Source organism: Saccharospirillum alexandrii, from assembly GCF_043641555.1.
Lineage (GTDB): Bacteria > Pseudomonadota > Gammaproteobacteria > Pseudomonadales > Natronospirillaceae > Saccharospirillum > Saccharospirillum alexandrii_A.
On sequence record NZ_JBHZRJ010000004.1, the window covers coordinates 294,806 to 350,429 of the forward strand.

General features: G+C 56.4%; 57 protein-coding genes, 1 tRNA gene and 1 riboswitch (2 of these 59 cut by a window edge). Of the genes, 28 read left to right on the forward strand and 30 right to left on the reverse strand.

All coding sequences use genetic code 11. The annotated features are described in order from the left end of the window. The 4 genes from ACHUE7_RS15835 to ACHUE7_RS15850 all read right to left on the reverse strand — a co-directional run. A protein-coding gene (locus tag ACHUE7_RS15835) for a sugar efflux transporter (protein ID WP_394170853.1) crosses the window boundary here: on the reverse strand, positions 1-130 show its start. 1,013 nt of this gene lie to the left of the window's left edge; only the first 130 of its 1,143 coding nucleotides appear in the window; it begins with the start codon at positions 128-130; the stop codon falls past the left edge of the window. Between the two features lie 299 nt (positions 131-429). Next, positions 430-1,425 (reverse strand): potassium channel beta subunit family protein, encoded by a 996-nt coding sequence (locus ACHUE7_RS15840; RefSeq protein WP_394170854.1) that lies wholly within the window; start codon positions 1,423-1,425, stop codon positions 430-432. A gap of 206 nt (positions 1,426-1,631) precedes the next feature. After that, entirely contained in the window at positions 1,632-2,576 is a 945-nt protein-coding gene (locus tag ACHUE7_RS15845; RefSeq protein WP_394170855.1) for an aldo/keto reductase, read from the reverse strand. After that, on the reverse strand, positions 2,573-3,568 hold the full coding sequence (locus ACHUE7_RS15850) for an aldo/keto reductase (protein ID WP_394170856.1): 996 nt from the start codon (positions 3,566-3,568) through the stop codon (positions 2,573-2,575). Before ACHUE7_RS15850 ends, ACHUE7_RS15845 begins: the two co-directional genes overlap by 4 nt. 197 nt (positions 3,569-3,765) lie before the next feature. On the opposite strand from ACHUE7_RS15850, the gene ACHUE7_RS15855 reads away from it, so the two are divergent. Together ACHUE7_RS15855 and ACHUE7_RS15860 are read left to right on the forward strand one after the other, a co-directional pair. Further along, a complete protein-coding gene (locus tag ACHUE7_RS15855) occupies positions 3,766-4,659 on the forward strand; it encodes a LysR family transcriptional regulator (RefSeq protein WP_394170857.1) in 894 nt (297 codons plus the stop codon). 87 nt (positions 4,660-4,746) lie between these two features. Then, positions 4,747-5,373 (forward strand): hypothetical protein, encoded by a 627-nt coding sequence (locus ACHUE7_RS15860; RefSeq protein WP_394170858.1) that lies wholly within the window; start codon positions 4,747-4,749, stop codon positions 5,371-5,373. Positions 5,374-5,406: 33 nt separating this feature from the next. Here ACHUE7_RS15860 and ACHUE7_RS15865 read toward each other — a convergent pair whose 3' ends face one another. The 6 genes from ACHUE7_RS15865 to ACHUE7_RS15890 form a co-directional block, all read right to left on the reverse strand. Then, on the reverse strand, positions 5,407-6,753 hold the full coding sequence (locus tag ACHUE7_RS15865) for an MATE family efflux transporter (protein WP_394170859.1): 1,347 nt from the start codon (positions 6,751-6,753) through the stop codon (positions 5,407-5,409). Positions 6,754-7,060: 307 nt separating this feature from the next. Next, a complete protein-coding gene (locus ACHUE7_RS15870; RefSeq protein ID WP_394170860.1) occupies positions 7,061-7,762 on the reverse strand; it encodes an SEC-C metal-binding domain-containing protein in 702 nt (233 codons plus the stop codon). Continuing rightward, the gene (locus tag ACHUE7_RS15875; RefSeq protein WP_394170861.1) at positions 7,755-8,051 is read right to left on the reverse strand and encodes a DUF1244 domain-containing protein; all 297 of its coding nucleotides are present in this window, start codon (positions 8,049-8,051) and stop codon (positions 7,755-7,757) included. The genes ACHUE7_RS15870 and ACHUE7_RS15875 overlap by 8 nt, the downstream gene beginning before the upstream one ends. 26 nt (positions 8,052-8,077) lie before the next feature. Next, positions 8,078-8,419, reverse strand: a complete 342-nt coding sequence (locus ACHUE7_RS15880) for a translation initiation factor Sui1 (protein ID WP_348474958.1) — start codon at positions 8,417-8,419, stop codon at positions 8,078-8,080. Between the two features lie 59 nt (positions 8,420-8,478). Beyond that, positions 8,479-9,135, reverse strand: a complete 657-nt coding sequence (locus ACHUE7_RS15885; protein WP_394170862.1) for a DsbA family oxidoreductase — start codon at positions 9,133-9,135, stop codon at positions 8,479-8,481. A 52-nt stretch (positions 9,136-9,187) separates the two neighbouring features. Further along, positions 9,188-10,174 (reverse strand): NAD(P)/FAD-dependent oxidoreductase, encoded by a 987-nt coding sequence (locus tag ACHUE7_RS15890; RefSeq protein WP_394170863.1) that lies wholly within the window; start codon positions 10,172-10,174, stop codon positions 9,188-9,190. Positions 10,175-10,505: 331 nt separating this feature from the next. Here ACHUE7_RS15890 and ribA point away from each other — a divergent pair, with 331 nt between their 5' ends. From ribA to ACHUE7_RS15905, 3 genes are all read left to right on the forward strand, one after another. Then, positions 10,506-11,132, forward strand: coding sequence for a GTP cyclohydrolase II (ribA, locus tag ACHUE7_RS15895; RefSeq protein WP_394170864.1), 627 nt, complete (start codon positions 10,506-10,508; stop codon positions 11,130-11,132). A 228-nt stretch (positions 11,133-11,360) separates the two neighbouring features. Then, the gene (locus ACHUE7_RS15900; RefSeq protein WP_394170865.1) at positions 11,361-11,525 is read left to right on the forward strand and encodes a DUF2256 domain-containing protein; all 165 of its coding nucleotides are present in this window, start codon (positions 11,361-11,363) and stop codon (positions 11,523-11,525) included. Between the two features lie 71 nt (positions 11,526-11,596). Next, the gene (locus ACHUE7_RS15905; RefSeq protein ID WP_394170866.1) at positions 11,597-12,499 is read left to right on the forward strand and encodes an alpha/beta hydrolase; all 903 of its coding nucleotides are present in this window, start codon (positions 11,597-11,599) and stop codon (positions 12,497-12,499) included. A 304-nt stretch (positions 12,500-12,803) separates the two neighbouring features. Here ACHUE7_RS15905 and mnmE read toward each other — a convergent pair whose 3' ends face one another. From mnmE to rpmH, 4 genes are all read right to left on the reverse strand, one after another. Next, positions 12,804-14,165 (reverse strand): tRNA uridine-5-carboxymethylaminomethyl(34) synthesis GTPase MnmE, encoded by a 1,362-nt coding sequence (gene mnmE, locus ACHUE7_RS15910; RefSeq protein WP_394170867.1) that lies wholly within the window; start codon positions 14,163-14,165, stop codon positions 12,804-12,806. Beyond that, positions 14,165-15,859 (reverse strand): membrane protein insertase YidC, encoded by a 1,695-nt coding sequence (gene yidC, locus ACHUE7_RS15915; RefSeq protein ID WP_394170868.1) that lies wholly within the window; start codon positions 15,857-15,859, stop codon positions 14,165-14,167. The genes mnmE and yidC overlap by 1 nt, the downstream gene beginning before the upstream one ends. 244 nt (positions 15,860-16,103) lie before the next feature. Further along, complete coding sequence (rnpA, locus tag ACHUE7_RS15920; protein WP_394171076.1) at positions 16,104-16,520, reverse strand: ribonuclease P protein component; 417 nt, start codon at positions 16,518-16,520, stop codon at positions 16,104-16,106. Between the two features lie 5 nt (positions 16,521-16,525). Next, positions 16,526-16,660, reverse strand: a complete 135-nt coding sequence (gene rpmH / locus ACHUE7_RS15925; RefSeq protein ID WP_028670321.1) for a 50S ribosomal protein L34 — start codon at positions 16,658-16,660, stop codon at positions 16,526-16,528. A gap of 671 nt (positions 16,661-17,331) precedes the next feature. Here rpmH and dnaA point away from each other — a divergent pair. From dnaA to gyrB, 4 genes are read left to right on the forward strand one after another with little or no spacing between them, the layout of a single operon-like run. Continuing rightward, positions 17,332-18,816 carry a chromosomal replication initiator protein DnaA gene (gene dnaA, locus ACHUE7_RS15930; protein WP_394170869.1) on the forward strand — a complete coding sequence of 495 codons (1,485 nt, stop codon included), beginning with the start codon at positions 17,332-17,334 and terminating at the stop codon, positions 18,814-18,816. 24 nt (positions 18,817-18,840) lie between these two features. Continuing rightward, entirely contained in the window at positions 18,841-19,947 is a 1,107-nt protein-coding gene (gene dnaN, locus ACHUE7_RS15935) for a DNA polymerase III subunit beta (protein WP_394171077.1), read from the forward strand. Positions 19,948-19,972: 25 nt separating this feature from the next. Further along, positions 19,973-21,073 (forward strand): DNA replication/repair protein RecF, encoded by a 1,101-nt coding sequence (gene recF / locus ACHUE7_RS15940; protein WP_394170870.1) that lies wholly within the window; start codon positions 19,973-19,975, stop codon positions 21,071-21,073. After that, positions 21,066-23,477 (forward strand): DNA topoisomerase (ATP-hydrolyzing) subunit B, encoded by a 2,412-nt coding sequence (gyrB, locus tag ACHUE7_RS15945; RefSeq protein ID WP_348474948.1) that lies wholly within the window; start codon positions 21,066-21,068, stop codon positions 23,475-23,477. Before recF ends, gyrB begins: the two co-directional genes overlap by 8 nt. A 468-nt stretch (positions 23,478-23,945) precedes the next feature. Here gyrB and ACHUE7_RS15950 read toward each other — a convergent pair whose 3' ends face one another. Together ACHUE7_RS15950 and ACHUE7_RS15955 are read right to left on the reverse strand one after the other, a co-directional pair. Continuing rightward, a complete protein-coding gene (locus tag ACHUE7_RS15950) occupies positions 23,946-24,197 on the reverse strand; it encodes an MGMT family protein (protein WP_394170871.1) in 252 nt (83 codons plus the stop codon). Positions 24,198-24,371: 174 nt separating this feature from the next. Further along, positions 24,372-24,866, reverse strand: a complete 495-nt coding sequence (locus ACHUE7_RS15955; protein WP_394170873.1) for a peroxiredoxin — start codon at positions 24,864-24,866, stop codon at positions 24,372-24,374. A gap of 149 nt (positions 24,867-25,015) precedes the next feature. On the opposite strand from ACHUE7_RS15955, the gene ACHUE7_RS15960 reads away from it, so the two are divergent. Beyond that, complete coding sequence (locus tag ACHUE7_RS15960; protein ID WP_394170874.1) at positions 25,016-25,546, forward strand: GNAT family N-acetyltransferase; 531 nt, start codon at positions 25,016-25,018, stop codon at positions 25,544-25,546. A 224-nt stretch (positions 25,547-25,770) separates the two neighbouring features. Then, positions 25,771-28,113 (forward strand): hybrid sensor histidine kinase/response regulator, encoded by a 2,343-nt coding sequence (locus tag ACHUE7_RS15965; protein ID WP_394170875.1) that lies wholly within the window; start codon positions 25,771-25,773, stop codon positions 28,111-28,113. 33 nt (positions 28,114-28,146) lie between these two features. Here the strand turns inward: ACHUE7_RS15965 and ACHUE7_RS15970 are convergent, their stop codons facing one another. The 4 genes from ACHUE7_RS15970 to ACHUE7_RS15985 form a co-directional block, all read right to left on the reverse strand. Beyond that, a complete protein-coding gene (locus ACHUE7_RS15970; RefSeq protein ID WP_394170876.1) occupies positions 28,147-29,583 on the reverse strand; it encodes a GGDEF domain-containing protein in 1,437 nt (478 codons plus the stop codon). Between the two features lie 97 nt (positions 29,584-29,680). Then, a complete protein-coding gene (locus tag ACHUE7_RS15975) occupies positions 29,681-30,496 on the reverse strand; it encodes an endonuclease/exonuclease/phosphatase family protein (protein ID WP_348474362.1) in 816 nt (271 codons plus the stop codon). A gap of 121 nt (positions 30,497-30,617) precedes the next feature. After that, the gene (locus ACHUE7_RS15980) at positions 30,618-31,250 is read right to left on the reverse strand and encodes a thiol:disulfide interchange protein DsbA/DsbL (RefSeq protein WP_348474361.1); all 633 of its coding nucleotides are present in this window, start codon (positions 31,248-31,250) and stop codon (positions 30,618-30,620) included. 161 nt (positions 31,251-31,411) lie between these two features. Continuing rightward, positions 31,412-32,044: a c-type cytochrome gene (locus ACHUE7_RS15985; RefSeq protein WP_394170877.1), complete on the reverse strand. Its 633-nt coding sequence runs from the start codon at positions 32,042-32,044 to the stop codon at positions 31,412-31,414. Positions 32,045-32,281: 237 nt separating this feature from the next. On the opposite strand from ACHUE7_RS15985, the gene yihA reads away from it, so the two are divergent. Further along, positions 32,282-32,929, forward strand: coding sequence for a ribosome biogenesis GTP-binding protein YihA/YsxC (gene yihA, locus ACHUE7_RS15990; protein ID WP_394170878.1), 648 nt, complete (start codon positions 32,282-32,284; stop codon positions 32,927-32,929). A 15-nt stretch (positions 32,930-32,944) separates the two neighbouring features. Here yihA and ACHUE7_RS15995 read toward each other — a convergent pair whose 3' ends face one another. Next, entirely contained in the window at positions 32,945-33,856 is a 912-nt protein-coding gene (locus tag ACHUE7_RS15995; RefSeq protein WP_394170879.1) for a MaoC/PaaZ C-terminal domain-containing protein, read from the reverse strand. Between the two features lie 206 nt (positions 33,857-34,062). Here ACHUE7_RS15995 and ACHUE7_RS16000 point away from each other — a divergent pair, with 206 nt between their 5' ends. From ACHUE7_RS16000 to ACHUE7_RS16010, 3 genes are read left to right on the forward strand one after another with little or no spacing between them, the layout of a single operon-like run. Beyond that, positions 34,063-34,323 carry a YheV family putative zinc ribbon protein gene (locus ACHUE7_RS16000; RefSeq protein ID WP_394170880.1) on the forward strand — a complete coding sequence of 87 codons (261 nt, stop codon included), beginning with the start codon at positions 34,063-34,065 and terminating at the stop codon, positions 34,321-34,323. 35 nt (positions 34,324-34,358) lie between these two features. Next, on the forward strand, positions 34,359-34,823 hold the full coding sequence (gene purE, locus ACHUE7_RS16005) for a 5-(carboxyamino)imidazole ribonucleotide mutase (RefSeq protein ID WP_394171078.1): 465 nt from the start codon (positions 34,359-34,361) through the stop codon (positions 34,821-34,823). 3 nt (positions 34,824-34,826) lie between these two features. Beyond that, positions 34,827-35,918, forward strand: coding sequence for a 5-(carboxyamino)imidazole ribonucleotide synthase (locus ACHUE7_RS16010; RefSeq protein WP_394170881.1), 1,092 nt, complete (start codon positions 34,827-34,829; stop codon positions 35,916-35,918). A 3-nt stretch (positions 35,919-35,921) separates the two neighbouring features. Here the strand turns inward: ACHUE7_RS16010 and ACHUE7_RS16015 are convergent, their stop codons facing one another. Next, positions 35,922-36,530 (reverse strand): hypothetical protein, encoded by a 609-nt coding sequence (locus tag ACHUE7_RS16015; RefSeq protein WP_394170882.1) that lies wholly within the window; start codon positions 36,528-36,530, stop codon positions 35,922-35,924. Positions 36,531-36,747: 217 nt separating this feature from the next. Beyond that, on the reverse strand, positions 36,748-38,067 hold the full coding sequence (locus ACHUE7_RS16020; RefSeq protein WP_394170883.1) for an MATE family efflux transporter: 1,320 nt from the start codon (positions 38,065-38,067) through the stop codon (positions 36,748-36,750). A 340-nt stretch (positions 38,068-38,407) separates the two neighbouring features. Here ACHUE7_RS16020 and coxB point away from each other — a divergent pair, with 340 nt between their 5' ends. The 4 genes from coxB (at position 38,408) to ACHUE7_RS16040 (ending at position 42,730) form a co-directional block, all read left to right on the forward strand. Then, positions 38,408-39,538 (forward strand): cytochrome c oxidase subunit II, encoded by a 1,131-nt coding sequence (gene coxB / locus ACHUE7_RS16025; protein ID WP_394170884.1) that lies wholly within the window; start codon positions 38,408-38,410, stop codon positions 39,536-39,538. 11 nt (positions 39,539-39,549) lie between these two features. After that, the gene (gene ctaD, locus ACHUE7_RS16030) at positions 39,550-41,136 is read left to right on the forward strand and encodes a cytochrome c oxidase subunit I (RefSeq protein WP_348474352.1); all 1,587 of its coding nucleotides are present in this window, start codon (positions 39,550-39,552) and stop codon (positions 41,134-41,136) included. A 26-nt stretch (positions 41,137-41,162) separates the two neighbouring features. Then, complete coding sequence (locus ACHUE7_RS16035; protein WP_394170885.1) at positions 41,163-41,729, forward strand: cytochrome c oxidase assembly protein; 567 nt, start codon at positions 41,163-41,165, stop codon at positions 41,727-41,729. Between the two features lie 89 nt (positions 41,730-41,818). Further along, positions 41,819-42,730: a cytochrome c oxidase subunit 3 gene (locus ACHUE7_RS16040; RefSeq protein ID WP_394170886.1), complete on the forward strand. Its 912-nt coding sequence runs from the start codon at positions 41,819-41,821 to the stop codon at positions 42,728-42,730. 54 nt (positions 42,731-42,784) lie between these two features. Here ACHUE7_RS16040 and ACHUE7_RS16045 read toward each other — a convergent pair whose 3' ends face one another. Next, positions 42,785-43,003, reverse strand: a complete 219-nt coding sequence (locus ACHUE7_RS16045; RefSeq protein ID WP_127559140.1) for a DUF2909 domain-containing protein — start codon at positions 43,001-43,003, stop codon at positions 42,785-42,787. Positions 43,004-43,057: 54 nt separating this feature from the next. Between ACHUE7_RS16045 and ACHUE7_RS16050 the strand changes: the two genes are divergently transcribed. The 5 genes from ACHUE7_RS16050 (at position 43,058) to ACHUE7_RS16070 (ending at position 47,051) form a co-directional block, all read left to right on the forward strand. Continuing rightward, on the forward strand, positions 43,058-43,798 hold the full coding sequence (locus ACHUE7_RS16050) for an SURF1 family protein (protein WP_394170887.1): 741 nt from the start codon (positions 43,058-43,060) through the stop codon (positions 43,796-43,798). Positions 43,799-43,840: 42 nt separating this feature from the next. After that, complete coding sequence (locus ACHUE7_RS16055) at positions 43,841-44,422, forward strand: hypothetical protein (RefSeq protein WP_394170888.1); 582 nt, start codon at positions 43,841-43,843, stop codon at positions 44,420-44,422. Positions 44,423-44,483: 61 nt separating this feature from the next. Next, the gene (locus ACHUE7_RS16060; protein WP_394170889.1) at positions 44,484-45,500 is read left to right on the forward strand and encodes a COX15/CtaA family protein; all 1,017 of its coding nucleotides are present in this window, start codon (positions 44,484-44,486) and stop codon (positions 45,498-45,500) included. Next, on the forward strand, positions 45,493-46,395 hold the full coding sequence (gene cyoE / locus ACHUE7_RS16065; RefSeq protein ID WP_348474346.1) for a heme o synthase: 903 nt from the start codon (positions 45,493-45,495) through the stop codon (positions 46,393-46,395). Before ACHUE7_RS16060 ends, cyoE begins: the two co-directional genes overlap by 8 nt. After that, a complete protein-coding gene (locus ACHUE7_RS16070; protein WP_394170890.1) occupies positions 46,392-47,051 on the forward strand; it encodes an SCO family protein in 660 nt (219 codons plus the stop codon). Before cyoE ends, ACHUE7_RS16070 begins: the two co-directional genes overlap by 4 nt. Here the strand turns inward: ACHUE7_RS16070 and ACHUE7_RS16075 are convergent. Continuing rightward, positions 47,048-47,905 carry a cobalamin-binding protein gene (locus ACHUE7_RS16075; protein WP_394170891.1) on the reverse strand — a complete coding sequence of 286 codons (858 nt, stop codon included), beginning with the start codon at positions 47,903-47,905 and terminating at the stop codon, positions 47,048-47,050. The two genes, ACHUE7_RS16070 and ACHUE7_RS16075, sit on opposite strands and share 4 nt — an antisense overlap. A gap of 54 nt (positions 47,906-47,959) precedes the next feature. Further along, positions 47,960-48,131: riboswitch (cobalamin riboswitch) on the reverse strand. 175 nt (positions 48,132-48,306) lie between these two features. On the opposite strand from ACHUE7_RS16075, the gene pip reads away from it, so the two are divergent. From pip to ACHUE7_RS16090, 3 genes are all read left to right on the forward strand, one after another. Continuing rightward, positions 48,307-49,278, forward strand: coding sequence for a prolyl aminopeptidase (pip, locus tag ACHUE7_RS16080; RefSeq protein WP_394170892.1), 972 nt, complete (start codon positions 48,307-48,309; stop codon positions 49,276-49,278). A gap of 85 nt (positions 49,279-49,363) precedes the next feature. After that, a complete protein-coding gene (dtd, locus tag ACHUE7_RS16085; RefSeq protein WP_394170893.1) occupies positions 49,364-49,801 on the forward strand; it encodes a D-aminoacyl-tRNA deacylase in 438 nt (145 codons plus the stop codon). Between the two features lie 145 nt (positions 49,802-49,946). Next, complete coding sequence (locus tag ACHUE7_RS16090) at positions 49,947-52,097, forward strand: diguanylate cyclase domain-containing protein (RefSeq protein WP_394170894.1); 2,151 nt, start codon at positions 49,947-49,949, stop codon at positions 52,095-52,097. Positions 52,098-52,107: 10 nt separating this feature from the next. On the opposite strand, the gene ACHUE7_RS16095 is transcribed toward ACHUE7_RS16090, so the two are convergent. The 4 genes from ACHUE7_RS16095 to ACHUE7_RS16110 all read right to left on the reverse strand — a co-directional run bounded on the left by ACHUE7_RS16095 (position 52,108) and on the right by ACHUE7_RS16110 (position 54,683). Then, positions 52,108-52,449, reverse strand: coding sequence for a hypothetical protein (locus ACHUE7_RS16095; RefSeq protein WP_394170895.1), 342 nt, complete (start codon positions 52,447-52,449; stop codon positions 52,108-52,110). Between the two features lie 72 nt (positions 52,450-52,521). Then, positions 52,522-53,256: a glutamine amidotransferase-related protein gene (locus ACHUE7_RS16100; RefSeq protein ID WP_394170896.1), complete on the reverse strand. Its 735-nt coding sequence runs from the start codon at positions 53,254-53,256 to the stop codon at positions 52,522-52,524. A gap of 144 nt (positions 53,257-53,400) precedes the next feature. Continuing rightward, positions 53,401-54,075 (reverse strand): OmpA family protein, encoded by a 675-nt coding sequence (locus tag ACHUE7_RS16105; RefSeq protein WP_463559046.1) that lies wholly within the window; start codon positions 54,073-54,075, stop codon positions 53,401-53,403. 77 nt (positions 54,076-54,152) lie between these two features. Next, positions 54,153-54,683, reverse strand: a complete 531-nt coding sequence (locus ACHUE7_RS16110; RefSeq protein ID WP_127559161.1) for a winged helix-turn-helix transcriptional regulator — start codon at positions 54,681-54,683, stop codon at positions 54,153-54,155. 191 nt (positions 54,684-54,874) lie between these two features. Here ACHUE7_RS16110 and ACHUE7_RS16115 point away from each other — a divergent pair. Beyond that, positions 54,875-54,951, forward strand: a tRNA-Pro gene (locus ACHUE7_RS16115). A gap of 325 nt (positions 54,952-55,276) precedes the next feature. Here the strand turns inward: ACHUE7_RS16115 and dkgB are convergent. Continuing rightward, positions 55,277-55,624, reverse strand: partial view of a 2,5-didehydrogluconate reductase DkgB gene (gene dkgB / locus ACHUE7_RS16120; protein WP_394170898.1) — the final stretch only. 468 nt of this gene lie beyond the right edge of the window; only the last 348 of its 816 coding nucleotides appear in the window; the start codon falls outside the window, past its right edge; it ends in the stop codon at positions 55,277-55,279.

Genomic DNA, 55,624 nt, shown 5'->3' on the forward strand with positions numbered 1-55,624 from the left:
CCACAAAAAACACCCCGATCCACAGCGGCTCAATACCCAGATTAATCGCCAGATGCGTACTCAAAACCGGAAACACAGACGCACCGGCCGTGCCCAACAACATACTCAGGGCCAGCAGCCGCAACACCATAGGTTGTAACCAAAACGCTCTATTCAATTTTCTTCTCAATGTTTGGTGGTTTCTTTTGGTAGTTGCCTGAATTCGTGACAGGCACCGGGTGCCCCTATTTAGGGTCGCTGTGAACCCATCCATGGGCGCTAGACCGCAACGTCCCTGTTGCGGACTCCCCTAAATAGGGACACCCGGCACCCGTCACTTGTTAAGCTGGTTACACTTACTACGACAACCAATACTTAAATTCGTATACGACAAAAAACGGGCCTGGCACTTAACCAGACCCGTTTTTCACATCACAAACCAAGCGACTATTACTGCCCGAATCGCTCAGGCCCCGCTGGCTTGTTATCCAGCACCGCATCAATCCGTTCCATCACTGCATCGTCCAGCTTGTCAGTAATATCCATCGCTTTCAGGTTATCTTCCAACTGGCTCAAGCGGGATGCACCCAGAATAACCGTGCTGACGTTCGGGTTCTTCAAACACCAGGCCAGCGACAGATGCGTCAGGCTCACACCCAGCTCATCGGCGATTGGCTTCAGCTGACGCACTTTTTCCAGCCGCGCCTTGCCTTCATCACTGAGCAAGGTGTCTTTTAACCATTCGTAACCGGGCAGGTTCATGCGGCTGTCATCGGGAATGCCATCGAGGTATTTACCAGTCAGAATGCCCGATGCCAAGGGCGACCAGATGGTAGTACCCAATCCATACTGTTCGTAAATCGGCCGGTACTCGCCTTCCACCTTGTCGCGGTTGAACATGTTGTACTGCGGCTGTTCCATCGTCGGTGGCGTCAGGTGTTCCTGACGAGCAATAGCGTGGGCTTCGGTGAGCTGCTGCGCATTCCACTCCGACGTGCCCCAATACACAATTTTACCCTGCATCACCAACTGATGCATGGCACGCACCGTTTCTTCAATGGGGGTATCGACATCGGGGCGGTGGCAAAAAAACAAATCGAGATAGTCGACTTTCAGGCGACGCAGCGCTGCATCACAGGCATCGCGCACGTGCTTGGCCGACAGACCCAGCTGAGTCGGTTTTTCACCACCCCAGAACACTTTGGATGACACGACAAAGGTATCGCGCGGCAAGCCCAATGCATCAATGGCATCACCCATAATTTTTTCCGATTCGCCGGCTTCATAGCCTTCGGCGTTATCGAAAAAATTCACGCCGCTGTCGTAAGCGGTTTTCAGTAAGGTTTTGGCATCGTTCAAATCAACCTGCTTGCCAAAGGTAACCCAGGACCCTAACGACAGGGCAGAGACTTTAAGGCCGGAACGGCCAAGACGACGATATTCCATGATGACTCCTATACGACTCGAGGTCGTGTAAAGTAAAAGTTAGAGGTAAAGCTGCATCAAGCGATCGTGACCGGGTGCGTTGCTGACGGGGCGTCGGTCCCCATGGATGGGGACCGTCGAGCTTACACGGATGTACTTGCAGCGACCCGTCAGCAACGTGCCCAGTTGCGATTGCGCTTTTGCCTCCGTGTTAAAAGAGCCACGACCTACCAGGGCAGCAAATGGGTGCCTTTGTCAGTGAAACCATCCCAGAAGGTTTCCAGCCTGGCGCGATCGGCGGCCGACAACCGTTGACCGGTGGCGCCGAAGTTGGCGTCCAGTTGCGTCTGGGAACGAATACCCGGGATCACGCTGGACACTTCATCGTAGCTGAGCAAGTAGGCCAGGGATTGTTGCGCCAGGTTGCGATCAGCGGTGGGTAGCCAGGCCAGTTGTTCAACCAGAGCAGCGCGTTGTTCCACGTCTGCCTGGCTCCAGCGTTTGCGTACGCCATCGAAAACGGTTTGGGCCTTATACTTGCCACCGAGCCAGCCGCTGTCGAGCGGTACCTTGGTAATGACACCGACGTCGTTGGCGCGCACCTGGTCAAAGGCCAGTCTTACATCCTGGTGCAGCACGTTGAACAGAAGCTCCAGCACCTGGGCATCGGTGGTTTCGAGTGTTTCGCGCACTTCAAAGGCGTAATCGGTGCTCGCGCCATAAAAGCGCACCTTGCCTTCGGTTTGCGCTTTTTTCATCGCCTGCCAAATCGGGTGCTGCCCGTTCAAGACTTCAAGCGGCGGGCTGTGAACAAGGACCACGTCCAGATAATCCGTTTTCAAACGCTCCAGTGAACCATGCAGACTTTCCTGAAACGCCTCGGCACTGTAATCGGTGCCGCCTTCCGGCTTGTGACCAAATTTACTGACCAGTACCACCTCTTGCCGCACACCGCGCAGCGTTTCGCCCAACAACCGCTCACTGTTGGTTTTCGCATAATTCGGTGCGGTGTCGAACAGGTTACAGCCTCGGTCGAGTGCTTCGGCCACCAACTGATGGGCGGTGGTGTCATCCATACCGCCCCACTGATCGTTATTGCCCAGTTGCCAGGCGCCAAACCCAATATCGGATACCTTCAGTTCGGTTTTACCCAGTCGACGATAATGCATCATATTTCTCCCCGAATGTGCTGACGCACCCGGTCGTGATAAAAGTGCGACAGGTGGGTGTGCAATTCGTTGTCGAGCGACGGTAACGCAGAAACCGCCGCATTGTCGGCAATCTGCTCGGGCCGGCTGGCGCCGGTTATGACACTGCTGACGCCTTGCTGATCCAACAACCAGCGCAATGACATCTGCGCCAGTGTCATGCCATCCGGTACCAGGCTTTTCAGTTCATGAGCCAGTTCGACGCCGGTTTTATAGGGCAGACCAGCAAAGGTTTCACCCACAAAAAAGGCATCGCCATTCTGATTGAAATTGCGGTGATCCTCTTTGGCAAATTCATGATCAGCCGTCATTTTCCCGGAGAGCAACCCACTCGCCAGACCAAGCCGAACGATCACGCCAACCTCTTTCTGATGCGCCAGCGGTAAAATGGATTCGGCCATATCCTGACGTAGAAGATTCACGATTAACTGCAGCGAGGCGACGTCCGTATTTTCGAGGCAGTAGCGAGCATCGTCACAGGTTTCAACACTGGCGCCAAACTGGCGTATCAGACCAGCCTGTTTAAACTCGGCCAGCCATTCAAAAACCTCACCGCGTTTGATCTCGCTGATCGGAATGCAATGCAACTGCACCATATCAAGCTGCTCGACCTGCAGCCGATCACGCGATGCCTCAATGGCCGCTTTCAGCCGGTCCCGGCTGTAGCCATCCGGATACAATTCGGGGGTGCGGCCCGCCTTGGTAACGATGATGCGGTCAGTTTCAGGATGAGCACTATTGAACTCGCCAATAATGCGTTCACTTTCGCCTCCGCCATATACATCCGCGGTATCCCAAAAGGTGACGCCGTTGCCGCTGGCGGCTTGCAAAACCGACTCCGCCTGACCCGCCTGCAGGGCACCCCAGTCGCCACCCAACTGCCAACAGCCCAGGCCGATTTCAGAGACGGAATAGCCGGTTTTACCGAGTGGTCTATGTTGCACAATCTGGCTCATAGTTTGCTCCTGGTCGTTTCTTGGAAATGGCTTGCTTAGGTGGTTCGTATGCCAAAAACGGAATTTAGGTTGCCTCTGGTGGCTGAAATACGTGCCAGCGCTAACTATGCACTACGAAATATTGAGACCATTATAGTTGCTATCATTCCAGTTATAATCCTGCAAAAATTAACCTTATTCGTTAATGAGACTAACCAATGGACCGTTTTGCGGAGATTGAGGCCTTTCTTGCAGTTTGTGAAGCCGGGAGTTTTACCCGGGCGGCGGAGAAACTGTCGATATCTCGAGGGCGCATCAGTCAGAGAGTGGCCGAGCTGGAAGCCCGGCTGGGGATAACCTTGCTGCATCGTACGACTCGCAGTGTGTCACTCACGCCAGAGGGTGAGCATTTTCGCCTGCGCACCCAGTCGAGCCTGAACCAGATCGATGCGGCCGAGTACAGTCTGAAAATGATGGCCGACCGGCTATCGGGTCCGGTTCGCATCAACTCGGTGGGCGGGATTTTGGGTGAGCACTACCTGGCGCGTATGCTGACCGAAGTGGCTGCCCAGCACCCGCAATTGCAGTTTCAGATCGACTTCAGCAGCGCCCGGGTCGACCCGAACCAGGACCCGGTGGATCTGGTACTGCGCGGGGGTGATAACCCGGGCAGCGGGGTGGCCGCCGAACGGGTTGGCCGACTGCGCCTGATGCTTTGTGCCAGCCCCCGCTACCTGAACCAGCACGGGTTTCCGCGTCACCCGAACGAACTGGGCGACTTCAATTGCATCACCGGCACGCCCAAATCCTGGCAATTCCGGCGGGGCAATGACCACCACGTACATTACCCTCAGGGCAGCTGGCATGCGCCCAGCAGCCAGGCCCAGTTACTGGCCGCCGAGCAGGGGCTGGGCATTGCCCGGTTATCGAACCTGGTGCTGCGGGAACCCTTGCAGCAGGGTCGATTGGTGCAGGTTCTGCCCGACTGGGAGATTGAAAACACCTTGCTTTGGCTGGTTTGGGCTCAACGCAGTGAATTACCAAAACGCGTCGCTGTAGTTCGGGACCACCTGATTCGTCGTTTTCATAGCTTTGATCTGGGTGCGATATAATGACCCGGTTCTCATCTGACAACGCCGCCACTGGCCGCATGGCAAGGCTGTGATACACTGATCAGGATAAAAATGAGGAGTTAACCCATGCACCTGCCGCTTCGTCTCAGCTTGCCAATGGCCACTCTGGCTGCCCTGGTTATTCATCCAACGGCCTGGGCCGACCCCGGTGCACTCGATCGGTTCGACTGCCACAACGACGCCGTTACCGGCGAATACCATTGCCATGGCGATGAAGCGCTGGCCGATCTGGGCGGCTTTGCCATAGGCGCCGGCGTGCGCTCCTCGGTCTGGGTCTACCCGGATGAGAGCGAATACGATGCCTTTGTCGGCCCTTCGCTCGATATCGAAGCCGGTATTGGCGCCTTTGCCTTGCAGGGCAGCTATCACTACAAGCAAATCGTCACCAGTGATTCCGATGTCTACCTGATCGGCTGGGATATCGGCGCTAAACTGGGCCGCGGTGTGGCCCGCTATGGCACCAAATACTATGGCAGTCTGGGCTATTACAGCGAATCCGTTGAGCAGGATGGTTTCGAAGACACCCAAATCAGTGGCTTCTATGTTGGCGGTGGCGGTGGCTACAACTGGGATGAGCTGGGTCTGGATATTCAGGCCGACTGGCATTTCGGCGACAACTACGAAGAGTTCTTCAACGGCAACGTCGACGTGCAAACCATCTCAATTCGTACGGTTCTCAGTTACCGCTTCTGACCAGCAGCCCCCAGTCACCTGGGCTGCAGTTGTTCAGTCAGACAAGACGCCGGAGCCAGGCTTCGACGTCAGATTTCTCAGCCAGTAGCCCCGGCCCGTTCGCCACCTGAACAACGCCACCTTACCCAGCTCTTCCAACACCGTTACCCCGACCACGGCCCACAGCGGCCAGCCCAGCAAAAGTGCGACCAGCGCCGAAGCCGGTACCGCCAATAACCAGAGTGAAATGGCTTCTGTCAGCAGTACGAACCGATTATCACCACCCGCCCGCAGAATACCGATGACCGCCAGCATATTGTGAGTGCGCACCGGCAAGCCGATGCAGTACACCAGCCAGACACCGGCCAGCAAATCCCGAACCGGTGCTTCCACAAAGGCGAAGGCTCCAACCACCAGAGGTGTCATCGATGCCAAGGCAACCGCGAGCAAGGCGGACGCCAGGGTGATTTTATTCAGAAAAAAATAGCACAGCGCCCGGGCTTCATCGTATTCGTACCGGCCCAGGTGCTGGCCAATCAGAATCGACGCCGCTATACCAAAGCCGATGAACAGATCGACGATCACGTTCTCCAGTGGCGACATCAGACTCATCGCCGCCAAAGGCGCAGCCCCCATGTAGGCGTAGACCAGAAAGAAGGCAAAAATACCGGCACTCCAGAGGCCCTCGTTCAGCATCAGCACCCGGCCATAGCGCCAGACTTCCCAGAACCGATCCGCCGACCACACCCAAACCACCTGCAAATGGCGGCGCAACAGAAAGAGCAGCAAGGCCAGCTCCAGCACCCGCGACGCAACCGATGCAAAGGCAACACCGGCCAAGCCAATATTGAGTACCGGGAAAGGCCCAAACAACACCAGATAGTTCAGCAATGTATTGGTCAGCAGCGCCAGGCCGCTGGCCGCCATCGGCCACAGTGTATCGCCGGTGGCGCGTTGCACACTGGCCAGCAGAAAACTGAACCCTGAGAGGGCGGCAAAGGGAAAGGTCCAGAACCAGTAATTGGCGGCCATGCCAGCCACCGCATCATCCGGCGATAACAAGCCGGCCATTGGCTGAGTAAAGAACAGCGCCATCACCGTCAGCGGCAACATCGCCAGCCCACACCAGGCAAGACCGGTCCACAAATACCCCAACACAGCAATGCGATCCGAAGCGCCCCAATACTGCGCCACCAGCATCGAAACACCACCGCTCAACCCTATGGCGATCAATAGCGCAACGAAGTAAACCTTGCTGATCAGCCCCACAGCAGCGACGGCGGCTGAACCAAGGGAACTGACCATGTAGATATCGACTACGCTCAATGATGAGGTCAGCAAGGCTTGCAGGCTGATGGGTAACGCCAGACTCACAATGCGACGATAGGACAGCGCCAGCATCTTAATTTCCTTTAACGCCAGGGTTACCAGCAATTTTCCTATCAACGACGCCGGCGTTTTAGGTTAATCCAGGAGCTAGTGTCATGAGTCAGAAATTCTTGCTAATTAAACCACAAGTTACCTAAGGACCACCGGGTGCCTCTGCTGGGGGTCGTCAGACCGCATGGATGCGGGCTGCGAGCTTACAGGGAAGTATTTACAGCGTGCCCGCAGTAGAGGTACCCGGTGGTCCGATCTGCACCGGAGGATAATGTGCTACCTACGCCAATTGTCCTGAGAATTTCTGACTCATGACACTAGCGGAGGTTCATTGCAGACAGCAATGCTTGTATTTCTTGCCACTGCCACAGGGGCAGGGGTCGTTACGGCCAACCGACTGCCTGGGTTCGGCCGCCGACTGGGCAACGGCCCCAACCGAGATCGACAGGCGCGAAAACAGATCGGCTGCCTTGGGAAACTGGCCCAATATCTGGTCGGCCAGTTGCTCAGGCCGCAGCGGTGACGAGCGCCGCGCAATGAATTCCCGTGCTTTGTCGGGTGAGGCAAAAAAGCTGAGGGCAAAATACAGGCTGTCGAGTTCCGAACGCAATTCTGCCGGCACCAGCGTCAGCCAAAGCGGCCGGGCATGGATGAAGCCAGCCTCAAAGCCCAGGCTCCAGTCGTTCATACGATGGCCGGGTTTGATCTGATTAACCGCATCCATACCGGCCGTATCAGGTATCGGGTATTCCTGTTTTTCACAGGCCTGTTCAATATGGCGCTGCAACGACAGCACGGCGTTAAGGGCATTCGAAGCGGGTTCAATATGGCCAAACAGGGGCAATACATCTCCCAGCCAGTCACTGGCTGATACCGGTACCGGCGCCTGACTGATGGCAAAGAAAAACCCATTCAAGCCGTCGAGACTCGGTGGTACCGGGCCCTCGGCATTTTCAGTTGGCAGGTTGTCAGTTACCCACTGACGGGCATCCTGATAACTCAGGCTTTTAACGTTCAGTGACTCAGTCATGCTTCGCCTGTTGTGAGAAAGCGGCCTGTTGAGCGTCGCTGGCTTCGGTCTGGTATTTGGCTTTCCACTGATCGTAGGGCATGCCGTAAACCACCTCACGGGCGCTGTCTTTAGTGATGTCGACGCCTTGTTCGCTGGCTGCTTCCTGGTACCAGCGCGACAGGCAATTGCGACAAAAACCCGCCAGATTCATCAGATCGATGTTCTGCACATCGGTGCGTTCCTGCAAATGCTGTACTAATCGGCGGAACGCCGCTGCTTCAAGTTCAGTCTTGGTTGGGTCTTGCATGGGGAGTACTCCTGAACAGCCGGCGATTAACCGCCGGCTTTTTTTACCGTATAGCCTTGCTGGCTTAACTCGGTCACCAGCAGATCACGCTGGTCACCCTGTATCTCGATCACGCCGTCTTTGACGGTGCCGCCCGTTCCGCACTTGGCTTTCAGTTTTTTAGCCAAGGCTTTCAGGTCTTTCTCTGCCAGCGGAATGCCGCGAATCAGCGTTACGCCTTTGCCTTTGCGGCCTTTGGTCTCTCGGCTGATGCGAACAATGCCATCACCCTCGGGAATCGTCTCCTGAGACGTGCACTGGCATTGCGAGCGGGGTTGCTGGCAATCCGGACAGGTGCGGCCCGATTCAGTGCTGTATACCAGAGCCATGGTCGCCTCTTAAAACCGTTTAATGGGGCGCGCAGTTTACCACAGCCGCCCAATGAATCTCAGGCCGTACTGGCGTTCTCGCTGGCAATCTGGCGCAGTGCCTGAACAAACACCTCAGCCGGCTGACCACCGGTGATGGCGTATTTGCCGTTCACAATAAAGGTCGGTACCGAGCTTACGCCCATCTGCTGATAATGCCCTTCTTCGGCCCGAACCGCCTGCTCATAGTGGTCTGAGGCGAGCACCGCTGCTGCACTGTCCCGATCGAGTCCGGCTTTTTCGACGGCCTGCAACAACACCTCGGTGTCGTTCACATTGGTCCGATCGGTGAAATAGGCTTCAAACAGCGCCAGTTTCAGTGCCGTTTGCTGTTCAGTGTCTTTTGCCCAGTGCAGCAGACGGTGGCAGTTGAAGGTGTTCTGGGTGCGCATGTCGTCGGTGAAATTGAAGGTAAAACCAACCTGGCTCCCTGCCTCTGTAATGCGCTTGCGGTTCTCTTCGCTCTGCTCAAAACTCATGCCGTATTTCGCCATGATGTGCTCACGCCAGTTTTCGCCTTCGGCCGGTGCATCAGGCCGCAGTTCAAAGGCATGCCAGGCGAGGTCGGCTTCGATCTCACCGTCCAGTGACGCCAGCGCCTGCTCCAGATTTTTATAGCCGATGACGCACCAGGGACAGGCCACATCAGACACAACATCAATACTCAGATTTTTCATGGTTACCTCTTCACTTCGCGGTTCATAGCCGCAACTCTGTGGCCGTTCTGGATCAGGCCCACTGTTCGATCAGGGTTTTTGCCAGGCGGTGGCCGCTGCGCCAGGCGCCTTCGAGGCGGTCTCCCTGGGTCCAGTCTCCGGCCAGACCAATGGCCAGGTTGGTGTCAAAGGCAGCATCCAGACGCGTTTCGGTACCGGAGCGGGCATACAACCAGCGATGCTTGAAGCGATCCGACACCGCTGGCAGTTCCGGTTGGCCCAGACGACGCAATGCCGCCAGACACTGCTGTTCCAGCAAGCTGTCCGAGGCATCCAGATGATTGGCCGACCACTGGGCGGTAAAGTGCGCAACCCAGGTTTCAGGCTCTGCAGCACGCCCGGGCTTGCTGCTGTCACGGGCCAGCCAGTTCACAACGCCGGTTTTTACAAAGGCTGCATCCGCCTCAATGCCGGTGGGCTCACTGAAGGTGATGGCCAGCGCCCAGCAGGGCAACATGGCGGTTGTACCGCGCAACGGCACTTCCAGGTTTGAGCCCGGCGGCAGTAACGCCAGCGACTGGGCCAAAGGCGCAGTCAGCAAGACGGCGTCGAACTGACCATACTGCTCGCCCTGGTCATCCCACAGACGCCACTGTTTACCGACGCGTTCCAGCCGGTCGACCCGGGTTTGAACAAACAGATCAAGCCCTTCGCTCAGGCCTTGCACCATGGCGTTCATCGTTGGCGTACCGACGTATCGCGTCTGCTCATCCGGAGACGACTGAACGCCGTCGCCGTTCAGCACCACGGGCGATACGGGCCAGGGCGCGACCCAGCCCTCAGCCAGCCAGTGATCAACCTCCTGCTGGAAGGCCGGATCCCGCACCGTAAAGTATTGCGCGCCATGGTCCGCCTGCCAGCCGTCGCGGCGGCGTGTCGCCAGGCGGCCACCACGGCCACGGCTTTTCTCGAAAACCTGACACCGGTGACCGGCCTGTTCGAGTTCACGCGCCAACGTCATGCCCGACAACCCGGCACCCACGACTGCAAACACTGCCATGATGAGACTCCTGACTTAATCGCTGTTGAAATGAAAATGCGCTTTGACTCTTACCGTCGAACCTTCAGGGTTTTCCGGTTTGAACTCTGGTTACTTACTATGGGGTTCACCCGGGCTATCCGCAAACGGGTTAACAAAAGAAAATGGTCGAATACCAATCTTGCTGCACCCGGGCGCAGACACTTGACCAAATGCGTTACACTGTAACCTACATGGCAACAGCGTTGCCGGATCACCTTTTAATTGGACCCTTTGACCCAACCTTTACGCCAACTTAGCCAAGTACCGCCGGGTCATGACCACAGACCGCTACCGAGTATCAGAGACCGCCATGAGCATCGAACAACGCGCCACTGTCACTATTCCCCTGGGTGAAGCCTCGGTGCCCACCCGTTTTGTCAGTTTTAATGACCTCAGTGACAACAAGGAACATCTGGCCATTCTTTATGGCACGCCCGAACAGGATGATACCCCACTGGTGCGCTTGCACAGCGAATGCCTGACCGGTGATGTGTTTGGATCGCAGCGTTGCGACTGTGGCGAACAGCTGCACGAGGCCCAGCGCCTGCTGGCCGATCAGGGCGGTGTTTTACTGTACTTGAGACAGGAAGGCCGCGGCATCGGCCTTTACAATAAGCTGGATGCCTATGCCCTTCAGGACAAGGGCATCGATACCTACACCGCCAACGAAATGCTCGGCTTCGCCCACGACATGCGTGATTTCAAACCCGCGGCTGAAATGCTGCTGGCGCTGGGCATTAAACGCATTCGCCTGCTGTCGAATAACCCGCATAAGGCCAGCCAGTTGCAGGACTTCGGCATTGAAGTCGTCGACCGTCAGGATACCGGTGTCTACGTCAACCAGCACAATGCGGCCTACCTGAAAGCCAAGGTCGACCAGCAAGCCCACACCATTTTGCTCGACCAGGCCCGCAAACCGGCATCGAGCGAGCGGTAATACCCTGTGCATAAACCGGGTATAACCATTGCATGAGCTGGGTATTGGCTGGGGAGCAAATATCAGTTTACCCGGTAAATTAAGGCTGAAATGGCCCTAAACCTGGGGATATCTCTGTGTGTTACCTTTGTGCATAAAAACCCAGCCTGTACGGGTTTTGTGACCACTGAACCTTATTCATGCCGCTACCGTAGACGTTGGTTATCATCCTTACCCCGGTAATTACCCGTGCCACGGACCCCCGCCAAACACAATCTGCCCGAAAAATACTGCGCCCTCTGCAAGCGCCCATTCAGCTGGCGTAAAAAGTGGGCCGATTGTTGGGATTCCGTCAAATATTGCAGCGAACGTTGCCGAAGATCCCGGAAAAAGAACGCCAATACGGCTGGTTAGGCACGAATACTGGACGTCCTGAAGACAGCATGACACTCTGACCGGATTAATAACGGTTCAGGGTACAGGTTATGCAATATCTCGAAGAATGGTTAACGGCAAGCGATGGTCACACCATTCCAGTCAGGGTCTGGCGTCCGCGGGCACCCAGAGCAACGCTGGTCATCGCTCATGGTATGGCAGAACACGCCAGCCGTTACGCGCCCCTGGCCGACTGGCTGAATAACCGGGATATCGCAGTCGTGGCGATTGAGCATCGTGGCCACGGCGACGACTGCCCCGAAGCCGATCTCGGCCACTATGCCGATCAGGATGGCTGGAACAAGGTAATTACCGACCTCGACCAGGTCGTCGACTACGCCCGTTCACTGGAACCCGATGCCCCTCTGACCCTCTTTGGCCACAGCATGGGGTCTTTCATTGCCCAGGCTTATGTTCAGCGCTTTGGTGATAAGCTGCAGGGGCTTATCCTCTGTGCCACCAACCGCATCAACCGGCCGCAATTAATGGTCTCCAAACTGCTGGTTGACGCGATCAAAGCCGCAAAAGGCCCCCGTCATCTGAGCCCGCTCGTCACCAAAATGACGTTCGGTGCCTTCAATAAAGCCTTCAAACCCAACCGCACGACCCATGACTGGCTGAGCCGGGATACCGACCAGGTTGATGCCTATCTGGAAGATGCCTACTGCGGCTTCGACTGCACGGTTCAGCTGTGGAGCGATTTTATCGGCGGTTTGCTCACCATCGATCCGCGCCAGTGGCCCAACGACCTGCCGGTCCATGTCATGTCTGGTACCGATGACCCCGTCGGTGAATTCGGCAAGGGTATTGGCAAACATATAGAAGCGATCAAGGCCGCTGGAGTTAATTTGGCCAGCACCCGCTTGTTCGAAGGCGGGCGCCATGAACTGGTGAATGAAACCAATGCGCTGGAGGTGTGGGAGCATCTGGCTGGGTGTGTGACGACTCGCTGATGATGGGGAGGTTAACTAGTTGTGGATATTGCCAACTCAAGTTTCAGAGTTCAGTTTTCTAGTGTGCCTTTCGTCCGCGACGGCTACCGGTGGTTCCTCTGTGGGGTCGGCGTAAATCCTTCCATGGAGCCTAGACCGCAGGATATGACTCCCATCCATGGGAGTCACCCTTCGGGCTCGCTCCGCTCATGCTAAAACGCTCCCGGCGTTTTAGTCCCTGCTGCGGACTTCCCCACAGAGGAACCACCGGCATCCATCGCTAGTATTGTGCGAACTCTGAAACTTGAGTAATCGTCAATTGGCGCTATTTGCCAATGCAAAAACTCGAAAAAATCCGCCCTAGCAGGTCATCAGAGGTAAATTCTCCGGTAATCTCGTTCAAGGCGTTCTGCGCCAAACGCAGGTCTTCAGCTAACAATTCCCCCGCGGCTGCGCCCAATAACTGGGCTTCACCCGACTGCAAAAACGCCTGAGCCTGATGCAAGGCTTCCAAGTGGCGCCGCCGGGCGATGAATCCGCCTTCGCGGGCACTTTCATAGCCCATCAGTTGTTTCAGGTGTGCCCGCAGAGCGTCGAGACCAACTTGGTCCCGTGCGGATAACCGGATCACCGGTTGTGAATGCTCTGTGGATAAACCTGGGGATTCTTCTGTAATATCGATCTTGTTGCGCACCACGGTGATGGCCGCGTTGGCGGGCAGGCGATGCACAAAATCGGGCCATAACAGAGCCGGATCCGTCGCCTCGGTTTCACTCGCATCCACCATGAGCAGGACTCTGTCGGCCTGTTCGATCTCTTGCCAGGCACGTTCAACACCGATGCGTTCGACGGCATCCGGCGTATCCCGCAGACCAGCGGTATCGATGATGTGTAACGGCATGCCGTCTATGTGGATATGTTCGCGCAGCACATCGCGGGTGGTGCCGGCGATGTCAGTCACAATAGCCCGCTCGTTACCTGCCAGGGCGTTCAGCAGACTGCTTTTACCCGCGTTTGGCCGGCCGGCAATCACCACCGTCATGCCATCGCGCATCAGGCTACCTTGGTTGGCCGCCTCAGTGACTCTGTCGAGCTGATCAATGATAGCCGCCAAATCCGATTGCACCTTACCATCGGAGAGAAAATCGATTTCTTCCTCGGGAAAGTCGATCGACGCTTCGACGTAAATACGCAGACTGATCAGTTGTTCAACCAGGCTATGAATTTCTTTGGAGAAGGCGCCTTGCAGGGAACGCACGGCAGAGCGAGCGGCTTCGCTGGAGGAGGCGTCGATCAGGTCGGCAATGGCCTCGGCCTGGGCCAGGTCCAGCTTGTCGTTCAGAAAGGCACGTTCGGAGAATTCGCCGGGTCGCGCCAGGCGCGCGCCAAGTGCCATGACCCGCTGCAGCAGCAAATCCAGAATGACCGGCCCGCCGTGTCCCTGCAGTTCGAGCACGTCTTCACCGGTAAAGGAGTTGGGATTAGCAAAAAACAGAGCAATGCCTTCGTCCAGTGATTGCTGGTCGGCATCGAGAAAGGGGCCGTAATGGGCGTTGCGAACCTGGGGGGTGTAACCGAGTACGGCATGAGCGATATCGACTGCGCCCGTTCCGGAAACCCGGATGATGCCAACGCCACCTCGTCCGGGTGGCGTTGCCAGGGCACAGATCGTATCGCGGTCGGACATCAGCTGCCCGATTTGGCCTTGTCGGCTTTCTCAAACTGACGGTTAACGATGTACTGCTGCACGATGGTGGTTACGTTGTTGACGAACCAGTACAGCGTCAGACCGGCCGGGAACCAGAGGAACATGAAGGTGAAGATCACTGGCATGAACTTCATCATCCGCGCCTGCATTGGGTCCATGCTTGGTTGCTGCTGCATTTGCATTTGCACGAACATAGAGGCACCCATCAGCAGCGGCAGCACGAAGTAGGGGTCTTTGATCGACAGGTCTTCAATCCAGAAGATAAACGGCGACTGACGCAGCTCAACGGCTTCCATCAGCACCCAGTACAGGGCAATGAAGATCGGCATCTGCACCAGGATCGGCAAACAGCCGCCCATGGGATTCAGCTTCTCTTTCTTGTACATCTTCATCATTTCCTGGCCCAGACGCTGGCGATCGTCGCCGAACTGCTCACGCAGTTGCGTCATCTTCGGCGCAAATTTGCGCATCTTGGCCATGGAACGGTAGCTTGAAGCGGTCAGTGGGTAGAGAACCATCTTGACCGTGAGAGTCATCAGTACAATCGCCCAGCCCCAGTTGCCAACCAGGCCGTGCATGAACTGCAACAGTTTGAACAAAGGCTGGGCCGCCCACCACAACCAGCCGTAATCGACGGTCAGTTCCAGGTGCTCGGCGATGGTTGCCAGGTCGTCCTGATCTTTCGGGCCGACGTAGAGTTGGGCCGAGGTGGTTGCCGTATCACCCGGTGCCACCGTTAATGCCGGCGACTGAAAACCCGCGTAATAGAGGCCGTTTGCGAGTTGACGCGTATAGTAGCTGTGCGACTGATCGGTCGCAGGTACCCAGGCAGATAGGAAGTAATGCTGCAGAATGGCGATCCAGCCACCGGTCTGGGTGATGCGGTAGGTTTCGTCTTCCATATCGCCAAAGGAGATCTTGCGATAACGGTCGTCCGGTGTGGTGATGGCTGCGCCGAGGTAAGACGCCATGCCAATCTGGCCACCGGCGCTTGGATCATCAGAACGGTCACGCTTGAGCTGGGCAAACAGATTGGTGGTGATGGCCTGTTCCGATCCGTTCTGGATTTCGTAACGAATGTCGATCAGGTAACTGCCACGGGTCAGCGTGAAAATCTTGTTGACGGTAACGCCCGCGTCGGTGGTATGCGCCAGGGTCACTTCAAGCTGCTCGGTACCCTCGTCCAGCTGGTACTCGCTTTGCTCTACCTGATAGCGCGCACGTTGCTCGCTGTCGATGCCATCGGGCCCGACCAGGCCACTCATGGCCGTGTAAGTGCGCAGGCGGTTTTCAAGAATGCTGAAGGGGACATTCGGCGTATCGGCGCGGGCCGGGTATTCAGGCAGAGCCGCATTGATGACGTCACCGCCATTCAGGTCAATCGTCAGATCAAGCACGTCAGACGTCAGTCTGACTACATCCCCACTGGCCGCTGATGCAGTCACACTGGCACTGGGTCCACCCGCTGCTTCAGGCACTTCACTGTCCGGTGCGGCAGCACTGGCGGTATCAGAAGGAACCTCGGACTGAGGGACTTCCAGAGGAGCCATTTCTGACGAACTGGCGGTTTGCTCTTGCTGCGGCGCACCGGAATAGTCAGACGACCACTGCAGGACCAAGATGTAAGAGACCACGGCAAAACCCGCGATCAGGACAATACGGCGCACATCCATAATCAATTTCCAGTCAGATCATTAACCCTGAACCGATTCCTGACTGTCAAAAACACGCTATACCCAACGCACCAGGGGTCGGATGAAGATGGGAGCAGTCTGTAGTGGCCCGGTTCAGGCTGAGGAAGCTACACGGCAGACGACATCCGCCCGCTTCCTGTGTAAAAAGCGCCGAAATGGTACCTGCACAGGGTGTTTATTGCCAGCCAAATACCGGCCGCAGGGCAAAAACGGTCATCCCGCTTCAGGCTGACTCTGCCGCGGCCTTATGCCAGCGACGTGTCAGGCGTCTGAGCTGTTTATCAATCAGCTCGTGCAACTGCTCATGCGTCAGCGAACCGAGTTCTTTTCGACCCATCAGGATGATGTCGAGCGGTGGCCAGTCGGCGTAATGCAATCGAAAAACTTCGCGGGCACATCGCTTGATGCGGTTTCGGGCTACCGCCGTGCGGATGTTCTTTTTGGCGAGAATAAAACCAAGGCGAGCCGATCCCGATTGTGCCGGGCGGGACAGAAGCAATAATTCGGGGCAGGCCGATTTGACGGCTACCTGATCGAAAACGGCGCGGAAATCCCCGGGGGTCAGCAGACGGTGACTGCGAGGATGTCCGTAACCCGGTGCAGATTCAGTACCGGGTTCCTGGGCGCTTTCCGGAGAAATACCGGTTAAACCGTCAGGGCAGCACGACCACGAGCACGGCGACGAGCCAGAACCTTGCGGCCATTGGCTGTGGCCATACGGGCACGAAAACCGTGGGTACGCTTGCGCTTCAGGACGCTGGGTTGAAAAGTACGTTTCATGGTTGTTCTCACACCGAGTCGGGGGAAGCAGTGCTTCCGGTTAGGCATCGGGTCCGATTTCCCATTTTCTGGAAGAGATCGAACCCCTAAATTTGGACGGCGGATTCTAATCACTTTGACGGTGTAATTCAATGACGATTTTTTAATCAGTGAGTATCCAGCTCACAGGTACTCATTCGGGTTCTTCGTTTAGAAATGGGTGTGATGTTTTTCAGGCTTGTCACTTAAAGAATATATATAGGTATGTAGTGTTTTAGGTTTAGTTCATTGTTGTTACTTATTAGTGCAGCTGGTTTCTGTTTAAAAGCCAATAAAATCGTTATAAAACAATAGGTTACAGACTCATTAAGTCTGGGTTTCCCTGGGTACGGCCTGGGTATGAGCGGTCAACAAGGTGTGTGTAACTTGGCTACTTATACACAATGATTTATACACAAAACCGTCCCTGTGGTTACGCACAGCCTTGTGCGCCCGGTTATTCACAGACTTTGCCTGTCTGGGGTTCTTGTCGAAAAATGCCCTGTAAGGCCCTGATAAAGCGGGATTAGGGTGATTTGAGCGGCTGTGAATAGAAGAATCGATAGCGCTGTTTTCGACAAGACTGCGACTGGCGTGTGGCGTGTGGGCAAGTTAGAATGCGGCTTCTATTTTGATCGTCTTCCGGAGAGTTTGTGCCCGATTCAGCCTGGCAACAGTGTCTTGACCTGCTGCGCGGAGAGGTTCCCTCGCATCAGTTCAATACCTGGATTCGCCCCCTGAGCCATCGGCAAGATGGTGAGGCGCTGGTGTTGCTGGCACCCAACCGTTTTGTGGGTAACTGGGTTCGGGACAAGTATCTGCATCGCATTCAGGAACTGATGAATCAGTTTGGTGCGACCGGGGCGGAAGTGCTGGTTGAAGTCAGTGCCCGATCCGGTCGTCCGGCACGGCCGGCGCGACGTACACCGGAACCCCAGCAACCGGCCTCTACCGGCAACGACGACAGAGTCCAGGCCAGTAACCTGGTAGCTCCGGAATCAGTTCAGGCTGATAACCAGCCGCCAACGACCGAGCCTGCTTCCGTTGTGGCTGAACGGCTGAACAATGACCCGATGCCTGTGCAAACGACGGGCTCCCAGCGCGGCAAGGGTAAGTTTCAAAGTTACCTGAATCCCGGTTTCAGCTTCGCTTCCTTTGTAGAGGGCAAGTCAAACCAACTCGCTCTGGCGGCGAGTCAGCAGGTGGCCGATAACGCCGGAGGTGCCTACAACCCACTGTTTATATACGGGGGCGTTGGTTTGGGTAAAACCCACCTGATGCAGGCAATCGGTAACCACATTGTCGATCAGAACCCGGGTGCCAAGGTGGTTTATTTGCACTCGGAACGGTTTGTGGCAGATATGGTTAAGGCGTTGCAGCTCAATGCCATGGCCGAGTTCAAGCGGTTTTACCGAAGTCTCGACGCACTGTTGATTGACGATATCCAATTTTTCGCCAAGAAAGACCGCTCCCAGGAAGAATTCTTTCATACCTTTAATGCGTTGCTGGAAGGGAACCAGCAGGTAATTCTTACCTGCGATCGTTACCCCAAGGAAATTGAAGGTCTGGAAGATCGCCTTAAAAGCCGCTTTGGCTGGGGCCTGACCGTCGCAGTGGAACCGCCGGATCTGGAAACCCGGGTGGCGATTCTGATGAAGAAGGCGGAAAAGCAGCGGGTTAAACTGCCGGCCGATGCAGCTTTCTTTATTGCTCAGCGAATCCGTTCGAACGTGCGGGAACTCGAGGGTGCGCTGAAACGGGTAGTGGCGAACTCGCAATTTACCGGGGCGGCGATCAATACCGCCTTTGTCAAAGAGTCGTTGAAAGACCTCTTGGCGCTGCAGGACAAACAAGTCAGTATTGATAATATTCAGCGCACCGTGGCTGAGTACTACAAAATCAAGATATCGGATCTGCACAGCAAGCGACGCAGTCGCAGCATTGCACGTCCGCGTCAGGTGGCGATGGCCCTGGCCAAAGAACTGACCCAACACAGCTTGCCGGAAATTGGCGAAGCCTTTGGCGGCCGCGACCATACAACGGTGTTGCACGCCTGTCGCAAGGTCAGGGAATTGCGCGAAACCACCCTGGACATCAACGAAGATTACAACAACCTGTTACGAACGCTGACCACCTGATTAATGGATGGAAACGGACTCATGATTCAATTCTCATTGCCACGAGACACCCTGTTAAAGCCGCTGCAACTGGTGGGGGGTGTTGTTGAAAAACGTCAGACATTGCCGGTACTGTCTAACGTGCTGCTGGAGATCGAAGGTAACCAGCTGTCACTCACCGGTACTGACCTCGAAGTCGAGATTCAGGGCCGGGTTGAACTATCGGAACCCTCTACCGAAGGCGCTGTCACGGTGCCAGCGCGTAAGTTGCTCGATATTGTCAAATCACTGCCGGACGACAGTTTGATCAGCCTGGTACAGAACGATGACCGGGTGGTGGTCACCAGCGGTCGCAGCCGCTTCACGCTCTCCACCTTGCCGGCATCGGACTTCCCGAATGTCGAGGAAGATGAAAACACCCTGAATTTCAACATGCCGCAGAAAACGTTGAAAAAGCTCGTAGATGCCACTTCTTTTGCCATGGCGCAACAGGATGTGCGTTATTATTTGAATGGCATGTTGCTTGAATTGTCGCAGAACAGGGTCCGTACGGTAGCGACAGACGGTCATCGTCTGGCTATGAGTAGCCAGGATGTCGAGGCATTGGGTGTTGAGGAACGGCGTCAGGTTATTGTGCCGCGCAAAGGTATCCTTGAATTGAACCGGCTGATGAGTGACTCGGATGATTCGGTCGAGATTTCACTGGGCACCAACCATCTGCGTGCAAAAACGGCGGCCTTTACCTTCAGTTCCAAACTGGTTGATGGCAAGTTTCCGGATTATGAGCGGGTAGTGCCGCGCGGTGGCGACAAAGAAGTGGTCGGCGACCGGCAATCGTTACGTTCCATTTTTGGTCGTGCGGCCATTCTCTCCAACGAAAAGTACCGTGGCGTCCGCCTCCTGCTCAGTGAGAATAATCTCCAGGTCAGGGCCAATAACCCGGAGCAGGAAGAAGCCGAGGTAAATCAGGAAATTGATTACCAGGGCCCGGAACTCGAAGTCGGCTTCAATGTAACCTACTTGCTCGACGTCATGAACGTAACCCAGGGCGAGCAGGTCAAACTGGTGCTCTCAGACGCCAACAGCAGCGCCCTGCTGAGCGATTTCGATGATGACTCGTCGGTTTATGTTGTGATGCCGATGCGTCTGTAACCGGGCACAGGGTCTTAAGCCCCGCATGTCCATTCGACGACTGACCATTCAGGGTGTCCGCAACCTGGCGGAGACCCGTTTCGACCCCGGTCCGGGTGTTAATGTGCTGGCCGGGGATAACGGCGCTGGCAAGTCGTCGGTGCTCGAAGCCATTCACCTGCTGGCACTGGCTCGCTCCTTCAAAGTCTCTCGTACCCGTACCCTGATTCGCCAGGGCGTCGACGACGCGACAGTGTTCGCAGAGTTCACCAACAAGACCCGGGTTGGCGTGCAACGCTCGCGCAATGGGCACCACAGCATTCGCATCAACGGTGAGTCGGTAACCGCCGTGTCTGAACTGGCGCAACGGCTTCCCCTACAATTGATTCACAGCGACAGCTTCCTGTTACTGGAAGGCTCGCCGGGGCATCGCCGGCAGTTTCTGGACTGGGGTGTGTTCCATCAGGAAGACGCCTTCCACAGTCAGTGGCAAAACGCGCAAAAAAGCCTTAAAAACCGCAACTCCCTGCTTCGATCTGGTAGAATAGAGCGTTCTCAGCTGGCCGTTTGGCAGCGTGAATTTATCACCGCTGCCGAGCAGCTGGATGATTTGAGAAAGCAGTACCTGGAGGGGTTCGTGCCCCGGTTTCACCAGGTGCTGGCCGCCCTGATCGATCTGCCCGATGTTCGGATTCATTATTACCGGGGCTGGGACAAAGCGCGGCCACTGGCCGATGTGCTCGAGCAGCAATGGGAGCGTGATCTTAAGCTGGGGTATACCCAGAGCGGCCCGCAACGCGCCGATATGCGCATCAAGGTGGGTAACCAGGCCGCCAGCGATGTGCTGTCGCGAGGCCAGCAAAAGCTGGTGGTGTGTGCACTCAAGGTTGCTCAGAGCCTGCATTTGCAAGACGTTCACCACCGCCCAACGACCTTTCTGGTAGATGATCTGCCAGCTGAGTTGGATCGGCACCATATTCAGAAGTTAGGCGCCCTGATGGAAGGACTGACCGGTCAGGTCTTTATGACCAGTGTCGACCCGTCACTCCTCAAGGATTTTTGGCAAGCGCCGGATCGGGTCCGAGTGTTCCATGTGGAACAGGGCCAGGTACGTCCGGCGAACGATTTGGAGCTACCAGATGAGTAACAGTTACGATTCCTCCAGTATTAAAGTACTAAAGGGACTGGATGCTGTGCGCAAGCGTCCCGGCATGTACATTGGGGATACGGACGATGGCACCGGTTTGCACCACATGGTGTTTGAGGTGGTGGATAACTCCATCGACGAAGCCCTGGCAGGGCACTGCAAAGACATCAAGGTAGTGATTCACCCGGATGAATCGGTCACCGTCAGCGACGATGGCCGGGGCATCCCGACCGACATGCACGAAGAAGGGCAGTCGGCTGCGGAAGTGATCATGACGGTTCTCCACGCCGGTGGTAAGTTCGACGACAACAGCTACAAGGTCTCGGGCGGTTTGCACGGTGTGGGCGTTTCAGTCGTAAACGCCCTGTCTTCTGAAGTGATTCTTACCATTCGCCGTGATGGCAAAGTGCATGAGCAGCGCTATGTGCATGGGGTACCGCAAGAACCGCTCAGAGTGGTAGGGGAGGCTGATTACACCGGGACGACCATTCACTTTAAACCGTCCGCCGAGACCTTTACGTCCATTGAGTATTCTTTTGATATTCTGGCCAAGCGTTTGCGTGAGCTGAGTTTTCTGAACTCCGGGGTTGCGATACATCTGAAAGACGAGCGCAGCGGCAAAGAAGAGTATTTCAAGTATGAAGGTGGCTTGAAGGCGTTCGTTGACTACCTGAACAAGAACAAGCAGACCCTGAACCAGGTGTTTCATTTCTCGTTTCAGCGGGAAGAAGACGGCATCGGCGTGGAAGTGGCCATGCAGTGGAACGATACCTATCAGGAAAACATTCTGTGCTACACCAATAACATTCCCCAGCGAGATGGTGGTAGTCACCTGGCTGGTTTCCGTGCGGCCCTGACGCGCACACTGAATACCTATATTCAGAATGAAAATCTGCAAAAGAAACACAAGGTGCAGACCACCGGCGATGATGCACGTGAAGGTCTGACAGCCATCATCTCTGTTAAAGTGCCCGATCCGAAATTCAGCTCCCAGACCAAAGACAAGCTGGTTTCCAGCGAGGTTAAACCGGCGGTTGAACAGGAAATGGGTAAGCAATTCGGTGATTTCCTGCTGGAAAACCCGAACGAAGCCAAAATTCTGGTCGGTAAGATGATCGATGCAGCCCGGGCCCGTGAAGCAGCCCGTAAGGCCCGCGACATGACCCGACGCAAAGGCGCACTGGATATCGCGGGCCTCCCCGGGAAACTGGCAGACTGTCAGGAGAAGGATCCGGCGCTGTCTGAACTGTACCTGGTGGAGGGCGATTCAGCCGGTGGCTCTGCCAAACAGGGGCGTGATCGTCGTACCCAGGCCATTCTGCCGTTGAAAGGCAAGATTCTGAACGTCGAGAAGGCCCGCTTCGATAAGATGCTACAGTCAGCTGAAGTCGGCACGCTGATCACGGCGCTGGGTTGCGGCATCGGCCGCGAAGAGTTCAATCTGGCCAAACTGCGCTATCACCAGATCATTATCATGACGGATGCCGACGTCGATGGCTCGCACATTCGTACCTTGTTGCTGACCTTCTTTTTCCGGCAAATGCCGGAGCTGATTGAGAATGGCCACATCTATATTGCCCAGCCGCCCCTGTTCAAGCTCAAGAAGGGCAAGCAGGAACAGTACATCAAGGATGAAAAAACCCTGGAGCAGTACCTGATCTCCCAGGCGCTTGATGGCACGGAGTTGTTTGTGAATGACACAGCCCCGCCGATCCGCGATGCCCAGCTCGAAAATCTGGTTAACCAGTATAAAGACGTAATGAGTCGGATTGACCGGATGAGCCGGGTTTATCCGAAAGCGGTGCTGCAAGAACTGATCTACATGCCGGATCTGACACCGGAGATGTTGTCGAGCCAGGAAGAAGTCGCCGACTGGGTGGATCACCTGAGCGATCGTCTGCTGGATACCAACGCCGGCAGCACAACCTATCAAATGTCGATCACTGAAGATAAAGAACGCCACATCTTTGTACCCAAGGTGCAGGCGATTGCTCATGGCCTGGGAACGGACTACCAGTTCTCCCATACCTTCTTTGAAAGCAAGGAGTACCAGGCCATTGTCGCGTTGCGCAATCAGCTGGACGGCCTGATTGAAGAGGGCGCCTATCTCAAACGAGGCGAGAAGTCCCAGCCCATAGCGGAGTTCGAGGAAGTCATCGAATGGATGATGGGTGAGGCCAAGCGCGGGTATAACATTCAGCGTTATAAAGGGCTGGGTGAAATGAACCCGGACCAGCTGTGGGAAACCACCATGGATCCGGAACAGCGCCGTATGCTGCAGGTGACCATTGAAGATGCTATCGGGGCAGACCAGATATTCAGCACCTTGATGGGTGATGATGTAGAGCCACGACGTGCCTTTATCGAGACAAATGCGTTGCTGGTGAGCAACCTGGATTACTAGGAGGTTTCTTTTACTATGCTGCCTCTAGTTCGTGCTGGCAACCGGTCGGTCTATCCGGGGTCGGCGTGTATCCATCCCTGGAGCCTAGACCGCAACATCCCTGTTGCGGACTACCCCGGATAGACCGACCGGCCGCCAGCACTTACCTGGGTATCACGGTTAGACTTAAAGACTAGTAATTCGATATTCGACTAAAGGGCCTACTAAGGCCCTTTTTTTAGATTGATATAAAGTTTTTTAACCCATAGAAGTGGTGGTGCCCGCGCCTGGTGCGCACCTAGCTAGTTAGTGCTAGACAATAAAAGGTATTATTGTCTCGCTCATTGGCTAGCTATTAAGTTCCACGTGGAACATGGTTCAAATTAAGTGATCTTTAATCAGGGTCATCCTTGTGGGTGCTCAAACAATCAGGCCAGTAACGGTCCTTTGGAAAGCGTCTCCGATTGTCTGCCAATAACCCCTCCGCCTTTAACAACTCATATTGCGTAATTGATCCAGGATGCTCAGTAATCTTCCGTTGCTATTGATGATCCTGAACCAGGGCAGTCCGGATTCCCTTGGCAGTGTTCTTAGCCAGGCTTGTATTTGCCGAACATGAACGCCGCACAGGCTTGCCAGGCGGCCATAGCTGGTGAAGTAGCCGGGAGGAATGGAGCTCAGGGTCTGGTAGAACGCGGCTTTGGGCGATGTGTGGACGTCATCCTGGTGGTTGCCTGACATGCCTTCCTACCTGAAACAGAATTGAATAGTCAGTTTAGCCGCTGCGGTGACTTCAGTGAATGGGTGGCATCAAGGTTGGTGGGAAAGAGAAGAGGGGATTAAAAATTAGATTTGTTGTGAATGTAAGGGTTTGTTCCACGTGGAACACACCCTTACGAACGACATCTATCGTTATCAGCTTTGGAGTTTGTCCAAGGCGTTAATGACGTGCTCTGAAGAACTGACTTCGAACTGGCCCGGCTCTTCCACTGCTATCCATTCTACGATGCCGTTTTTAGCAATCAGTGCGAAACGGCGCGAGCGTACGCCCATGCCGCGGCCGGTTGCGTCCATTTCCAGCCCCAGGGCTTCTACAAAATCGGCATTACCATCGGCGATCATGTCCAGGGCATCTGCATTCTGCTGTTTGCCCCAGGCAGCCATGACGAAGGCATCGTTGACACTGAGACAGACAATACGGTCGACTCCCTTGGCTGTTAGGGTGTCGGCGTTTACCACGAAGCCGGGCAGGTGGGATTGGCTGCAGGTGGGGGTGAAGGCGCCGGGGACGGCAAACAGCACGACCGTCTGGTCGGCAAACAGGTCGTCGGATGACACGCTGACGGGGCCGCCTTCGCCCATACGGTGCAGCAGGACATTGGGCAGGGTTTCTCCAACTTGAATGGTCATAATCTCAGGCTTCTCCATGGGTTCCAGTCTGTTCAGTTATGGTGTTTGATGGCCATGATATACGAAACCGGGCTGACGATGGACTTGATGCGGCTTTATTGAGACATTTACTGGATCGACCAACCACAGACTTCAGGAGCTAACTGGCCATGGTGTCCGAAGGTATTGATGCAAACAGCGCAGGAAAATATACGCTGGCGAGGATTCAGCCCGCTGATAACGCCGCCATGGCAATTGTGATCCGTCAGGGGTTGACTGAATTCGGCGCCAACCGGCCTGGTTTTGCCTGGCAGGACCCGGAGCTCGACGAACTGAGTCGCGCCTATAGCGGCGACACCACGGCTTATTGGGTCATCAGAAGCAGGGAAGGGGTTGTGGGTGGTTGTGGCATAGGCCGTCTGCAAGGGGTGGCGCAATGTTGTGAATTGCAAAAAATGTACGTTCTTGCCGAGCACCGTGGTGCCAGACTGGGCGCTCGACTGATGGAAGTGGCCCTCGACTTTGCTGCGCGTCATTACCAATGGTGCTATCTTGAAACCCTGAACGGGATGGCTCAGGCAGCGGCGCTGTATCGAAAATCCGGTTTTATTCGCCTGCCTCAACCCATTGGCCAAACCGGTCACAATGCGTGCGATCACTGGTATATTAAGGAGCTCAACAATAATAAGATAAGCGGATAACCTTGGGGCTGTGGTGCATGCGCATTGTTCTGGAAAACGAACAGTGAAGTGACCCGGCTTTTCAAATGGATTACCTCCCGGGCGAGTTGAACGTCTCCCTCACTGACTACCGTGCGACTGCCTGCCAAAGCCCGGAGCTGACAAATGGATGTTGAGCTGTGCTGTTAAGAATTATCCGGAGTGCGTTACTGAGCCGATTACAGCGCATCGCCGGAATCAGGCACTTGTCAGGGCTATTCAGCCTGTCTCCGTTATTGATTGTGCTGCTTGGATGCCTGGCGATGCCTGCGTTGCGGGCTGAGCCGATAGCACCGCTAATCGAACTGACGCAGTCGGATGTCGAAAATCTGGGCCCCCAAGTCTTGCTCCTGGCTGATGACAGCGGGCAATTATCGCCGTTTGATATTCTGCAACCGGAGTACGCTGGCGAGTGGACCAAGCACAGGGCACACAGCATCAGCCGCGGCTACGATGATACCCCTTTCTGGATACAGTTCAGACTGGATGCGGCCCAGTCAATTCACAAAGAATGGCACCTGGTTTTGTCCAATGCCCTGCTGGACTACGTGGATGTGTATCAGGTGTTTGGTAACAGCGGGCCCCGACTGATTTACCGCTCCGGTTTGCAACGTCCGAGCCAAAGCCGAACTGAAGATCACCGTTTCTTCATTATTCCGGTTGAGGTCTATGGGCCCACCACCTATCTGATGCGCATTGAAACCTCACCTTCGGCTCTGGTGCCGCTGCATGCCTATCCCAGTGATGACTTCTGGTCCCCCTTACTCAAAGCTGACATCGGCAACTGGCTGTTTTACGGCGTGTTGTTGGCGATGGTGCTGTACAACGGGTTCCTGTACACCACGGTGCGCGATGTCAGCTACCTGTTCTATGTGCTGTTTATTTCCGGTTTCGGGGTGCTGCAACTGTCGCTCGATGGGTATATGGCGCAGTATCTCTGGCCACCGGACCTGATCTATCACTATGAGTACAATTTCTGGATAACCCTGGCGACGGTTATCTTTGCCAGTTTCTTCGTCATCCACTTTCTGAATCTGCGGAACACCTCACGTGCACACCTGTGGGCGCTCTATGGCATGATAGCCCTGCAGTGTGTGGCTGCCGTTCTGCTGGTTACGATCGATCTCGACTGGTTTGCCCGATTGTATACGCCGACGATCATCGTATTTATGCTTCTGGCGGTGTCGGCCGGTATACGGGCTTGGCGCGTAGGTTTTATAGCCGCCAAGTTTTTTGTACTGGCCTGGGTGTTGTTCGCGGTAGGCAATTCGGTCTTTATACTGGGCCGCTTACTGGGCATTGAAGCGCCACTGCCACCTAATCTGGCGTCTAAGCTGGGGTCTTTTGCTGAGGCCATGTTACTGAGTTTTGCCCTGGCTTACCGGATTCGCTTGCTGAGGGATGAGCAGGATCGCCAACGCATGCGGGTGGAAGCCCAGAGCCAGTTCCTGGCGCAGATCAGCCACGAAATTCGAACGCCGCTAAACGGTGTGCTGGGAATGACGGAAGTTCTGTCCCGAACCCGGTTGGATGACGAACAGCGTGGCTATGTCGATACGATTCAGGGCTCGGGCAGTTCTCTGCTGGCACTGATCAACGACATTCTGGATTACTCCAAGATCGAGGCGGGGAAAATGGCGTTTCGCCGTGAACCGGTCGATGTACACCGATTGGTGCAACAGCAGGTGAAACTGTTCTTGTCTCAGGCAGAGCATAAGTCACTGGCGCTGACCGGTCACATAGACCCGGCAGTACCGGCCTGGGTGATGCTCGATGCGCAGCATGTGCGCCAGGTACTGTCTAATCTGGTTAGCAATGGCATCAAGTACACAGACCTGGGCTCGGTCAAATTAACGCTCAGTGTCGACCCCAAAGCACCCCGGCTGCTGGAGTTCCGGGTTGAAGACACGGGCATTGGCATTTCCGAGGTCGACCAGAAAAACCTGTTCAATCTGTACTCCGATGTTGATCCGGGGCGCCAGCGTAAAGCCGGTGGAACGGGGCTGGGTCTGGCTATCAGTCGTGAACTGGTGGCGTTAATGGGAGGCACATTAACGGTCAGCAGTGTGCCAAATCAGGGTTCCTGCTTCACCGTGAAGTTGCCGTTTCTGCAGGCTCGTCAGCGTCGTGAAGAAACCCGCCTGGTGGATGAACAGCCCCTGAAAGGTCTGCGCGTGTTGGTGGCGGAAGACAATATGGTCAATCAGCGGGTAATAGAGGGGCTACTGGAGAAACTGGGGCATCAGGTTGTGCTGGCCAGTCATGGTGGAGAAGCGCTAGAGGCCCGGCAGTCTGAGGATTTTGAGTGTGATGTCCTGCTCATGGATTGCGAAATGCCTCATATGGATGGCTATGCTGCAACAGAGGCTATTCGGTCATATGAGAAACGCCATAATTTGCTCCGGCTACCTATAGTGGCGCTGACTGCTCACGCTCTGGAAGATGTTCGCCGTCGTTGCATCGAGTCGGGTATGGATGACTTTTTGACCAAACCCATCAATACCCGCCACCTGGAACGGATACTGGCTCAGTTCGTGCGCGAACGGTGAACGCGGGTGAACGGGTTCGGATTGTCTCTATTCTCAGCCATCAGCCGGTGTCGTTCTATTCCGGCCCGCGTCTTTGCTGGCGTACAACGCTTCATCGGCACGATGAAGCCATTGATCGGCTGACTCACCATTGCGGTAGGCGGATACACCGGCAGAAAAGGTTATCTGAACCGGTTTACCCTGAAAATTAAACGGACACTGGCTGATATGCAGTCGCATTTTTTCCACAGCCTGCATGCCTGCATCGATGGGGGTCTGGGGCAGCAGCAACACGAATTCCTCTCCGCCAAACCGCGCCAGGTAGTCCGACTGCCGCAACTGGCTGCGCATCTCCTTGGCCAGGACTTTGAGCACTTTGTCGCCCGCCAGATGACCGTACTGATCATTGATGGTTTTGAACAGATCAATGTCGATCAGGGCGACACAGCACGGTTGCTGGTAACGCTCGCTGCGGGCAATTTCCTCGGCGAGCCGGGCATCAAAGCCTTGCCGGTTGGGCAACTGAGTCAGCGGATCGCGCAGTGACAATTCGCGTTCCTGATTCACCTGTTCGATCAGCTTTTGGTTATCAGCCTGCAATGACGTCAGTTGCTCGGTCAGTTCTGCCTGGCGCTGGTGCATGGCTGACAGGCTGGTTTTTACCTGGTCCTGAAACTCGCCTAACACGCCCAGTAGATCATCCATGGAGTGCGTCATGGCCAGCCGCAAAGCGTGCATATCGGTGGCTGTTTCCAGTTCGGAACGCACACGCTCCAGTTGGTGGTCGACATTGGCGTTCAGACTCTCGTTGAGGGTCTGCAAGTCGGAGACCGCTGCCTGGTCTTCACCAATAAGTCGGTTGATGGCAACCAGCTTGGCATTTAGTTCATTGAGGTAATACTCGAACTTACCTTTTTCCTGGTTAAGTCGAGTCTGGATCAACATAATGGTCTCGGCCGCCAGTACATCCAGCGTCGACCAGTCCGGTATTGGTTCCAGTCGGGCGGCCAATGCACGCAGAGCACCGTCTTCATCGCCCAAAATGGCCAGTGTGCGCAACAGGGTGATAAAGCGTGAACAGAGTTTTTGTCGCAGCCGAATCAGGGTGCTGTTGTCGGCGTCCGGGTCCGCGGCCACTGAGACCAGAGGTTGTATTTGATGTGCCAGCGACAGGGCATCCTGGACATAGGGGCTGCGTTCGTTGAGATGGCGTATCAGGGAATCTGGTACGCGTTCGTCGTCAGTATCGACCAGCAGCTGATAGAGTGAATAGAGCTGGCTGACACCTTCTTCGGTGCGGCTCTCGATCAGGTCAAAGCGTTTATCGGTGGCTTCCAGTGCTTTGCCAAAAGCGTCGACATCCAGGTCGTTGCGTTGGCGCAAAGCCAGTTTAAGCTGGTCCAGCGTTTCATCGAGCTCGCGGTCAATGCCCCGAACCATGAAGGATAAGTCCAAAACGCCGCGCCGCAACAAGTCCTGTATTTCGCTCATTCGTCCCACATACCCATGCCGATGCCTTGCTGAAAATTACCCAAGCTGATGCGAGTATAGCAGCGCTTTGGCGCTGCGCCGATCTGCCACGCCGCTTTTATCGAGCCAGTTCCGGTAATTCTATTTCAAGTGCAACCGGCAGATGATCAGACAGCGGGAAGTCCAGCACACCCATACGCACAATGCGCAGATGACGACTGACCAGAATATGGTCGAGACAGCGATGGGGCTGCCAACTGGGAAACGTAGCCCGGGCATGGGCCGACTTGAGGCCGCATTCGCGCAGCGGAGAGTCGTTAAGCAGTCGCAGGCTGTGGGTGTTCATATCACCCATCACAATCACATGATGGTATTGCTGAATCAGATTGCGAATAAAGCGCAGTTGCTGGTCCTGAGCTTTTTTGCTCAAGGCCAGGTGCAGCATCACGATAACAACCGGGTGTTCGTCACCAAGCTGAACCACGATGGCACCCCGACCAGGCAAACCGGGCAGGGCGTGGGTGTCGATTCGGTGTGGTTCAAAGCGGGAAATCAACCCATTACTGTGTTGCGCAAAACGCCCCAGATTCCGGTTTAATTGCTGGTGCCAGTAAGGCTGACCGGATTTCCTGGCCAGGTATTCCACCTGGTTAACAAAGCCGGTGCGAAAACTGCCGCCATCGACTTCCTGCAAGGAGACCACATCAAAGTGGCGTATCAGATCACTGATCCGGTCCAGATTGTGCTGGCGAGACCGGCTGGGCCAGACGTGCTGCCAGGATTTCAAAAAATAATCGGGAAAGTGTCGGGTGTTGATGCCGACCTGAATGTTGAAACTCAGTAGCGTCAGATGGTCGGGGTCGGCCTTGCGATAGAACTCCTTGGGGTCACTCAGGTGAACCGGGAATTCGTAATCAAGGTGGCTCGATCTCATTGACGGGCTCCTGTAGATGGTGACCCGACGGAAGACAAAGAAAAACAGAAGGGCCGGCTGGCTACTCAGTGTAGCGCAACCGGAAAGACGATGTTATCGGGCCGTTGGTTCCGGTGACCCTTTACAGCTGGTCTTCGTTGCGAATCAGCCATTCAGCGACGGTAAACATCCGCTCGTTACCGCCGGCCATTTGTCCGGAGATCAGGTATTTGCCGTTAACAACCAGGCTGGGTGTGCCCTGAATCTGGCTCATCCGGGTAATTTTCTGTGCCAGGGAAATGCGGGTGTTGACGGCAAAGGAATTGGCCATGTCCATGTATTCACTTTCACTGATGTCGAAGCGTTCAAAAATTTCAGCGAAGTCTTCATCGGATGACAGGCGGTTCCGGTTTATATGGATTTCGTTGTAAATGGACGGGTGGCTCTGTGCAATCACGTCCAGAAACTGACCGGCATAATAGGCTTTGGCTTCCGGAATCTGGCGGTCATTGAACAGCACTGGCACCGGGGTAAAACGAATGTCATCGGGCTTGCCCTGTTTCCAGGACGTTACAAAGGGTTCCAGGTTAAAACAGTGAATGCAGCTGTAGCTGAAGATCTCCATGATCTCACCCGCTTCTTCACCCCGGTAGCTGGTCGGTAGTTTTTCCGGCAATACCTGATAATGGGTGCCTGCCTGAAATTCTTCTGCAGTAGCGGAACCGGCAGCCAGCACCATCAGTGCCAGCGCGGACAACATCACACGTTTAAACATAGGTTGGATCTCCACAAGAGGACCAGAGTAGGGGAATGGCCGACACTTTGCCTGAAAGCCACCCACAAAAAAAGCGAAGGCCTTGAACCGGTCCTTCGCTTTTCATTGTCTTTACCTCGGGTTAACCGGGCCTGAACGGCCGGTTTAAACCGGGCTTTGGATCAGTGCAAACCGTTGATATAACTGGCCAGCGCTTCGATTTCGAAATCTTTCAGGCGGAAAGCGGTAGACCGCATAACCCGGGATTCGCCATCGTTGGTACGGACTTCGTCGCTGGGTTCGGTGGCGCGATAGCCACGCTGAAACTTGTACAGCTGGCTTTCTATATAGGCGGCGTGCTGGCCAGACAACATCGGGTATCCGGCAGGGGCGTTACCCGCACCGGTGGGAGAGTGACAGCCTGCACAGGAGGGCACGCCGGTTTCCGGGTTGCCACCGCGATACAGCTGTTCACCCAGGGCGACCAGATCCGGATTGGCATTGCCGACGGTCTTATTCTGGCTGGCGTAGTAGGCGGCGATGTCGGCCAACTGGTCTTCATCAAACCCGTCGAGCTGTCCGGACATTTGGGTAATCACACGATCGCCATTCTGGACGTCAATCATCTGCTTGAGCAGATAGGCTTCACCCTGGCCTGCCAGCTTGGGGAAGGAAGCGGCAGCGCTGTTGCCGTCGGCTCCGTGGCAAGCGGCACAGGATTCTGTGTATTGTTCGCCGTCTTCAGCATTGCCCTCGGCCATTGCAAAGCCTGAAATGCCGGCCAGCATGGCAAGGCCTACGATCAGTTTTTTCATGTCGCGTCCCGCACGTCAAAGGTGGAAAAAGGTCGGTCATCAGAACGGATGTGCACGGATCCGGATTCTGACCACACCGGTAATATGACCGGGCATTATATAGACCCGGGAGGGTGTTGAGAAGAAACCCCGCGCCCTGAGTGGGTATTAATTGAACATGGAGCGATCAACAGCCCAACCTCCGGACCGGATTTCAGGTACACTGCCGGTTTTTAACCCCCGTTGAGAGACTCCCCAATGTCGGTTTTGCGATTTGATTCCGCCCGATTCCTGACCAGTGCCCAGCATTTGCAACAAAGCCCTCCGGATAGCGGTGCTGAAGTGGCCTTTGCAGGTCGCTCGAATGCGGGTAAAAGCAGTGCAATGAATGCGCTGACGCGCAATTCCAAACTGGCCCGAACCTCAAAAACGCCGGGCCGCACCCAGCTGATCAACTACTTCTCGCTGTCGACCGAGAACTGCCGCCTGGTCGATTTGCCAGGGTACGGTTACGCCAAGGTCAACCGGGACATGAAGGAAGACTGGGAGAAGAACATCGGTGAGTATTTGGCCGACCGCCACAGCCTGAAGGGTATCGTGCTGGTGATGGACGTGCGCCACCCGATGACCGAGTTCGATGAGATGATGGTTCGCTGGGCGATCCAGACACAAATGCCACTGCGTGCTCTGCTGACCAAGAGCGACAAACTGAAGAAGGGCCCGGCCAAGACCACCCTGATGAAAGTGCGCAGCCAGTTACAGTCGCAAGCCAACTGGCTCTCGGTGCAGTTGTTCAGCTCGCTGAAAAAAGACGGGGTTGCTGAATTAGAGGGCTGGTTACGGGAACAGATGGAGCCTGAGCCTGCACCGGAAGCGAGTCAGGAAAACCCCGATTCGCAGGTTTAGTACCCACCGGCTTCATCAGCAGATGTAAGAGCCCGTTACCAGAACGCGTTTCTTGTTATCAATCAGACTGAATTGATCAAGGGTGCAGATCAGCGTCAGTTTGGCTGGTTGCGACACCGGCCGTTTGAATTCCATGGTCAGGCTGCGCACCGAGCGGCGCCAGTGAGTTCCCAGGGTTGCCAGCAGCAGATTGGCGGTGCACAGACCCTGCACAAAGGACCCTGAGTGACCCAGCAATCGAGCCCCGATGCTTGAGATATGAAGCGGGTTCAAATCGCCGGAGAGTTTCCCGTACTGACTGCCCAGACGCCGGCCAATGGACACCGGTATCTGATCAGCCACCGGGTTATCGATGGCAATGTCGCTGCGCTCTGCCTGGGGCACTTTTACATGCTCGGATGACAGTTGTGCGACGAAATCTACCGGCAAGCCTCCGACGTACAGTTCGTCTTCAAGCTGCATGATTTCCCGACCCCGAACATCTCGCACTTCAGACCGGAAGATCAGTGCCACAGAGCGGCTTTTTAACGGTCTGGCTCCCATATAGCGGACGTTAGTGGTGTAGTGAGCATTCACTTCAAAGCCATCGGGTGAGGTTAGCAGCAGGTGGCTGCGCAGGTGCATGATGCGACTGAACTTGATGCCCAGGTCTTCCAGTACCTGCATTAACGCCCAAACACCGGCCGGAGCACTGTAAGTAAACGCCTGGGGTGCTGTGCTCTGGTAATTGAACACCTTGTGCCAGCGCTCGGTGGTTTTTTCAGTCAGATACCAGTTGGTTTTCAACGGGGCGAGTTGGGCGCCGAGGTTCAATGACTCATCGGCTTTCAGGCTCTGGAACACCTTCATGTAGAACCGGGTGGCATAACCCAGCGATGAAGACGACGTGGGTGTCTGGAACCAGCGGGTTTTTAATTTGTCGGACATGGTGTCACCATCCATGGTTCGGCGTACGGGGTTCTGCAAGGCGACGGCTAATCTGCCCTTGCGAGCCACCCACACACACGCACAGGTGACAGCCACTTAGTTTAGCACAGGAACCTCAGTGGCAGATGAGGTGTTTTGACCGAGCGGTCGACAATGACGCTGCTGTGTCACTTCCGTATAATCGCGATTTTAAGAGGCAGTTGACTATGACGGTTCGATTCATCGCCGGTGCGGTGTGCCCCAAATGCGGCACCATGGACACCCTGAAAGCGGGTTACGAGCACGAGGGTGCCATCATGGTGCGCGAGTGTGTCGACTGCGGCTATATCGATCGCATCAGCCAGACCCATCAGAGCGTTAATGAAATAAAGACCCGGGTCACGCCGCCGCCACCCAAATCGGAGGTTGAAGCAACCCCGGTTAAGATTCTTGATCCAACCTCACCCGCTAAGGATGACTCCCAGTGACGCAAAACGCCCCGGCTGTATCCGTTGGCATCATTATGGGTTCCCAGTCCGACTGGGCCACCATGAGCCACACTGCCGACACCCTGACTCAATTGGGGATCGCCCACGAATGCAAAGTGGTGTCGGCGCATCGCACGCCTGACCTGCTGTTTGACTACGCAGAATCGGCGTTTGACCGTGGCTTGAAAGTCATCATTGCGGGCGCGGGCGGTGCAGCTCATTTGCCCGGCATGTGTGCCGCCAAGACCCATCTGCCGGTGCTGGGCGTTCCGGTTCAGAGCAGCATGCTCAGTGGTGTCGATTCGCTGCTCAGCATTGTGCAGATGCCGGCCGGCATACCCACCGGTACGCTGGCCATTGGCAAGGCCGGTGCCATTAATGCCGCCTTGTTGGCAGCGAGCATTCTCGCCAATGAAAACGCCAGCGTGCGCGCCGCCTTGCTAAAATTTAGACGTGACCAGACCGACCGGGTGCTGGCCAATCCGGTTCCGGGGGACTGACGCATGCGCATTGGAGTCATAGGCGGCGGCCAACTGGGCCGCATGATGGCGTTGGCAGCCGTGCCGCTGGGCATTCGCATGGCCTTTCTCGACCCGGCGAAAGGCGCTTGTGCTGCTGACCTTGGCCCTCTGGTCGAAGGCGCTTACGATGATCACTATGCCATTCGCGAACTCTTGAAAATGTCGGATCGGGTCACTTTCGAATTTGAAAGCGTGCCGCCCGAAACTGTGGCCTTTATTGCTGACCAGGTTCCGGTTTACCCCTCCGCCCGGGCGCTGGAAACTGCCCGTGATCGCTGGCTGGAAAAGAACCTGTTTCAGCGCCTGGATATCCCGACCGCGCCCATAGCCGACATTACCGATCAGGCGGATCTCGACCGTGCTCTGGAACGGCTTGGCCTGCCCGCCATTCTAAAAACCCGAACGCTCGGCTACGACGGCAAAGGCCAGAAAGTGTTGCGCACGCAAGCGGATGCCGCAGACGCCTTTGCTGAGCTCGGCTCGGTGCCACTGATCTTCGAAGGCTTTGTTGACTTTGACTACGAGGTCTCATGCATTGGTGTTCGGTCGGCATCGGGCGAACTCGCCTTTTACCCGCTGGTGCGCAACGAACATCGCCAGGGCATGCTGTACCGGTCGCAACCGGTGGCCGAGCATCCGTTGCAAAGCCAGGCGGAAACCGCGGTCGGCCAGGTGATGGCTGCGCTCGACTACGTTGGCGTGCTGGCTTTTGAGTTTTTTGTGGTCGGTGATCGCTTGCTGGCCAACGAGATTGCGCCCCGGGTTCATAATTCCGGCCACTGGTCCATAGAGGGCAGCACCTGCAGCCAGTTTGAAAACCATATTCGTGCCGTGGCTGATCTGCCGTTAGGCCGGTGCCGGGCTTCCCAGCCGGTGGCGCTGTACAACCTGATCGGAGCGCTTCCGGAACGCGCTGCCATTCTGGCGATACCCGGCGCTCACTGGCACGATTACGGCAAAGACCCGCGCCCGGGTCGCAAGATCGGCCATATCACCATCACCGCCCCCAGCGAGGCGCAGCTGCAGGAACGCTGCCAGCAGGTGGAAGCCTTGTTGGTCAACGACCTGGGTTAACCACTAGCGACTCCACGACAAACGCACGCCATGTCGGGACGCCAGGCAGGGGTAGGGTTGTTGCTGCTGCCTGCTTTTGCCCCTGGCTCCGGTGGTGTCAAAAGACGGTGGCTGTTTCTCGATGATTTCCATAACGGCAGCATCCAGCTCGTTGGCGTAAGCATCACCGATCAGGGTGTGTACCAGCAGATTCGACAGGGACGTGTCCCAGCTAAGCGCGGCGCACTGGGTGTGAAGCCGGCGCCGGTCGTGCCATTCCTCGAGCAGGCGGTGGCCAAAGTACACCTTGTCGAGAATGCCCAGAATGCCAAAGGCCAGACGTCCTGGCTCCAGGCTGGAAAAGAATTCGGCAACCAGGTCGTACAGGGGGTCGAAATCGCCGGCGTTTTCATCGTTGGCGGTGACGTTCCTGGCTTCTTCCAGCAGGATGGGCAACAAGCGGCAATACTGGATCAGCATGGCGGTCAGTCGCCGTTCGGGCGTACCGTGTTCCACCACCATCAGTGCCGGGTGTTTGCGGTGAAAAACAGCGATAAAACGCTGCAGACTTTGCTCTCCTTCCGTGGCGGCCAATGCTTGATCCAGGGCATTATCAATGCAAGGTGTAGACATGACAGCGGGCCTTGTCGGGTGAATCAGCGAGCGTGCAGGTCTTGGGTGTCGACCGTCAATCCCTACAAAGATCGCGTACTGGGAGATGACGTGGCGTGCTTACGCTGCGTGTAACCTGTGCGTGGCATGCACCCATGTCGTCGTTAGTGTAGCTCAGCCTGATCACTTTGCCGTAAGTGGAGCCGTCGGCAATGCGTCCTGTTGGTTGAATTCTGTTTCAGCGTGCCTGTGTCATCGGGCGTACCGAATGCCAGTAGACGGCCAGCATCCAGAGTGAGCGACCTATAAACAGTAGGCTGAACCCGAGCCAGAGGGCCTGCTGGGTTGCCGGCAGCCACTGGCTCGCCAGCACAAAGCTGAAAAATCCGAACACGACGCCGTTGCGCATCTGGGCGGTGAGGCGGGCACCAATGAACACACCATCGAGCCAGTAGGCCGTTCCAGCCAGTAAGGGCATGGCGACGACCCACGGCAGGTAGGTGCCGGCTTGTTGTTGCAGGTCTGGCTGGCTGGTCAGAATGCCGAGCAGGTCATTGCCCAACAGGGCAAACACCAGCATCAGCGCGGAAGCCAGCCCGAAAGCGCACCAACCGGTGGTCCACAACACTTCGCGCAACGCTTGCGAATCGCGTTGTCCGATGGCCAGCCCGACCTGGGCTTCGGCAGCAGCAGCGCTGGCATCCATGCTGTTGGAAATCAGCGTCAGAAACGCCAGCAGGATGGCGTTGCTGGCCAGAACGGTATCGCCGAGGGCCGCACTCAGCCGGTTGAACCAGGCGAAACCCATCAGCAATAGAAAGGTACGAATGAACAAACTGAGGCTGACGCTGAAAATGCCCGCATAGGCCGCCAGTGCTTTCAGTCGGCTGGTATCCAGACCGGGCGACAGGTGCTTCAGGGTTCGCCTCAGAGTCAGCAGTACCAGAGCCAGTGCCAGGTACTCACTGATGACGGTGCCCAGAGCAATGCCATCGGTAGTCATGGCAAAGCCGTAAACCAGGGTAACGTTCAGCACCAGATTAACCAGTTGCGCCACCGACACGGTCACCAGGGCGATGCGGGTATTTTGCATGCCCACGAAGAAACCCAGCAACATGGAGGTAAAGACCTGAGCGGGCACGCCCCAGATGCGGATGTTCAGATACAGGCGCGCCTCGGCGGTAGCAGCCTCCGAGGCCTGCATGAACCCCAGCCCCAGTTGAATCAGCGCCGATTGTGCGGCCAGCACCGTTGCCGACAGCAAGGCGGCCACCAGGCAGTACTGGGCAAGCTGGGTGCGAATCAGCCGGGCATCATCGGCACCCTTGGCCTGGGACGTAAAGCCGGACAACCCCATCGACAGAAAGTTGAAACCGAGGAACACAAAGGCTATCAGACTGGCACCCAGCGCGACGCCAGCCAGATAAACGCTGTCGTCGAGATGACCCAGCACGGCGGTATCGACCAGCCCCAATAATGGCAATGACAGGTTGGCCAGCATCACCGGCCACATCAGTGCCCAGGTGTGGCGCCAGGCGTTATTGGATACGCGAATCAAATCAGGCCCACTCCCGGGTAAATTTTTGAAGGGTCATAATTCCCCTAAGATGTTGTTTTTACAAATAATTTCGTCTTTTCTGACTGATATTTGAACAACCCTTGGAACGCTTGATGCTTGGGTTTTAAAAATATCCGTGTTTATACTAACTCGACTCAATCTGAATCGGGTGATCCGGGAAACAAGAAAGACTCAATTCGGCACAGACCAGCCTTAGGCCGCTGCTTAGCCCTTCACTCAGTAAGTTGCTAATCAGACGCCAGCAAGCGCAGTAAATTAGGTGATCCGGCCCGACCCTGGAATCCCAATACAATAACAAGTGCAGAGGTGAAGGATGCAGATGAAGCTGCAAAGGGTATTTATTGCCCTGACGGCGCTGTTGATTAGTTCAGTCGCGCGTGCTGACTGGACGCTCAATATGCCCCGGGGTGTGACAGACATCAGCCAGGAAGTTTACGGGCTCCATATGCTGACGTTGTGGGTGTGTGTGGTCATTGGCGTGCTGGTGTTTGGCGTCATGTTCTATTCCATGTTCAAGCACCGCAAATCCAAGGGTGCAGTGTCGTCCAACTTCCATGAAAGCACCAAGGTCGAACTGGCCTGGACGCTGATTCCAGCGGCGGTTATTTTTGCCATTGGCGTGAAGGCGACATACACCCTGGCCGACATGTATAACTTCGAAGAGTCGGAAGTGACGCTCGAAGTGGTGGGTTACCAGTGGCGCTGGCGCTATCGTTACATCGATGAAAATGCCGAACAGGAAGTCAGCTTCTTCTCCAGCATGGCCACCCCGCGTGACGAGATCAACAACCGGCTCGAAAAAAACGAGAACTATCTGCTGGAAGTTGACGAGCCCGTGGTGTTGCCAACCGGAACCAAAGTCCGATTCCTGCTTTCCTCTGCCGACGTGATTCACTCCTGGTGGGTACCGGCGCTGGCCGTCAAGAAAGACGCCATCCCCGGCATCGTCAACGAAGCCTGGACCATCATCAACGAAGAAGGCACCTACCGGGGTCAGTGCACTGAATTGTGCGGCAAGGATCATGGGTTTATGCCGGTTGTCGTAGAAGCCGTGTCTCCGGAAGCATTTGAACAATGGCTTGCCGATAAAGAGCAGGAAGCCATTGAACTGGCCGAATTGAACGACCGTGAGTGGACCTTCGAAGAACTGATGGAGCGTGGCGAGCAAGTCTATACCTCTGCCTGTGCCTCCTGTCACCAGCAAGATGGTTCCGGTGTCCCGGGTGCCTTCCCGGCGCTGGCAAACAGCCCGATTGCGCTCGGCCCGGCCGAAGGGCATTTGAATGTGGTGGTTAACGGGGTTCGTGGCACTGCCATGGCTGCCTATGGCAATCAGCTGAGCGATGCTGATATGGCTGCCGTGATTACTTACGAGCGAAATGCCTGGGGTAATGACGTAGGCGACATGGTCACCCCTGTTGATGTTTACAACTTTAAAGCTGGCGAATAAGGAGGCATGACATGACGACTGCAACCCATGATCATGACCATGATCACGAACACCACGGGCCGGCTAAAGGCCTGACTCGCTGGCTCTATACCACCAACCACAAAGACATCGGTACCATGTACCTGTGGTTCAGTTTTGCGATGTTCTTGCTGGGCGGCTCCTTCGCCATGGTGATTCGCGCCGAGCTGTTCCAGCCCGGTCTGCAACTGGTGCAGCCGGAATTCTTTAACCAGATGACCACGATGCATGGCCTGATCATGGTCTTTGGTGCCGTTATGCCAGCGTTTGTTGGCCTGGCGAACTGGATGATTCCGATGATGGTCGGCGCGCCGGACATGGCGCTGCCGCGTATGAACAACCTGAGCTTCTGGATTCTGCCGTTCGCTTTCGCGATGCTGGCCAGTACGCTGTTCATGGAAGGCGGTGGCCCCAATTTCGGCTGGACATTCTACGCGCCGCTGTCGACCACCTATGCGCCGCCGAGTGTGACCTTCTTCATCTTTGCCGTGCACATCATGGGCGCCAGTTCGATCATGGGGGCCATAAACATTGTTGCCACCATTCTGAACATGCGCGCCCCCGGCATGACGCTGATGAAAATGCCACTGTTCGTCTGGACCTGGCTGATCACCGCTTATCTGCTGATTGCCGTCATGCCGGTTCTGGCTGGTGTGGTCACCATGATGCTGATGGACATTCACTTCGGCACCGCCTTCTTTAACGCGGCCGGTGGTGGTTCGCCCGTTCTGTTCCAGCATATTTTCTGGTTCTTCGGGCACCCTGAAGTCTACATCATGATTCTGCCGGCCTTCGGTATTGTTTCGGCGATCATTCCGGCTTTTGCCCGCAAGCGCCTGTTCGGTTACAGCTCCATGGTGTACGCGACGGCCTCCATTGCGTTTCTGAGCTTTATTGTCTGGGCCCACCACATGTTCACAGTCGGCATCCCCTTCCTGGGTGAGGCCTTCTTTATGTGGGCTACCATGCTGATCGCGGTTCCGACCGGGGTGAAGGTATTCAACTGGGTGACCACCATGTTCCGGGGCTCGATGACGTTCGAAACCCCCATGCTGTTCGCCATTTGCTTTGTGGTGCTGTTCACCATCGGTGGCTTCTCCGGGCTGATGCTGGCAGTCGCACCGGCTGACTTCCAGTACCACGATACCTACTTTGTGGTGGCTCACTTCCACTACGTGCTGGTGCCGGGAGCCGTGTTCTCGATTATGGCCGGCGTTTACTACTGGTTGCCCAAGTGGAGCGGCAAGATGTACAACGAAACCCTGGGCAAGGTGCATTTCTGGCTGAGCTTCATTGGGGTTAACGTCCTGTTCTTCCCGCAGCACTTCCTGGGTCTGGCCGGCATGCCACGTCGTATTCCGGATTACGCCCTGCAGTTTGCCGATTTCAACATGGTGTCGAGCATCGGTGGTTTCCTCTTTGGTGCCAGCCAATTGCTGTTCCTCTACATCGTGGTGCACACCATAGTGGCGGGCAAGCCGGCACCGGCGAAACCCTGGGAAGGGGCTGAAGGTCTGGAATGGACGGTCGATTCACCGGCGCCGTATCACACCTTTTCAACGCCGCCTAAAATTGACTGAAGCGGTTCAACACCGGGAGAGCCAGTATGAGTGATGCCGACAACGCACGCCCCAGCCACACCCGCATCATCGTTAAGATGGTGTCGGTCGTGTTTGGCATGCTGGCATTTGTGTTCGTGGGCCTGGTGCCCATGTACAACCTCATTTGTGAGTGGACCGGTATTACCGGTCGCACCAATGAGGCATCACTGGTGCAAGACTATCTGGTCGATGAAAACCGCAGCATCAAGGTGCAGTTTCTGGCGAATAACAACGCTGATATGCCGTGGGAGTTCCGACCCATGGTTAAGACCATCACCGCCAAACCCGGTGAAGTGGTTGAAGTCAGTTACTTTGCCAAAAACGCTACCCGACGCGACATGACCGCGCAGGCGATACCGAGCTTGTCACCTTTTGAAGTGACGCCCTATTTTCACAAGACAGAATGCTTCTGCTTTAACCAGCAGCCGCTGACCGCCGGTGAAGATGTGGAGATGGCACTGGTGTTCCAGATCGATCCGGATTTACCGGCCTGGGTACAGACCATCAGCCTGAGCTACACCCTGTACGACGTCAGTAGCGAACAGCAATCGGCAGCCGTTACCTTTCAATAAGGCCGCCCACCCAAATAACCGGGAGCGTCAGCCGCCGCCGTGGCGGAGCTGACCAACCCCACAAGAACAAGAACAGGATGGAGAGTGCGATGTCCAGCAATGCCGCGACAAGCAGTACAACCCATGAGCACTATTATGTGCCCGCGCAAAGCCGTTTACCGGTGTGGATGGCCTTTGGCATGTTCCTCACCGTTTTCGGTGCAGGTAACATGATGAACGACATGTCATCAGGCGTTCAGGACTCCGGTTCACACTGGTGGTTCTTCGCCGGCGCACTGGTGTTCGCCGTGGTGATGTACAACTGGTTCAGTAAGGTTATTCGCGAAAACCACGCTGGCCTGAACAGTGCCCAGCTGAAGAAATCCTATGTCTGGGGCATGGGCTGGTTCATTTTCTCGGAAGTGATGTTTTTCGCCGCCTTTTTCGGGGCCCTGTTCTACGTTCGCAATTTTGTAGGTCCCTGGCTTGGCGGTGAGGGCGACAAGGGTGTCACCAACTACCTGTACCCGGGCTTTGAGTTCAGCTGGCCAATGCTCAGCAACCCGGACAATGGCCTGTTTCAGGCACCGGAAGCGGTCATTCATGCCTTTGGCCTGCCCCTGATCAACACCATCATCCTGATCGCCTCAAGCATTACGCTGACCGTTGCGCATCATGCGTTGCGTGCCGGACACCGCAAACAACTGAATATCTGGCTCGGTATTACCGTCGCATTGGGGATCATCTTTCTGTTCTTCCAGGCGGAAGAATACATTGAGGCGTATCAGCACCTGGGCTTAACGCTGGAGAGTGGCATCTACGGGTCAACCTTCTTTATGCTGACCGGTTTCCACGGCGCTCACGTGACCATTGGTACCTTTATGCTGGCGGTGCAGCTGGTGCGGTCAATTCGGGGTCACTTCAAAGCAGAAGATCATTTCGGGTTTGAGGCATCAGCCTGGTACTGGCACTTTGTCGACGTGGTCTGGCTGTGTCTGTTTGTATTGGTCTACTGGATTTAACGGCAGGCCCGGCTTTCTGACGGAGCCTGTTCCGGGCTCCGTCGATTCACTGCCTCAGTAGCGTCCGCTCCAGGGTGCACCCTGAGACAGCTCGCCAGTCATATAGCCATACACCAGCACGATGACAATCATGACGGCCAGACTTACCCTGACGGTCAGCAGTTTGACCATTCGTTTTGACTCCGGCTCGTCTTTGAACAAGGCCACCAGGGCACCGCTCAGTGACAGCAACATGGCAATGATCAGCACCACCATGATGACTTTTAGCAACATATTTCTGGCTCCTGATAGATTGGGTTGGTTTGGTTACGGAATTGACGGCACGTTATGACATTCAAGCCCGGTGTGGCGCTTACGATCTTTGTAGCGGTTTTCTTGCCGCTGTTCATTGCGCTGGGGTACTGGCAGCTTAACAGAGCTGAACAGAAAACCCAGCTGGAAGCGCAGTTGCAGGCGCGCACCGTCATTGAACTACTGACAGAAAGCACTCGCCCCGTTGATTACCAGCACTATCGACTGCGCGGCGAACTGGACATCGACAAAGCCTGGTTACTGGATAATCGCACCTGGGAAGGCCGGGTCGGGTACGAAGTCTGGGTGCCACTGGATGCCGGCAACCGCTGGTATCTGGTATCGCTCGGCTGGGTACCGGGGTCGGCTGACCGGCGACAGTTACCCGCTCTGACACTGCCCCCGGGTACCAGGGACTGGGTCGGGCAATGGCGTCCACTGAGTGACAGCATTGTTCTGGCGGATACGCCACTGACCGATGCGTGGCCCCAGGTTATTCAGGCCATAGCGCCGCAGTCAATGGCGGAAAAAATGCAACGCCAGCCGCCGGCGGGTTTATTACAATTGACCGCAGGTCAGCCGGGTGTTGGTCAGATCAACTGGACACCTTCGGTGATGTCGGCCGATATGCACACCGGCTATGCCCTGCAGTGGTTTGCCATGGCCATTGCGCTGGCGGGCATGTATGGCTTCGCTGGGCTTCACTTTGGCAAGCGACACCGGCAACAACAAACAAACAGTTCGAGCTCTGTCGAGCAGAACTCTAACCCCAAGTGACTCCGGCGTTCTGGTATTCAGGATCGCCGTGCGGAGAAGATGATGACTCAATCCACTCAGATGGCACCGCGCAGCAACGGTTTTAACAAGCTGCAAATGCTGGTGATACTGCTGACGCCCTTGCTGGTGATGGCGTCGTCGACGCTGCTGTATTTTTCCGGCTGGCTGACACCGGATGAACGGGTCAACAAAGGCATTTTGCTGACGCCGGTACTGCAACTGGAAGACCTGGGTCTGAAGTTGGAGTCGGTTAATCCCGATCGCCAGTGGCTGATGGTGCAGACCTCGGCGAGCTGCCAGGCTGAGTGCGAACAGCAAGTGTATCTGCAGCGCCAAACGCATGTGGCACTGGGTAAGAACGAACCGCGCATGAAGCGATTGTTGTTGTCCCGCACCACCGGGCTGGAGGGGCTGACTGAACAGTATCCGGGCCTTGAGCTGCACCCGCTGACGGGCGTGTCCGACGCATTCCGCGAACAGGTGCCAGCGCAGTTCAGCGACCAGAACTATGTGTTCATTGTGGATCCGCTGGGGAATATCCCGTTGTATTTCGCGCCCGGAAACACCTTCAAAGATCAGCTGGATGATCTGAAAAAACTGTTGAAGTTGTCGACGATTGGTTAGTCACTGAGGCCCGGGGCAGGGTGAGGCCCCAGTGCGATCGAACAAGAAAAATGAGGAATGGATGGTGTCTAGTTACGGTGTAAAACCTGGCTTCAAGCTGGCGGCCTTTGCCACCCTGTTTGCTATTTCAGTGGTGGTTCTGGGTTCGTTTACCCGCCTGGTGGATGCGGGTCTGGGCTGCCCCGACTGGCCAACCTGTTACGGCCACGTTTGGGCACCGCAAACCGACGAACAGATCAGTCGCGCCAACGAGGCCTTTCCGGAAATACCGGTCGATCTGGAAAAAACCTGGCCGGAAATGGTGCATCGGTATCTGGCCTCTTTGCTTGGCTTGCTGATTCTGATTCTGGCGGTGGTGTCGTTCCGTCATCGTCACCGGCCAGAGCAACCCTTTAAGTTGCCATTATTGCTGCTGTTCATGGTTATTCTGCAAGGCGCCTTTGGCGCCTGGACAGTAACGCTGAAACTCTGGCCCCAGGTGGTGACCGCGCACCTGCTGGGTGGCTTTGCCACCTTTACGCTACTCTGGTTGCTGACCCTGCGTTTGCGGGGAGCGCCCGCCGGGTTGCGATTCTCAAGCGCTCCACGTCAGCTACCCAGGGTGTTGGCGGCGCTTACCCTGGCGGTCGTCATCGGGCAGGTGTTTCTCGGCGGCTGGACGACGTCCAACTATGCCGCGCTCGCCTGTCCGGATCTGTTTACCTGTCAGACCCAGTGGTGGCCGGAAGCCGATTATATTGCGGGGTTTGATCTGGCCCATCCCATTGGTCCCAACTACCTGGGCGGGCATCTTGATATCCCCGCCCGTACGGCGATCCATATGGCTCACCGGATTGGGGCTATCATTACCACGGTGATGTGTCTGTGGCTGATCTGGCGACTGGTCGCCATTCGCTTTGCCGGCCTCGCCAGTGCACTCTTGCTGATTCTGGTGGCGCAAGTCACACTGGGTCTGAGCAACATCTATTTTGGTTTGCCGCTGACGGTGGCGGTGTTACACAATCTGGGCGGGGCGCTGTTGTTAGCAACAGTAGCGACCGTCAATTTCACTTTGTACCGAGAGGCCAAGCATGTCTAAAACAATAACGGCCCCTGTCAGCCCCCGAGCCTGGCATGACTATTACGAGATGACCAAGCCCAAGGTCGTCATGCTGATGCTGATTACCGCCTGGGTAGGGATGGCACTGGCCCCGCAGCAGGGCGCTGCCGGGCTGGTCAACTGGGTGTTTGGCACGCTGGGCATCGCTGCCCTGGCGGCCGCGGGCGCTGCGTTCAACCATCTGGTTGATCACAAAATCGATCAGCTGATGGCCCGTACTCACCGGCGCCCGGTCGCCACTGGCCGCGTTAGCCAGCGCAACGGGCTGATCTTTGCGTTTGGTCTGACGCTGACCGGCTTTGCCGTACTGATGGTGTTTGTGAACGCCTTAACGGCCTGGCTTACCCTGGCTTCAATGGTGGGCTATGCGGTGATCTACACCGGCTTTTTGAAGCGGGCCACGCCACAGAATATCGTTATCGGCGGGCTGGCGGGTGCCATGCCACCGTTGCTGGGCTGGACCGCTGTTTCCGGCAGCATTGGCGCCCTGCCGTTATTGCTGGTGCTGATCATCTTCGCCTGGACACCGCCACACTTCTGGGCCCTGGCAATACATCGCATCAAGGACTACCAGAACGCCGACATCCCGATGATGCCGGTCACCCACGGCATTCAATACACCAAGATCCACGTCTGGCTGTACAGCTGGTTGTTGCTGGCGATCAGTCTGCTGCCCTTCGCCACTCTGAACATGGGGCCGGTGTATGCGATTTGTGCGCTGGCACTGGGGTTGCGTTACTTGCAGTGGAACTGGTGGTTGTTGATGGATCGTAAAGTCGATGCCGCCTGGGGCTCGTTCAAGTTCTCGATTACCTATTTGCTGTTATTATTTGTGGCCCTGCTACTGGATCATTCGATCAGGACCTTTCTATGACCACCGAGACCCTGCCAGCATCGCCCAATCGTCGAATTCTCTGGACGTCTCTGGCCTTGTTTGGTCTGGTGGCGGTGGTGTTTGCCGGGTCTATCTACAGAACGGTCAACGCCTCGCCTGATCTCAAAGCCGAGCTTGAGCGACGCGATACCCTCTATTTCGACACAGTGCGCGAGGTACCGGTGGTTGAGCTGGTCTCGCACCAGGGGGAAGCTTTCTCCACGGCCGATCTCAATGGCCAGTGGCACGTGATCAATTTCGGTTACACCTTCTGCCCCGATATCTGCCCGACCAACATGACGGACATGGCCCAGGCCTACCGGACGCTCACCGAGCAGGGGCTTTCCGACCAGGTGCGGATGTGGATGGTCACCGTTGACCCGGCGCGCGATACACCGGAAGTGCTGTCTGAGTATGTGCCTTTCTTCCACCCCGAGTTCACCGGCCTCACCGGTGATGTCGCCGACCTGCAAACTCTGGCACAACAGCTGAATACCCTATTCTATCCCGAGGGTGAAGGCGAGGTGTACACCGTTGCCCACAGCGACAACATCGCCATCATCAACCCCGAGGGGGAATACCGGGCGCTGCTGCGGCCGCCACATACCCCGAGCCAGATCGCTGAAGTGATGGCCTTGCTGGTCGAATACGACTAGTCCATCCGCTCCCGAACCTGGTCCATTGCCTCACAGAGATTCGTTGCCCCGCTGACCAGGGCGGGGACGGGCCGGTGCATGGTGTCCGGGTCGGTTTCCAGCAAGGCTTGGTTGGCAACCGCCTGCAACTGCGGCCACTGCTGCCAGCTGGTGTCATCACCCGAGGTAACAATCACCTCCGGGTTCTTGTCGATCACTGCCTCCAGGCTGACCTGGGGCGAGAGCATCGGCAGATCAGCGAAGACGTTAACCCCACCGCACATCTCGATGATCTGGCTGATAAAGGTTGCGCCGTTTAACGTAATCAACGGGTCGTGCCAGACCTGATAAAACACCTGCAGCGCAGCTTTTTCGCCGTACTTCCGGGTCAGGTGTTCGATGTCACCACTGAACCGGTCGGCCACCTGGTTGGCGCTCTCTTCCCGGCCGGTCAGCTGGCCAAACTGGCGCAAGGTACGTTCAATATCGGCGAAGGTTTGCGGGTCGGAGATGAATACCGGATAACCCAGGGCTCGTAACCGGCTGATCTGGTCGCGATTGCCACCGCTGGTAAAGGCGATCAGCAGGTCGGGCTCGAGCGATACGATGGCCTCGGTATTGAGGGCGTTGTAGTCGCCCACCCGGGGCAGTTCCTGTGCCGCGGGCGGGTAGTCGGCATAGGCAACGGTGGCCAGAATCAGATCGCCGGCATCGATGTTGAACAACAGCTCGGTGGCATGGGGGACCAGGCTGACGATGCGCTGGGCAGGCCGGTCGAGTACCAGGGTGTCGCCAACATCGTCGACGAGCTGGATATCGGCCCATAACCAGGGGGTAAACACCAGCGTCACAAGGCCGGTTACTAACGGTTTCATCAAAGAATGCTCCCTAACGCGAGGATGATGGACACCCCGGTCTGTTGAGTGGACCGGCGTCTCCTGGCCTGGACGGGCATTCGGGCTTCGACGATACCCAACCATGCGGTTATTAAGCCACTGGCCGATTCGCCTTACCGTTGCGCGACAGCTCCGGATTCTCACCGGATTCCCCCGTGTTACGCATCGCTGTGTGGGTTTCGCAACCCTGGCAATGCCCAGGTGCAGCGATAGTAGGGGAAGCGGCGGTGCATCACAATGGCGGTAACCCCGGGGTGCTGTGCAGCCTGAATTGCCTGTGTCATTATTAGCCGCCGGTCAGTGACCGATGCCTGTAGACGCCAACAGGCCTGTTTACCTGGTTGGCCCTGATAACAAGAAACCCGCGAAGAGGATGCTGAATGCTGCCGCTATACCCGGAGATTAGACCCTATAACCAAAGCCATCTGGCGGTAAGCGGTGGTCATCAGCTCTATTTTGAAGAATCGGGAACGGCCGATGGCCTGCCGGTGGTGGTTATCCACGGTGGCCCGGGGGCCGGGTGTTCCGAGCAGATGCGGCGTTTCTTCGACCCTGAACACTACCGCATCATCCTCTACGATCAGCGTGGTGCCGGTCAGTCCGAGCCTCATGCTGAAACTAACAACAATACCTCAAAAGCCCTGGTCGATGACCTTGAACAATTGCGCCAGCACCTGAAGGTTGATCGGTGGGTACTGTTCGGTGGCAGTTGGGGCAGCACCCTGGCGTTGTTGTACGCCCAGGCCTACCCAGCCCAGGTGTCTGCGATGATATTGCGTGGCATCTTTCTCGGCCGGCAGCAGGATCTCGACTGGCTGTATCGCAGCGGTGCCGGACGGTATTTTCCGGAAGAGTGGGAGCGCTTTCTGGAGCCGGTTGAAGGGGCAACCGGAACCGACCTGGTCGAAGATTATTATCAGTTGCTGCATGGCAGCAATGACCTGGCGCGGGTCGGGGCCGCCAAAGCCTGGGCTCGCTGGGAGGCCGTTAATGCCTCGCTGCGACCCAGCACCCAGTCGCTCGATTACTTCACCCAGACGCATGTGGCGTTAAGCCTGGCGCGCATTTCGGCGCACTTTTTTCGCGAAAAGTGTTTTCTGGCCGAAAATCAGATTCTAGAAGCGGCCGGAGCGCTGGCCGGCATACCCGGTACCATAGTTCATGGCCGCTACGACATGATCTGCCCGCCCGAGCAAGCCTGGGCCTTGTCGAAACACTGGCCGGATGCCGAGCTCGACTTCATTCGCGAAGGCGGCCATTCCGCCTTCGATCCCGCCAATGTCGATGCGCTGGTGCGCGCCACGCAAAAGTGGAGTCGCTTTCTGCGCCATGACCCGGGGCGGGCAGAATAGGCTCTCCGGAGTCGTTTTTTTGCCAAACTCGGCTATGGTTTCAACACACCTTTATTGAACCTCCTGCCAACTGGACGTTATTGCCATGAAAGCCCTGATTCAGCGTGTCACCCGGGCACAGGTCACTGTCGACAATGCCACCGTCGGTGCCATTGATCAGGGCTTACTGGTGCTGGTGGGCATTGATCCTGACGATGGCGCGCCAAACATCGAAAAAATGGCCCATCGCTTGCTTAATTATCGGGTGTTTGCCGATGCCGATGGGCGCATGAACCTGAACGTCCAGCAAATAAGTGGCGGCGTCTTGCTGGTGCCGCAGTTCACGCTCTCGGCCGATACCCGCAAGGGCCTGCGGCCCAGTTTTACGTCTGCCGCTGCGCCCGAACACGGGGTGGCGGTGTTTTCATCCCTGGTAGAGGCGGTGAAACAGCGCCACGAACGGGTCGAGACCGGTCAGTTTGGCGCTAACATGCAAGTGAGCCTGACCAACGACGGGCCGGTTACCTTTTTGCTGGAACACTGAATGCCAGCAGCAGAGCGCGTGGCGAGTCATCCTTTAGAGGGAGGCGCAAACGACACCCCTGCAATCGCTTGTTGGCACCGAGGCCTTTACAATGACTGACCTTCAATAAAAAAACCATGACCGCTTTGATGACTGAGATTGCACCGTGACCACGGACCAGCCCGACTCGTTTAGCGCCTGCCTGGAGCAGGCCTGGGTAGTCATGATCTCCGAACCGGTTTCGGCCCTCAGGCTGCTAGATCAGGCCCGAACACTGGTTGAGTCCGTCCCCTTAAGGGCCTGCCAACTGGCGTTTCATGAGGGTTGGGGATACAACTTTCTTGGTGATCACCTCGAGGCGCTAAAAAAGTTCTCCGAAGCTTTGGCCCTGGCTGAGCAACTCAAGCATCAGGAAGAAATCTGGCGTATCCATAACGGTATGGGCATGGCCTATCAGGGTATGGGGCAGTATGGTGAAGCACTGCACCACTATCGCCAGTCATTGGTGATCTGCCAGTCGATCAGCAATATGAACGGCCTCTTCGCCGCGCAGTTGAACCTGGCCTCACTGCATTACGAAATTGACGATCTCGACAGCGCTGAAGATCTGCTGAACCAGGCGCTGGGTCTCGATACTTCTACCGTGACGGCTGAAAACCTCGGTGAAGCCGCCCTGTTACAAGCCCACCTGCATAGCCGGCACAGCCGTTTTCAGGATGCGCTGCTGGGTTGCCGTGCCGCACTAGAGTATGCCCGCCAGCTGAATTTCGGCCATCTAGAAATTCAGGCGCTGATCGCGGTTGCCCGCTGCCAGCGCCTGCAGAACCGCCTGGTCGAGGCTGAAACCACCTTGCTGGTGACCATCGATCACCCCGAGTTCGATAAAGAAGGCGTCACCGGGCTATACGCCTATATCGAGCTGGCCAAGGTGCTCGCCTCTACCGGCCAATTTTCCCGGGCGGTGCATACCCTACGCCAGGGGCTGCGCCGCGAGGGCCTGCCCGAATTCAGTCTGATTCAGCAACGTGCGCTGGAAACCCTGGCGGTGTGTCTGGAACGGGCCAGAAAATACCGGGCCGCGCACATCGTGCTGCGCCTGGCGCTGGATCTTGAACGCAAGCTTCAACAGCGTGACGTTCGCCGCCAAATCGAGCTGCGTCAATACGAAGCCAAGATGGAAGACGAACGTCTGGCCCGGCAGATCGCGCAGCACGAGAACCGGCAACTCAAGGCCGCCCAGTCCCGGCTGCAACTGATCAATGAGCTGGCACGCCAGCTGGCCTCGTCGCTGCGCATGGACGATATCGGCCAAAAGCTGTACGACATTGTTCGCCAGCGGCTCGATGTGCACTTTGTCTCACTGGCGCTGAACCGCCCCGATGTTGAAGCCATCGAATATGTGATGGTCATTGACGACGGCGCCCGGCTGCCCGGGTTTTCCATTCCCTATTCATTCGATCAAAGCCGTGCGGTGCAGGCGATTCGTTCCGGCGAGCCCCTGCTGATCACCGGCGAAAAACACCGGGCCAGTTCGCTCAGGCTGGGCGATAACCGCAAATTGCCGCTGTCGCAGCTGTTTGTGCCATTGATTCACAATCAGGCCGTTATCGGCATGGTGTCGCTGCAAAGTTCCGTGGCTGAACGCTTTGGGTCCGATGAACTGGAGCTACTGAGCTCGCTGGCCCCTTTCCTCGCCATTACGCTCAGCAATGCACTCAGCCACCAGCAACTGTATGAAGTGAATACCGCCCTGTCGCACGAGAAAACCCAAATAGAAGCGGCCCAGCAGCACATTGAGTACATGGCGAACCACGACACCCTGACGCGCCTGCCCAACCGTCGACTGCTGGTCAACTTTGTGGATGAGCGAATCGCGATGGCCAATGAATCCGGCCGAGCCTTTTATCTGGTGTACATCGACCTCGATGGCTTCAAGCCGGTGAACGACCGCCATGGTCACCGCGTGGGCGACTCCGTCTTGACGGCGCTTGCCGGCCGGCTATCCGATGCCCTGCGCAAGACCGATTTCGCCGCTCGCGTCGGGGGCGACGAGTTTGTGATCATAGTGGATGATTTCGACAACGAACCGGCCATTCACGCCTTTATCAGCCGAATGCTCTCGGTCATAGAAAAGCCGGTGATGTCCAATAACGAGCAGGTCGCGGTGTCGGCGAGCATTGGCGTGGCACGGTACGGATCGCATGGGCGGGATCTGGACACCCTGATGCACCATGCCGACCAGGCCATGTATGGCATCAAGCGCTCTGGCAAGGGCGGCATCGCCTACGCCGAGCAACACCCGCGCACGCTGTTTTAACCGGCCCGGCTCAGGCGCCGGAAAAGCTCAGGATCTTGATGGCCAGGCTGACGAACACCAGCAAACTGACGAGCCAACTCCAGAACACCAGGGTTTCCCATAGGTGCCGGGCCCGTTGCCGCAAACCTTTGGGCGGGTCTTTTTCCGGCCGGGTCAGTGCCAGCAGCGCACCCAGCAACACCAGCCCCAGGCCAGCGACAAAGCCAGTGAAGAGTTCGTCTCCGTTGAGTTCAGGGTGTGCCACCGCCCAGCCGATCATGGCCGGGAACACCAGGGCACCCAGCGTCATTAAAGGCCAGGCCAGTCGACGCATCGGGTAGAGTCGTACCAGGGTTGCGTGTTGCAGGGTCATCAGTTTCATTGGGGAATGGAGTGCACCAGCGGTTGAATGGGCTAACAGTTCGAGTCGGGCCCATCCTGCCTGCTATTGGGGGCGGGTGTCCAGAAAGTCGCGCATCCAGCGTGCAATTCGCTCGCCCTGGTGGTCAACCGCCAGGCTCCCGACAACCGCCTGCATTTGCTCGGCGGTAATGTCGCCTTCACGGTAACCCAGCAACGCCTGCTGATAGTCTTTGGTAAACTCAGGGTGCCCCTGAAAACACAGCACCCGGCCCGGAATGTGATAGGCCGCGTAGCGACAGAAATCGTTGGTGAGCAGTGTTTCAGCACCCGGCGGCAGGGCCAGCACCTGATCGCGATGGCTGATCAGTAACGACACCGGTTCAGGCTGATCGACAAAGGCGGGCAGGTCAGCTCGGGCCTGGTCATCAAAATCGTAGGTCATCACCCCGAGTCCCCAGCCACGGTCGGCTCGCCCGGCGGCCCCGCCCAGGGCATGCGCCAGCAACTGATGGCCAAAACAAATGCCGATGATGGGCTTTTCAGCCTCATAGACGTCTTTGCAGTAGGCGCGCAACCGAACAATCCAGTCGTCGTCGGCAAAGGCATCGTGCTGGCTGCCGGTAATCAGATAAGCATCGAAGTCGTCGATTGATTCCGGGTACTTTCCGTCAATGACCGGGAAAACCTCGATATTCCCGCTGAAATCGACGCTGTTTAACAGGGTCGTGAACATCCGCCCATAGCTGTGATAGCTCGGTTTCAGTGCGGGTCGCAGCACATCGGTTTCCAGGATGGCCAGTTTCAAGGGAGCTGTCATAGGGGTCGGAAATTCCGCATCAGAAGTCGCAAGGCAGGGACAGTCGGCCACAGCAGGGCCAAACCCGTTAAGGGGCCATTATGGTTATGGCGACGCGGATTTCAAGCGGCTCCGGACGGAGCCGCCTGTTAGAGCGAAACCGATTTATTCGGCAACGATGGCCTCAAGGCTGATTTCAACGCGGCGATTAGACGCCCGGCCCGTGGCGGTGCTGTTGTCGGCGATGGGGCGCAATTCACCGTAGCCTTCAGCGGCAACGCGTTCAAACGCAATGCCCTGGCTCAGCAACACTTCGGCAACGCTGGCGGCACGACGCTCAGACAGCAGCTGGTTGTAGCTTTCAGCGCCGGTGCTGTCGGTGTGCCCCTCAATGGTGACCAGGGTGTTTTCATATTCCTGAACAACCCGGGCAACCGAGTTGAGCGTGTCCATAAAGTCGGGACGCAACTCAGAGCTGTCGGTATCGAAGGTGATGTTGCCAGGCATGATCAGGTTGATTTCGCCTTCTTCGGTGCGCTCTACCTGCACACCGCTGTTGACCAGCTCTTCGCGCAGTTCCGCTTCCTGCCGGTCCATATACAGGCCCACACCGCCGCCGGCGACGCCGCCAATGCCGGCACCGATCAGGGCACGTTTGGCGCGTTCTTCTTTCGGTGCGGTGGCTGCACCCAGAACGGCGCCAATCAGGCCACCAGCGATGGCGCCCTTGGACGCGCCGCTGACCTGTGATTCGCCCGTGTACGCATCAAGCGTTGTACAACCGGTTAACACCGCGCCAGACAGAGCCAGTGGCAGCGCCAGTTTATGCCAGGTATTCATCATTGATTCTCCGTTTCATACATCAGGGTCGGTCAGCTTGGGCTGCCCGAAAAATACAATGGAAAGGCTAATGCAGATCAGCGTTTAAATCGATGACTGATCAGGTCCAGCGGTAAGGCTGACGACTGTTTTGCCTCCTCCATCACAATATAGCTTTTAGACTCGCGCACGTGCGGCAGTGCCAGCAACAGATCACCCAGGTACTTGCGGTAGCTGGGCAGGTCTGTCAGCCGTATTTTAACCAGATAATCCGATTGACCCGACACCAGGTGGCACTCCTGCACGTAACTGAGACCATCGACCGCCTTGCGAAACTCATCAAACGCCTCGGCCGACTGATTCGACAGGGTGATCTCAATAAACACCAGCAAGCCCAGCCCCAATGCCTCGGGTGACAGTATGGCCTGGTAACCCTGAATCAGACCTGACTGCTCAAGCCGTTTTACCCGATCCATACAGGGCGTGGTCGACAGGCCGACCGTTTGAGCCAGATCGACATAGGAGATTCGGGCGTTATCCTGCAGCGTACGAAGGATCTTCAGATCGATTCGATCCAATTTACGGCTTTTGCCCGAGTCTGCAGAGGTTGGGTGGGTGGTGTCGGACATCGATATTCCCCGGAAAGTGTCTCCAGCATACCTGAGCGCCTGGCGCCGAGGCAATCCGCGTACTCCACGACGGACGCGGGTGGAGTTGACGCCAACCCGGCGACTTCGTACTATTGCGCAGCTCGCATAACCACACCGGACATTCCCGCAAATGCCCCGTGAAATCAATGGTTTGCGACGCCGACCTTTATCGGAGAGTAGCTCAGCTTGGTAGAGCACTACGTTCGGGACGTAGGGGTCGCAGGTTCGAATCCTGTCTCTCCGACCAACCTAATTTCAGCGTTACATCCAACACGATATCACGAGACGGGCGACCCGTAGGTCGCAGCAGGATGGCCTGTCCGTTCAATCCCGTCTCTTCGACCAACTTATTTGCAAGTCAAGTTTCGGAATTCGCAGCTGGCTATTTTGCCAGTCGTCCGCACCGGCCACCAGGTAGGGCTATCGAGGGTCGGCGTAAACCCATCCATGGGGCCTGGACCGCAGCATCCGTGCTGCGGACCACCCTCGATAGCCCTACCTGGCACCCGGCGCTAATTCTTTAGTTGCGAATCCCGAAACTTGAGTAATCGGATGCTAAGTCTTGAAACCCATCAGTCAATATCCCACACAGGCGCAAAACTCGGGCTTGCCAGCCTTAGTCCCTGGTCCAGTGTATCGATGCGGTTCATTTCCGAGACGGTCAGCTCCAGGTCCATGGCGGCCAGGTTGCCTTGCAGGTGGTGGCGCTTGGTCGATGATGGAATGGTGATGATGCCGCGTTCCCGAACCCAGGCCAGGGCCACCTGGGCGGGCGAGACCCCTTTGTTCTCGGCAATCGCATTCAGCACCGGGTCGTCGTTGACGCGACCTACCGCCAGCGGCATGTAGCCGGTGACCAGAATGTCGTGTTGCTGGCAGTGATCGACCAACTTGCGATTGTGCAGATAGGGGTGCACTTC

What these genes read in the sequence shown, in the direction of transcription:
- ACHUE7_RS15840 (WP_394170854.1), bottom strand. Translation starts at nt 1,425, where the DNA reads ATGGAATATCGTCGTCTTGGCCGTTCCGGCCTTAAAGTCTCTGCCCTG.
- ACHUE7_RS15845 (WP_394170855.1), bottom strand. Translation starts at nt 2,576, where the DNA reads ATGATGCATTATCGTCGACTGGGTAAAACCGAACTGAAGGTATCCGAT.
- ACHUE7_RS15850 (WP_394170856.1), bottom strand. Translation starts at nt 3,568, where the DNA reads ATGAGCCAGATTGTGCAACATAGACCACTCGGTAAAACCGGCTATTCC.
- ACHUE7_RS15855 (WP_394170857.1), top strand. Translation starts at nt 3,766, where the DNA reads ATGGACCGTTTTGCGGAGATTGAGGCCTTTCTTGCAGTTTGTGAAGCC.
- ACHUE7_RS15860 (WP_394170858.1), top strand. Translation starts at nt 4,747, where the DNA reads ATGCACCTGCCGCTTCGTCTCAGCTTGCCAATGGCCACTCTGGCTGCC.
- ACHUE7_RS15865 (WP_394170859.1), bottom strand. Translation starts at nt 6,753, where the DNA reads ATGCTGGCGCTGTCCTATCGTCGCATTGTGAGTCTGGCGTTACCCATC.
- ACHUE7_RS15870 (WP_394170860.1), bottom strand. Translation starts at nt 7,762, where the DNA reads ATGACTGAGTCACTGAACGTTAAAAGCCTGAGTTATCAGGATGCCCGT.
- ACHUE7_RS15875 (WP_394170861.1), bottom strand. Translation starts at nt 8,051, where the DNA reads ATGCAAGACCCAACCAAGACTGAACTTGAAGCAGCGGCGTTCCGCCGA.
- ACHUE7_RS15880 (WP_348474958.1), bottom strand. Translation starts at nt 8,419, where the DNA reads ATGGCTCTGGTATACAGCACTGAATCGGGCCGCACCTGTCCGGATTGC.
- ACHUE7_RS15885 (WP_394170862.1), bottom strand. Translation starts at nt 9,135, where the DNA reads ATGAAAAATCTGAGTATTGATGTTGTGTCTGATGTGGCCTGTCCCTGG.
- ACHUE7_RS15890 (WP_394170863.1), bottom strand. Translation starts at nt 10,174, where the DNA reads ATGGCAGTGTTTGCAGTCGTGGGTGCCGGGTTGTCGGGCATGACGTTG.
- ribA (WP_394170864.1), top strand. Translation starts at nt 10,506, where the DNA reads ATGAGCATCGAACAACGCGCCACTGTCACTATTCCCCTGGGTGAAGCC.
- ACHUE7_RS15905 (WP_394170866.1), top strand. Translation starts at nt 11,597, where the DNA reads ATGCAATATCTCGAAGAATGGTTAACGGCAAGCGATGGTCACACCATT.
- mnmE (WP_394170867.1), bottom strand. Translation starts at nt 14,165, where the DNA reads ATGTCCGACCGCGATACGATCTGTGCCCTGGCAACGCCACCCGGACGA.
- yidC (WP_394170868.1), bottom strand. Translation starts at nt 15,859, where the DNA reads ATGGATGTGCGCCGTATTGTCCTGATCGCGGGTTTTGCCGTGGTCTCT.
- rpmH (WP_028670321.1), bottom strand. Translation starts at nt 16,660, where the DNA reads ATGAAACGTACTTTTCAACCCAGCGTCCTGAAGCGCAAGCGTACCCAC.
- recF (WP_394170870.1), top strand. Translation starts at nt 19,973, where the DNA reads ATGTCCATTCGACGACTGACCATTCAGGGTGTCCGCAACCTGGCGGAG.
- gyrB (WP_348474948.1), top strand. Translation starts at nt 21,066, where the DNA reads ATGAGTAACAGTTACGATTCCTCCAGTATTAAAGTACTAAAGGGACTG.
- ACHUE7_RS15950 (WP_394170871.1), bottom strand. Translation starts at nt 24,197, where the DNA reads ATGTCAGGCAACCACCAGGATGACGTCCACACATCGCCCAAAGCCGCG.
- ACHUE7_RS15955 (WP_394170873.1), bottom strand. Translation starts at nt 24,866, where the DNA reads ATGACCATTCAAGTTGGAGAAACCCTGCCCAATGTCCTGCTGCACCGT.
- ACHUE7_RS15960 (WP_394170874.1), top strand. Translation starts at nt 25,016, where the DNA reads ATGGTGTCCGAAGGTATTGATGCAAACAGCGCAGGAAAATATACGCTG.
- ACHUE7_RS15970 (WP_394170876.1), bottom strand. Translation starts at nt 29,583, where the DNA reads ATGAGCGAAATACAGGACTTGTTGCGGCGCGGCGTTTTGGACTTATCC.
- ACHUE7_RS15975 (WP_348474362.1), bottom strand. Translation starts at nt 30,496, where the DNA reads ATGAGATCGAGCCACCTTGATTACGAATTCCCGGTTCACCTGAGTGAC.
- ACHUE7_RS15980 (WP_348474361.1), bottom strand. Translation starts at nt 31,250, where the DNA reads ATGTTTAAACGTGTGATGTTGTCCGCGCTGGCACTGATGGTGCTGGCT.
- ACHUE7_RS15985 (WP_394170877.1), bottom strand. Translation starts at nt 32,044, where the DNA reads ATGAAAAAACTGATCGTAGGCCTTGCCATGCTGGCCGGCATTTCAGGC.
- yihA (WP_394170878.1), top strand. Translation starts at nt 32,282, where the DNA reads ATGTCGGTTTTGCGATTTGATTCCGCCCGATTCCTGACCAGTGCCCAG.
- ACHUE7_RS15995 (WP_394170879.1), bottom strand. Translation starts at nt 33,856, where the DNA reads ATGTCCGACAAATTAAAAACCCGCTGGTTCCAGACACCCACGTCGTCT.
- ACHUE7_RS16000 (WP_394170880.1), top strand. Translation starts at nt 34,063, where the DNA reads ATGACGGTTCGATTCATCGCCGGTGCGGTGTGCCCCAAATGCGGCACC.
- purE (WP_394171078.1), top strand. Translation starts at nt 34,359, where the DNA reads ATGGGTTCCCAGTCCGACTGGGCCACCATGAGCCACACTGCCGACACC.
- ACHUE7_RS16010 (WP_394170881.1), top strand. Translation starts at nt 34,827, where the DNA reads ATGCGCATTGGAGTCATAGGCGGCGGCCAACTGGGCCGCATGATGGCG.
- ACHUE7_RS16015 (WP_394170882.1), bottom strand. Translation starts at nt 36,530, where the DNA reads ATGTCTACACCTTGCATTGATAATGCCCTGGATCAAGCATTGGCCGCC.
- coxB (WP_394170884.1), top strand. Translation starts at nt 38,408, where the DNA reads ATGAAGCTGCAAAGGGTATTTATTGCCCTGACGGCGCTGTTGATTAGT.
- ctaD (WP_348474352.1), top strand. Translation starts at nt 39,550, where the DNA reads ATGACGACTGCAACCCATGATCATGACCATGATCACGAACACCACGGG.
- ACHUE7_RS16035 (WP_394170885.1), top strand. Translation starts at nt 41,163, where the DNA reads ATGAGTGATGCCGACAACGCACGCCCCAGCCACACCCGCATCATCGTT.
- ACHUE7_RS16040 (WP_394170886.1), top strand. Translation starts at nt 41,819, where the DNA reads ATGTCCAGCAATGCCGCGACAAGCAGTACAACCCATGAGCACTATTAT.
- ACHUE7_RS16045 (WP_127559140.1), bottom strand. Translation starts at nt 43,003, where the DNA reads ATGTTGCTAAAAGTCATCATGGTGGTGCTGATCATTGCCATGTTGCTG.
- ACHUE7_RS16050 (WP_394170887.1), top strand. Translation starts at nt 43,058, where the DNA reads ATGACATTCAAGCCCGGTGTGGCGCTTACGATCTTTGTAGCGGTTTTC.
- ACHUE7_RS16055 (WP_394170888.1), top strand. Translation starts at nt 43,841, where the DNA reads ATGACTCAATCCACTCAGATGGCACCGCGCAGCAACGGTTTTAACAAG.
- ACHUE7_RS16060 (WP_394170889.1), top strand. Translation starts at nt 44,484, where the DNA reads ATGGTGTCTAGTTACGGTGTAAAACCTGGCTTCAAGCTGGCGGCCTTT.
- cyoE (WP_348474346.1), top strand. Translation starts at nt 45,493, where the DNA reads ATGTCTAAAACAATAACGGCCCCTGTCAGCCCCCGAGCCTGGCATGAC.
- ACHUE7_RS16070 (WP_394170890.1), top strand. Translation starts at nt 46,392, where the DNA reads ATGACCACCGAGACCCTGCCAGCATCGCCCAATCGTCGAATTCTCTGG.
- ACHUE7_RS16075 (WP_394170891.1), bottom strand. Translation starts at nt 47,905, where the DNA reads ATGAAACCGTTAGTAACCGGCCTTGTGACGCTGGTGTTTACCCCCTGG.
- pip (WP_394170892.1), top strand. Translation starts at nt 48,307, where the DNA reads ATGCTGCCGCTATACCCGGAGATTAGACCCTATAACCAAAGCCATCTG.
- dtd (WP_394170893.1), top strand. Translation starts at nt 49,364, where the DNA reads ATGAAAGCCCTGATTCAGCGTGTCACCCGGGCACAGGTCACTGTCGAC.
- ACHUE7_RS16095 (WP_394170895.1), bottom strand. Translation starts at nt 52,449, where the DNA reads ATGACCCTGCAACACGCAACCCTGGTACGACTCTACCCGATGCGTCGA.
- ACHUE7_RS16100 (WP_394170896.1), bottom strand. Translation starts at nt 53,256, where the DNA reads ATGACAGCTCCCTTGAAACTGGCCATCCTGGAAACCGATGTGCTGCGA.
- ACHUE7_RS16105 (WP_463559046.1), bottom strand. Translation starts at nt 54,075, where the DNA reads ATGAATACCTGGCATAAACTGGCGCTGCCACTGGCTCTGTCTGGCGCG.
- ACHUE7_RS16110 (WP_127559161.1), bottom strand. Translation starts at nt 54,683, where the DNA reads ATGTCCGACACCACCCACCCAACCTCTGCAGACTCGGGCAAAAGCCGT.